At 63.1% G+C, this 57671-nt stretch carries 49 protein-coding genes and 1 tRNA gene (2 of these 50 cut by a window edge); 20 read left to right on the top strand and 30 right to left on the bottom strand.

Going from position 1 to position 57671, the window contains the following annotated elements:
* The 3 genes from BUB04_RS08150 to BUB04_RS08140 all read left to right on the top strand — a co-directional run.
* On the top strand, window positions 1-25 hold the final stretch of the coding sequence (locus BUB04_RS08150; protein ID WP_073038496.1) for an arginase family protein. Its footprint begins 947 nt before the window's first position; the window shows 25 of its 972 coding nt (coding positions 948-972); its start codon lies off the left edge, out of view; its stop codon occupies window positions 23-25.
* Window positions 26-107: 82 nt separating this feature from the next.
* Window positions 108-1412: a 4-aminobutyrate--2-oxoglutarate transaminase gene (gabT, locus tag BUB04_RS08145; protein ID WP_073038495.1), complete on the top strand. Its 1305-nt coding sequence runs from the start codon at window positions 108-110 to the stop codon at window positions 1410-1412.
* Between the two features lie 497 nt (window positions 1413-1909).
* Window positions 1910-2581 (top strand): TIGR01621 family pseudouridine synthase, encoded by a 672-nt coding sequence (locus BUB04_RS08140; RefSeq protein ID WP_073038494.1) that lies wholly within the window; start codon window positions 1910-1912, stop codon window positions 2579-2581.
* Window positions 2582-2658: 77 nt separating this feature from the next.
* Here the strand turns inward: BUB04_RS08140 and ada are convergent, their stop codons facing one another.
* A complete protein-coding gene (ada, locus tag BUB04_RS08135) occupies window positions 2659-3756 on the bottom strand; it encodes a bifunctional DNA-binding transcriptional regulator/O6-methylguanine-DNA methyltransferase Ada (protein WP_218588398.1) in 1098 nt (365 codons plus the stop codon).
* Between the two features lie 519 nt (window positions 3757-4275).
* Here ada and BUB04_RS08130 point away from each other — a divergent pair.
* The gene (locus tag BUB04_RS08130) at window positions 4276-5220 is read left to right on the top strand and encodes a helix-turn-helix transcriptional regulator (protein ID WP_073038493.1); all 945 of its coding nucleotides are present in this window, start codon (window positions 4276-4278) and stop codon (window positions 5218-5220) included.
* A 500-nt stretch (window positions 5221-5720) separates the two neighbouring features.
* Here the strand turns inward: BUB04_RS08130 and BUB04_RS08125 are convergent, their stop codons facing one another.
* The 21 genes from BUB04_RS08125 to lptC all read right to left on the bottom strand — a co-directional run bounded on the left by BUB04_RS08125 (window position 5721) and on the right by lptC (window position 32400).
* Complete coding sequence (locus BUB04_RS08125) at window positions 5721-8285, bottom strand: cellulose synthase subunit BcsC-related outer membrane protein (RefSeq protein WP_073038492.1); 2565 nt, start codon at window positions 8283-8285, stop codon at window positions 5721-5723.
* A 113-nt stretch (window positions 8286-8398) separates the two neighbouring features.
* Window positions 8399-9034 carry a tetratricopeptide repeat protein gene (locus BUB04_RS08120; RefSeq protein ID WP_143156409.1) on the bottom strand — a complete coding sequence of 212 codons (636 nt, stop codon included), beginning with the start codon at window positions 9032-9034 and terminating at the stop codon, window positions 8399-8401.
* Window positions 9035-9403: 369 nt separating this feature from the next.
* Window positions 9404-10459, bottom strand: a complete 1056-nt coding sequence (locus BUB04_RS08115; RefSeq protein WP_143156408.1) for a family 8 glycosyl hydrolase — start codon at window positions 10457-10459, stop codon at window positions 9404-9406.
* Window positions 10443-12737 carry a cellulose biosynthesis cyclic di-GMP-binding regulatory protein BcsB gene (locus BUB04_RS08110; protein WP_073038489.1) on the bottom strand — a complete coding sequence of 765 codons (2295 nt, stop codon included), beginning with the start codon at window positions 12735-12737 and terminating at the stop codon, window positions 10443-10445. Before BUB04_RS08110 ends, BUB04_RS08115 begins: the two co-directional genes overlap by 17 nt.
* A gap of 155 nt (window positions 12738-12892) precedes the next feature.
* Window positions 12893-15043 (bottom strand): glycosyltransferase family 2 protein, encoded by a 2151-nt coding sequence (locus BUB04_RS08105; RefSeq protein ID WP_073038488.1) that lies wholly within the window; start codon window positions 15041-15043, stop codon window positions 12893-12895.
* A gap of 553 nt (window positions 15044-15596) precedes the next feature.
* A tRNA-Leu gene (locus tag BUB04_RS08100) sits at window positions 15597-15682 on the bottom strand.
* Between the two features lie 52 nt (window positions 15683-15734).
* Window positions 15735-16199, bottom strand: a complete 465-nt coding sequence (secG, locus tag BUB04_RS08095) for a preprotein translocase subunit SecG (RefSeq protein WP_073038487.1) — start codon at window positions 16197-16199, stop codon at window positions 15735-15737.
* A gap of 1 nt (window position 16200) precedes the next feature.
* Window positions 16201-16974, bottom strand: coding sequence for a triose-phosphate isomerase (gene tpiA, locus BUB04_RS08090; protein WP_073038486.1), 774 nt, complete (start codon window positions 16972-16974; stop codon window positions 16201-16203).
* A gap of 103 nt (window positions 16975-17077) precedes the next feature.
* Window positions 17078-18274, bottom strand: a complete 1197-nt coding sequence (locus BUB04_RS08085) for a phosphoglycerate kinase (RefSeq protein WP_073038485.1) — start codon at window positions 18272-18274, stop codon at window positions 17078-17080.
* Window positions 18275-18900: 626 nt separating this feature from the next.
* On the bottom strand, window positions 18901-19914 hold the full coding sequence (gene gap, locus BUB04_RS08080; RefSeq protein WP_073038484.1) for a type I glyceraldehyde-3-phosphate dehydrogenase: 1014 nt from the start codon (window positions 19912-19914) through the stop codon (window positions 18901-18903).
* Window positions 19915-19940: 26 nt separating this feature from the next.
* The gene (locus BUB04_RS08075) at window positions 19941-21266 is read right to left on the bottom strand and encodes a type I glyceraldehyde-3-phosphate dehydrogenase (RefSeq protein ID WP_073038483.1); all 1326 of its coding nucleotides are present in this window, start codon (window positions 21264-21266) and stop codon (window positions 19941-19943) included.
* A 63-nt stretch (window positions 21267-21329) separates the two neighbouring features.
* Window positions 21330-25610 carry a PEP/pyruvate-binding domain-containing protein gene (locus tag BUB04_RS08070; RefSeq protein ID WP_084076308.1) on the bottom strand — a complete coding sequence of 1427 codons (4281 nt, stop codon included), beginning with the start codon at window positions 25608-25610 and terminating at the stop codon, window positions 21330-21332.
* Complete coding sequence (gene rimI, locus BUB04_RS08065; protein WP_178371941.1) at window positions 25607-26080, bottom strand: ribosomal protein S18-alanine N-acetyltransferase; 474 nt, start codon at window positions 26078-26080, stop codon at window positions 25607-25609. The genes BUB04_RS08070 and rimI overlap by 4 nt, the downstream gene beginning before the upstream one ends.
* Window positions 26081-26084: 4 nt before the next feature.
* Complete coding sequence (locus BUB04_RS08060) at window positions 26085-26549, bottom strand: PTS sugar transporter subunit IIA (RefSeq protein ID WP_073038481.1); 465 nt, start codon at window positions 26547-26549, stop codon at window positions 26085-26087.
* Between the two features lie 35 nt (window positions 26550-26584).
* Window positions 26585-27460 carry an RNase adapter RapZ gene (gene rapZ / locus BUB04_RS08055; RefSeq protein WP_073038480.1) on the bottom strand — a complete coding sequence of 292 codons (876 nt, stop codon included), beginning with the start codon at window positions 27458-27460 and terminating at the stop codon, window positions 26585-26587.
* A 428-nt stretch (window positions 27461-27888) separates the two neighbouring features.
* On the bottom strand, window positions 27889-28350 hold the full coding sequence (locus BUB04_RS08050) for a PTS sugar transporter subunit IIA (protein WP_073038479.1): 462 nt from the start codon (window positions 28348-28350) through the stop codon (window positions 27889-27891).
* Window positions 28351-28407: 57 nt separating this feature from the next.
* Window positions 28408-28947: a ribosome hibernation-promoting factor, HPF/YfiA family gene (hpf, locus tag BUB04_RS08045; RefSeq protein WP_073038478.1), complete on the bottom strand. Its 540-nt coding sequence runs from the start codon at window positions 28945-28947 to the stop codon at window positions 28408-28410.
* Between the two features lie 49 nt (window positions 28948-28996).
* Complete coding sequence (rpoN, locus tag BUB04_RS08040) at window positions 28997-30439, bottom strand: RNA polymerase factor sigma-54 (protein ID WP_073038477.1); 1443 nt, start codon at window positions 30437-30439, stop codon at window positions 28997-28999.
* Window positions 30440-30454: 15 nt separating this feature from the next.
* Complete coding sequence (lptB, locus tag BUB04_RS08035; RefSeq protein WP_073038476.1) at window positions 30455-31189, bottom strand: LPS export ABC transporter ATP-binding protein; 735 nt, start codon at window positions 31187-31189, stop codon at window positions 30455-30457.
* On the bottom strand, window positions 31189-31785 hold the full coding sequence (gene lptA / locus BUB04_RS08030; RefSeq protein WP_143156405.1) for a lipopolysaccharide transport periplasmic protein LptA: 597 nt from the start codon (window positions 31783-31785) through the stop codon (window positions 31189-31191). Before lptA ends, lptB begins: the two co-directional genes overlap by 1 nt.
* Window positions 31786-31833: 48 nt before the next feature.
* Window positions 31834-32400: an LPS export ABC transporter periplasmic protein LptC gene (lptC, locus tag BUB04_RS08025; RefSeq protein ID WP_073038474.1), complete on the bottom strand. Its 567-nt coding sequence runs from the start codon at window positions 32398-32400 to the stop codon at window positions 31834-31836.
* 223 nt (window positions 32401-32623) lie between these two features.
* On the opposite strand from lptC, the gene BUB04_RS08020 reads away from it, so the two are divergent.
* Window positions 32624-32989, top strand: coding sequence for a DsrE family protein (locus BUB04_RS08020; RefSeq protein WP_073038473.1), 366 nt, complete (start codon window positions 32624-32626; stop codon window positions 32987-32989).
* A gap of 260 nt (window positions 32990-33249) precedes the next feature.
* Complete coding sequence (locus tag BUB04_RS08015) at window positions 33250-34413, top strand: NAD(P)/FAD-dependent oxidoreductase (protein WP_073038472.1); 1164 nt, start codon at window positions 33250-33252, stop codon at window positions 34411-34413.
* On the opposite strand, the gene BUB04_RS08010 is transcribed toward BUB04_RS08015, so the two are convergent.
* The 3 genes from BUB04_RS08010 to pyrG are packed head-to-tail and all read right to left on the bottom strand — an operon-like array spanning window position 34385 to window position 37518.
* A complete protein-coding gene (locus BUB04_RS08010) occupies window positions 34385-34945 on the bottom strand; it encodes a KdsC family phosphatase (RefSeq protein ID WP_073038471.1) in 561 nt (186 codons plus the stop codon). The two genes, BUB04_RS08015 and BUB04_RS08010, sit on opposite strands and share 29 nt — an antisense overlap.
* A gap of 15 nt (window positions 34946-34960) precedes the next feature.
* Complete coding sequence (gene kdsA / locus BUB04_RS08005) at window positions 34961-35815, bottom strand: 3-deoxy-8-phosphooctulonate synthase (RefSeq protein WP_073038470.1); 855 nt, start codon at window positions 35813-35815, stop codon at window positions 34961-34963.
* Window positions 35816-35829: 14 nt separating this feature from the next.
* Window positions 35830-37518: a CTP synthase gene (gene pyrG / locus BUB04_RS08000; protein WP_073038469.1), complete on the bottom strand. Its 1689-nt coding sequence runs from the start codon at window positions 37516-37518 to the stop codon at window positions 35830-35832.
* Window positions 37519-37769: 251 nt separating this feature from the next.
* Between pyrG and BUB04_RS07995 the strand changes: the two genes are divergently transcribed.
* The 8 genes from BUB04_RS07995 to BUB04_RS07960 all read left to right on the top strand — a co-directional run bounded on the left by BUB04_RS07995 (window position 37770) and on the right by BUB04_RS07960 (window position 45991).
* On the top strand, window positions 37770-38378 hold the full coding sequence (locus tag BUB04_RS07995; protein ID WP_073038468.1) for a CBS domain-containing protein: 609 nt from the start codon (window positions 37770-37772) through the stop codon (window positions 38376-38378).
* Window positions 38379-38744: 366 nt separating this feature from the next.
* Window positions 38745-40385, top strand: coding sequence for an acetate--CoA ligase (locus tag BUB04_RS07990; protein WP_073038467.1), 1641 nt, complete (start codon window positions 38745-38747; stop codon window positions 40383-40385).
* Window positions 40386-40503: 118 nt separating this feature from the next.
* Window positions 40504-41349, top strand: coding sequence for an MBL fold metallo-hydrolase (locus tag BUB04_RS07985; protein WP_073038466.1), 846 nt, complete (start codon window positions 40504-40506; stop codon window positions 41347-41349).
* A gap of 103 nt (window positions 41350-41452) precedes the next feature.
* On the top strand, window positions 41453-42667 hold the full coding sequence (locus tag BUB04_RS07980; protein WP_073038465.1) for an ABC transporter substrate-binding protein: 1215 nt from the start codon (window positions 41453-41455) through the stop codon (window positions 42665-42667).
* A gap of 18 nt (window positions 42668-42685) precedes the next feature.
* The gene (locus BUB04_RS07975; RefSeq protein ID WP_073038464.1) at window positions 42686-43552 is read left to right on the top strand and encodes a branched-chain amino acid ABC transporter permease; all 867 of its coding nucleotides are present in this window, start codon (window positions 42686-42688) and stop codon (window positions 43550-43552) included.
* The gene (locus BUB04_RS07970) at window positions 43549-44511 is read left to right on the top strand and encodes a branched-chain amino acid ABC transporter permease (protein ID WP_073038463.1); all 963 of its coding nucleotides are present in this window, start codon (window positions 43549-43551) and stop codon (window positions 44509-44511) included. Before BUB04_RS07975 ends, BUB04_RS07970 begins: the two co-directional genes overlap by 4 nt.
* On the top strand, window positions 44490-45257 hold the full coding sequence (locus BUB04_RS07965; RefSeq protein WP_073038462.1) for an ABC transporter ATP-binding protein: 768 nt from the start codon (window positions 44490-44492) through the stop codon (window positions 45255-45257). The genes BUB04_RS07970 and BUB04_RS07965 overlap by 22 nt, the downstream gene beginning before the upstream one ends.
* Entirely contained in the window at window positions 45254-45991 is a 738-nt protein-coding gene (locus BUB04_RS07960; protein WP_084076306.1) for an ABC transporter ATP-binding protein, read from the top strand. Before BUB04_RS07965 ends, BUB04_RS07960 begins: the two co-directional genes overlap by 4 nt.
* Before the next feature lie 180 nt (window positions 45992-46171).
* Here the strand turns inward: BUB04_RS07960 and BUB04_RS07955 are convergent, their stop codons facing one another.
* The 5 genes from BUB04_RS07955 to pstC form a co-directional block, all read right to left on the bottom strand.
* Window positions 46172-46642, bottom strand: coding sequence for a PilZ domain-containing protein (locus BUB04_RS07955; RefSeq protein WP_073038461.1), 471 nt, complete (start codon window positions 46640-46642; stop codon window positions 46172-46174).
* A gap of 94 nt (window positions 46643-46736) precedes the next feature.
* Window positions 46737-47573 (bottom strand): phosphate ABC transporter ATP-binding protein PstB, encoded by an 837-nt coding sequence (pstB, locus tag BUB04_RS07950; protein WP_073038460.1) that lies wholly within the window; start codon window positions 47571-47573, stop codon window positions 46737-46739.
* A 159-nt stretch (window positions 47574-47732) separates the two neighbouring features.
* The gene (locus tag BUB04_RS07945; protein ID WP_073038459.1) at window positions 47733-48779 is read right to left on the bottom strand and encodes a PstS family phosphate ABC transporter substrate-binding protein; all 1047 of its coding nucleotides are present in this window, start codon (window positions 48777-48779) and stop codon (window positions 47733-47735) included.
* A gap of 273 nt (window positions 48780-49052) precedes the next feature.
* Window positions 49053-50339 carry a phosphate ABC transporter permease PstA gene (gene pstA / locus BUB04_RS07935; RefSeq protein ID WP_073038457.1) on the bottom strand — a complete coding sequence of 429 codons (1287 nt, stop codon included), beginning with the start codon at window positions 50337-50339 and terminating at the stop codon, window positions 49053-49055.
* Window positions 50340-50413: 74 nt separating this feature from the next.
* Window positions 50414-51787, bottom strand: coding sequence for a phosphate ABC transporter permease subunit PstC (pstC, locus tag BUB04_RS07930; protein WP_073038456.1), 1374 nt, complete (start codon window positions 51785-51787; stop codon window positions 50414-50416).
* Window positions 51788-52095: 308 nt separating this feature from the next.
* Here pstC and BUB04_RS07925 point away from each other — a divergent pair, with 308 nt between their 5' ends.
* From BUB04_RS07925 to BUB04_RS07900, 6 genes are all read left to right on the top strand, one after another.
* Window positions 52096-52782, top strand: a complete 687-nt coding sequence (locus BUB04_RS07925; RefSeq protein WP_073038455.1) for a response regulator — start codon at window positions 52096-52098, stop codon at window positions 52780-52782.
* The gene (locus tag BUB04_RS07920) at window positions 52783-54612 is read left to right on the top strand and encodes an ATP-binding protein (RefSeq protein ID WP_073038454.1); all 1830 of its coding nucleotides are present in this window, start codon (window positions 52783-52785) and stop codon (window positions 54610-54612) included.
* Window positions 54609-55268 (top strand): phosphate signaling complex protein PhoU, encoded by a 660-nt coding sequence (gene phoU, locus BUB04_RS07915; protein ID WP_073038453.1) that lies wholly within the window; start codon window positions 54609-54611, stop codon window positions 55266-55268. The genes BUB04_RS07920 and phoU overlap by 4 nt, the downstream gene beginning before the upstream one ends.
* Before the next feature lie 265 nt (window positions 55269-55533).
* Entirely contained in the window at window positions 55534-55779 is a 246-nt protein-coding gene (locus BUB04_RS07910) for a KH domain-containing protein (RefSeq protein WP_073038452.1), read from the top strand.
* Window positions 55780-56003: 224 nt separating this feature from the next.
* A complete protein-coding gene (locus tag BUB04_RS07905) occupies window positions 56004-57161 on the top strand; it encodes a DUF72 domain-containing protein (protein ID WP_084076304.1) in 1158 nt (385 codons plus the stop codon).
* A gap of 112 nt (window positions 57162-57273) precedes the next feature.
* On the top strand, window positions 57274-57671 hold the 5' portion of the coding sequence (locus BUB04_RS07900; RefSeq protein WP_073038451.1) for a YkgJ family cysteine cluster protein. The gene runs 391 nt beyond the window's last position; only the first 398 of its 789 coding nucleotides appear in the window; the start codon lies at window positions 57274-57276; its stop codon lies beyond the right edge, outside the window.

Raw genomic sequence — 57671 nt, 5'->3', positions numbered from 1 at the left:
AGCCGCCGGCCCATCCGGAAGTTGAAAGGATTCATCGGCGTTTATTCGCGTTCATTCGCGGTTTTCTTTCACCTGAACGAGATCTCCAACAGCGGAGGATTCCTGCCTTGGAAACGAAACGCACCGATCAACTGGCGGCACTGCGGGCCTCGGTGGTCCCGCAGGGACCGTTCCACGTGACCCCCTTCTTCGCCGAACGGGCCGAGGGGGCCCGGATCTACGACGTGGACGGCCGGGAGTTCATCGACTTTGCGGGCGGCATCGCCGTCATGAACGTGGGCCATTCCCACCCCAAGGTGGTGGCGGCCATCAAGGACCAGGCGGAAAAGTTCACCCACACCTGCTTCCACGTGGTGATGTACGAACCGTATCTCCGCCTGGCGGAAAAGCTCTGCCGGCTCACTCCGGGGGACTTTCCCAAGATGGCGCTCTTTGCCAACAGCGGGGCGGAAGGCGTGGAAAACGCGGTGAAGATCGCCCGGTACGCCACCCGGCGCCCGGCCATCATCGTCTTCGAGGGCGGCTTCCACGGCCGCACCCTGCTGGCCATGACCATGACCAGCAAGGTGAAGCCATACAAGTTCGGCTTCGGGCCCTTCGCCCCGGAAGTCTACCGCATGGTCTATCCCTACTGCTACCGGTGCCCTCTGGGGCTGAGCTACCCGGCCTGTGACGTGGCCTGCGCCGACCGCCTCAAGGACTTCTTCGTGGAGTACGTGGCGGCGGAACAGACGGCCGCCGTGGTGGTGGAGCCCGTGCTGGGGGAAGGCGGCTTCGTTGTGCCGCCGCCCGAATACTTCGGGAAGCTCGCCGCCATCTGCCGCGAAAACGGCATCCTCTTCGTCTGTGACGAGGTCCAGACGGGCATCGGCCGAACGGGCAGGATGTTCGCCATCGAGCACTGGGGCGAGGTGCCCGATCTGGTCATTTCCGCCAAGAGTCTCGCCGCCGGGATGCCTTTGAGCGCCGTGGTGGGCCGGGCGGAGATCATGAACGCGCCGCATGTGGGCGGCCTGGGCGGCACCTACGGCGGAAACCCCGTGGCGTGCCGGGCGGCCCTGGCCGTGCTGGAGATCTTCGAAGAGGAGAACCTGCTGGAAAAGGCCCGGGCCCTGGGAGTGAAGGCCCGCGGCCTCCTGGACGAGATGGCCCGGGAGGTGGAGCTGGTGGGCGAGGTGCGCGGTCTGGGGCCCATGCTGGCCATGGAGCTGGTGACGGACCGGGAGCGCAAGACCCCCGCCACGGACCAGGCCAAGCAGGTGGTGCGCACCTGCCACGAAAAGGGCCTCATCGTCATGAACTGCGGGGCCTACGGGAACCTGCTCCGCCTGCTCATGCCTCTCGTGACCACGGACGAGGAGCTCCAGCGCGGCATGTCCATCCTGCGCGACGCCCTGAAAAGCGTCCGCTAGGAGCTTGCCGGAGAATGATTGATTTGCGCCGTTCAACGCCCATTCGTCATCCCCGCGAAGCTTGTCCCAGGCTTGAACGGGGAGCGGGGATCCCGAATTTCCGGTAGGTTATGGACTCCCGCTTGCGCGGGAGTGACGGTTTGCGCCGTTCCCGGACAGGCTCCCAGGAGCCTGTCCGACAACGCCGGGAACCACCGTTTTTCTCGTAGCGCAGCCCTTCAGGGCTGCGGAAGAAGCTTGGCACATCTCATGGGCCGTCGGGCATTCCCTGTCGCTTCGTTCGGTTGCGACAGCCTTTTCACGCCGCGGGGCTGAAGCCCCGCGGCTCCAAAGCGGCATGACATTCCCCGGCCCCTCCGCCCGAAAATCCCGCGGCTACAGCCGATTCCCCCTTGCCTTTTTCGCCCATCTGGTACTCATTGAAGGCGGCACGTGCACTGCGGCCCCGATCCGCGACCCCACGAGCAACCAAAAAATCCGGGAGGAGAAGCCCCGCCGTGGTCCCCATCCCCATCCTCTTTCAGGATGATCACCTTCTGGTGGTGCACAAGCCGGCCGGAATCCCGTTTCACGCGGATTCGGACGGCCCGGGACTCCTGGGCCTACTGCGCCTTCGGACCGGCCTGGAAACCCTCTATGCCGTCCACCGGCTGGACCGGATCACCTCCGGGGTGCTTCTCTTGGCCCGAACCCGGGAAGCCGCCCGGGAGCTGGGCCGGATCTTCCGCGAAAGAGGGGTCTCCAAGTGGTACCTGGCCCTTTCGGACCGAAAGCCCCGGAAAAAGCAGGGAACGGTCACGGGGGACATGGCCCGCTCCCGCCGGGGCGCCTGGAAGCTTCTCCGGACGCGAACCAACCCGGCCGTCACCCGCTTTACCAGCGTCTCCATGGCGCCGGGCCTTCGCCTCTTTTGCCTCAAGCCGGAAACGGGCCGCACCCACCAGGTGCGGGTAGCCCTGAAGGCCCTGGGTTCCCCCGTGCTGGGCGACCCGCTCTACTGGAGCCCCCGGCCCGGATCCCCGGAACCGGACCGGGCCTATCTCCACGCCTACGGCATCGCCTTCGACCTCTTCGGCACCCCCTACCGGATCTTCTCCCCGCCCACGGAAGGCCGCCTCTTCACGTGCGACGCCTTCCGAAACGCCCTTTCCGTGATCCGTGATCCGTGATCCGTGACGGGTGACGAGTGATGAGTGACGGGTGACGGGTGGCGGGCGGTCCGCCCCTCCCTCTAATCCTTAATCCTTTAATCCTCTAATCCTTCCCTCTCCAGTAGTCGTCTCTTCCGCTCCAGCCCCCACCGGTATCCGGCCAGGGTTCCGTCGGAGCGCACCACCCGGTGGCAGGGAATCACCAGGGCCGCGGGATTGGACGCGCAGGCCCTGGCCACGGCGCGCACGGCGGAAGGGCTTCCGATGCGGCGGGCGATTTCCGAATAGGTGGCCGTCTCGCCCGGCGGGATCCGCCGGAGGGCCTCCCAGACGCGCTGCTGGAAGGCCGTTCCCCGCACGTCCAGGGGAAGGTCCGCGGGGGTTCGGTGCGGCGCCTCCAGGTGGGCCAACACCTTTTCGATGAAGACCGCCCGGTGCGGATCTTCCGGCAGGGTGCGGGCCCGGGGAAAGCGCTCCCGGAGCTCCCGCTCCAGGGCCTCCGGGGAATCGCCCAGGAACACGGCACAGACGCCCCGGTCCGTGGCCGCCACCAGCACCCAGCCCAGTGAGCACGGCGCGGAGGCGAACCGGATTTCCATGCCTTTTCCGCCTCTTGCGTACTGTTTCGGGGACATGCCCAACTCCTTTCCGTCCCGTTCGTAAAACCGGCTGCCGGATCCGTAACCCGCCTCGTGGATGGCTTCCGTGACGGAAGCCCCCCGGCCCAGGTGGGTCTGGACCTTTTGGCGCCGCAGTTGGGCGGCGTACCGGCTGGGGGTGATTGCCAGGATCTTCTTGAAGATTCTTTGCAGGTGGGACGGGCTGCACCCGGCTTCCTCCGCCAGATCCTTCAGTTTCGGCGGGCTTTCCGCCTGGGCGATCCGGCGGCAGGCCCATTCCACCAGCTCCGCCCCGGGGTGGGCGCCGCTCCGGTTCGGGCGGCATTTGGCGCAAGCTCGAAACCCGGCCTTTTCCGCTTCTTGGTAGGATTCGAAAAACCGGACGTTTTCCCGCCGGGGCCTTCTGGAAGGACACGACGGGCGGCAGTACACCCCGGTGGTCACCACGGCGTAGACAAAGATCCCGTCCGCCGCCCCGTCCCGGTCGAGCACCGCCCGCCACCTGGCCTCCTCCGACACAAATCCTTTCATCTTTCCCTCACCTGCGACTCCGGCTCCCAGACTTCGATCCATGCCCGGCACTCCCGGAAGTGAACGTGAAAGAGAACCGCGAATGAACGCGAATGGACGCAAATGTGAAAGACCGGTGTGTGGGAGCGGCGAAAGCCGCGATGAGGGTGGGCGGCCATCCAACAGCCGCGCCATCGCCCAAAGACAGTCGCGCCTTGCGGCTCTCCCACAGAAGGCCCTTGCCCCGGCTGCCAAAAGGAACAACACGCCCTCTTTAGCTCATCCTCCGCCCGAGATCACTCCGAATCACGCCCCGCAATTCGCATTTTGGCCTTGCCGCCCCAACCCCGCACCAACACGCCCGCCTCACCCACTTCAGAAAGGCACCTTCCTTCAAGCGTCGCCATCGTCGCCCCGCTTCGTGGCGCGGCCGAAGCGAATCCCGGGTTGACAGGGCGGAAGAAGCCCGGTACCGTTCTTTGTAATAATTTACTCAACGGTGCAGTTCTCGATTGTTTTGGTAGGTTATCCCGGCAGATCGGCCTTCTTTCGCCTGCAGTCTCTTCGGTTGGAAGCACCCCCATGCTGGAACGGATCTTCTGGTTCTACGGTCTTCTCAGGGAAAACGCCTATCCCACGGCCGCCCGCTACGAAGAACGCTTCGAGGTGTCTCACAGCACCTTCAAGAGGGATCTGGCGTTCCTGCGTGACCGTCTGGGAGCCCCCATCGAATACGACCGCCGTCGCGGGGGCTACTTTCTGACCGACAGCTCGTTCGAACTACCCTCCTTTTGGTTCAACCCCCACCAGCTTCTTCTCATGCTGGGGATCTGTCGTCAGATGAGCCGGGCCCTTGATCCCCTGCCCAAGGAAATCCTGGGGTTCTGCAAGCGGGTGGAAGCCCTTCTATCCATGCATTTCGGTCCCCGCATCCTGGAAGCGGTTTCGTTTGAAAACGTGGAATGGGCCGCCTGCGACAACCGGCTGCTGGAGACCCTGGCGGACGCCATTCTGAAAAGGCGATGTCTTCGCATCGTCTATTACACGGGCTATTCGGGAGAAACGGCCACGCGCCGCATCGAACCCTACCGGCTCCACAACTACCGGGGAACGTGGCATCTGGCGGCCTTTTGCCACTACCGCGGAGAACCCCGCATTTTCATGCTGAGCCGCATCCGGGAGGTGCAGATCCTTCCGGATGAGTATGGGGTCCACCGGTTCGACGTGGGCCAATTCCTGGACACGGCTTTCGGCATCTACAGAGGCGGCACCGTCCGGACGGCGGTGCTCCGGTTTTCTCCGGCCATTTCCCGCATCATCCGGGACCAGATCTGGCACAAGGACCAGGAGGTGCGAATGGATGAGGACGGCTCCCTCACCCTCTCGGTCCCCATCGCCGATCTGACGGAGATCCGACGCCACGTGCTCAAGTACGGCGCCGAAGTGGAGGTGCTGGAGCCGGCGGAACTCCGGCGCCAGGTCCGGGAGGAAGCCGCCCGCATCCTGGGCATCTACGAAAAGGAATAATTTTCTCCCACAGGCTCACCATATGAGCGATTTCCGAGGCATTCCTGCCTCGGCCTCATTGAAGCCGGCTGTTGACGCGCGGGACGGGTCGTTGTTAGATCTTGTTCGCCTGCGCCGTCCAGGCCGCACCCCCATGGGCGGCGCCGAGCGACGTGGCCGGTGCGGCGGCCATAGTCTATTATCAGGAAAGGTCATGCCGCCTGATCGCACGCAATGACGCCGGCCGATTGTCCCCGACATTCCCGCCTCTGGCCGCATGAAAGCTATCGTAGTCCGAGAGGTAAGTCCCTGCACGGACTCCCTCGCTCCACGTCGTCTATCGGTGTGCAGACCAGACGACGCGGGCACGACAAGTGGTAGCACCGCCACCGTGCGCGGTCAATCGTGGGTCACTTTCGACAATGCCCCCTTCTTGAAGCATTCCATGTTGACGGGGTCCCGCTGTTTGAAGCCCCAACGGGGGGACGGCCCGGAAGCCCTGAGATCGGTGCACGGAAGGCCTACCGGCCTTGGGGCCGGAAGAAGGCGTCGTAGCGGGGGGTTGTGCGGCCCAGGGTGGAACGGGCGGCCGGGAACCAGATGAGGCCCGCTCCGGCGGACCAGCGCGTGTAGCCGGAGGACTTGTCCGCGTCCAGGTGCACGCCCACGGCCCAGTGGGGCGTGAGGAGCTTCACGGCCCGGAGGGACCCCGAATAGCCCAGCCCGGAAAAGCGGTCCCCGGCGTAGCGTTCCGGCCGGTCCCGGCGCGGATGAACGGGGCTCGATTCCGTTTCGTAGTAGAGGTAGCCGGCCGAGGCCTCCGCATCCAACCACCAGGTCCTTCCGGGATCCGTTTGGAAGCGCAGCGTGGGACCGGCCATCACGAAGACCGACGGGCTGAAATAGCCCCCGTGGCCCAGGGTGTAGAAGTCCGTGTTGCGATCGTAGTGAGCCGCGGAAAGGAAGGCCCCCGCGGACACGGTCCCGGCCTTCCAGGGAAAGCTCCGCCCGAAGGCCGCATCGCCCGAAAGGGAAAAGTTCCGCCACACCCCCTCGCCCCAGTAGTGGTCGGCCCCGATCCGCAGACTCGCCCAGGTTCCGTTGGCCCACGAAAGGCTGCAGCCCGCCGATCCGCCGGTGCGGAGCACCCGCCCCCAGGTGTCGTCCGAGTAGGGATCCCGCTGGCCGATCCACGAAAGGAGCGAATCTTCCACCGACTGTTGGTGCACTTCCAGCCGCCACCGGGGATTGGACAGCTCCAGGGAAAAGGTGGGCACCGGATCCACGGGGCCTCCCAGGGGAGTGAGTCCCACGCGGGCCCGAACGTCCCAGGCCCCTTCCCTCGCCCACGCCACGGACGGGGACGCCACCCACCGGGACGAGATCCAACGGGATTCATCGTAGGATCCGGAACCCGGAAGCCCCGCGGACCCCACGAAGGGATCGGAGCCGGGATCCCCGGTATCCGGCCGGATTCCTTCCACCTCCAGGACCCAAAGGGACGCCGCCCCTGCGGGAAGATAGAGGCGCCAGGGCAGCCGCACGGTCTTCAGCCGGGACGTGCCGTCGTCTCCGGATCGGCTTTCATAGGACGCCTGCACCGTGGACCAGGGTCCGGCGTCGTTCGTCTCTTCCGGTGCGGTGGAGGCGGCCAGGAGCGCCTTTCCCGATCTCCGGAAATGGTCCGCCGCCGCCCGGCGAAGGGACGGATCTTCGGCTCGGGCGAGGGTTTCGGCCTTCCGGTGCGCCTCGGTGAACCGGCCCGCCTTTTCCAGGGAAAGAAGCAGCCCCTGGGATCCTTCGGCGTCCGGTTCCAGGGCCAGGGCCCGATCGAAAACCTCGGCCGCTTCCCGCGCCCGCCCCTGCTCCAGGAGCACCCATCCGAGGGAGCGCAGGGGTGCTCCGTCGTCCGGATTCAGCTCCACAGCCCGCCGGTAGGCCGCTTCCGCCTTCGGAAGGTCCCTTTCCTTTCGCCAATGAGCTCCTTCTTCCAGGTGAAGGCGAAGCAGAGCGCTCCGGTACCCTTCCGGATAAGGGGGCTCCAGGGCCTGGAGGGCGTCGAGGGCTTCCCCGAACCTCTTTTGGGAAATGAGCGCGTGGGCGAGGCCCAGGGCGGCCTCGGGCCGTTCGGGCCGGGCGCTTCGAAGCCGGGAAAAGAGCGCTTCCGCTTCGGAAAACCGGCCCGCGTGGTAGCGGTGCCAGCCCAGCTTCAGGAGCGCGTCGGGATCGTCGGGGTTCCGTTCCAGAATCCTTCGGGCCACGGCCTCCGTTTCCGGGTCCTTTTCGGAAAGGGCCGCGAGCCTCCGCCTCAGGGCCTCCGTCTCCAAGGCGTCCAGGCCCTTTCGGTAGGACGCGGGCACGCCGGTACGGTCCTTTTCCTCACCCAGCCTCGCCAGCATCTCTTCCGGGGTCGTCAGGTCCATGAGCTCCGCATAGATCCCCAGGCGAAGATCGTAGCGCTCCGCCGTGCATTCCAGGAGCCTCTCCTGGAGGCTTCGGGCTTCCGCGCTTCGGCCCTTCCTGCGGAGCGCCCGGGCCGCCTCGAAGAAGGCTTCGGGAGCGATGCAGCGGCGGAGGGCCTTTTCGTTCCTTCGGGCGAAACGGGAAAGGGCATCGGGGTCGGCCGCCGCCGCAGCGGCCGCCGCTTCGTTCCGGATCCGCTCTTCGTGGAAGCTCCTTCGGACGATGGCGCGGCCCCGCCGGTAGTCGGAAAGCCACCTTTCCAATTCCCGTGTGCGAACCCCCTGGCGGTGGAGATCCTCCATGAGCGCCGCCGCCTCGTCCTTCCTTTTCAGGCGGTCCAGGCAGAGCGCCTTGCCCCACTGGGCTTCCTGCCGAAGGGAAACGGGACCGGTCCCGCGCATCACCTGGTCGAAGAGTGCCAGGGCCCTTTGGAAACGCTCTTCCCGGTAGTGCCACCAGGCGATCTCCAGGGAGGCCCGGGCCCGCACGTCGGAGGCTTCCCTCTCCGCCTGCGCGGCGGGCGCCGGTCGGTTTCCGCCGTCGGAAGGCGGAGCCCCGGCCGTCGAGCCCCCGGGGCCGAACATCGCCAGCAAGAAAACGACCATCAAAAGGATCCGTTTCATCTGAAAATCCCTAACGGTCATGACCGGTCCCGCGCCGCTCCCACAAGGACAAGAAGGCTCATCCGCGTCCATTTGCGTTCATTGGCGGTTTTTTTTGTCTCTGACACGCGGCCTTACGGAAGGAGGGACAGATACTTTTCCGCATCTTCGTACCGCTTGAGGGCCAGCAGGGTTTCCACCAGGGCGGGCGCCGACTCCTGCAGCCGCACCTCCCGGTGCACCAGGTCCTCCAGGATTTCGGCCGCTTCCGAAAGACGGTTCAGCCGGATCAGGCAATAGGAAAGCCCCAGCCGGGCTTCTTCCGTCGCGCCGGAGGCCGCGCCGTCCTCCACCAGGGCTTGGAAGAGCCGGGCCGCCCTTTCGTACCGGCCCTGGTTGTAGTAGCCCCAGGCGATGGCCAGGCGGGTGAGGGGAACGTCCAGCGAGGAGGCGGCCGGCCCCATGGTTTCAAGCGGGAGGGCCGATGCGTCCCTTGCGGCCGCTCGGGGCCGCTCCGAAGACTCCTCCGGCGCTTCGGGGGGAGCCTCCAGGGGCCTGGGAGCCAGCAGGTGTTCCTGCGGTCCCTTTTCCACACGGACCAGCGCCTCCTGGACGGCTTCCTGGGCGCCGGCCCCCGGCACCGCCAGGAACAGCAGAACCAGCAGAGCGCTCAGCAGGCGCCCCGCCCCCGAGAACCGCCGACGGACGCCCACATGCCCAAGTGAGCGTTCGTTTCGCTGGTAAGGCAAGGTGCATTCTCGTTTCGCCATGAATACCTCCACCTCCCGGGGCGGGCCGCCGCAACGGTCATGGCCCTCCCCGTGCCATCCCGCATGGATGAAAGAGCGGGCCAAGAAACATTTTCCCAAAGTGAGCGATTTTTTTCGGGTGTCTCTCACACCGCGTGATGAGCGGGCGGGGATAAACCCCGCCCCTACCCTTGAAAAGGCTTATTCGCGTCTATTCGCGTTCATTCGCGGTTCTCTTTCGCATTACCCCCATCACGGGAATCCCGTGACAGCAAAGGGTGAAACGCACCCTTGGGAAGCAGACCCATGGAGGGGCGAATGATTATTCACCCCTACAGACCCCGCGCCTGGACGGAAGGAGGTCGCCTTCCATAAAATGGCGCCATCGCGCTACGGGGTTTCCAGGGCCCGCAGGCTCAGGAGATGCAGGGTCGCCGAATAGTAGTCGTCCTTTTCCCGGGCGAGTTGTTCCCGGGCGCGGCTCCGGAGCCTCTCGGCCGTCTTCGGCCGGCCCAGCCGCTCGGCGGCCGCGGCCCACACGGCGTAGAATCCCCCGGGGGCTTCGACAAGGGACACGGCCGGGTCCGCCACGTCCACCCACAGGGGAAGGACCCCGGTCTTTTCGAACCAATCCAGCACCCCATTCCAGGGCTTCAGGGCCTCCCCGCGGCCCGCCCAGGCCAGATACAGGGGAACCCGCACGGCTTCGTAGCCGAACCGGGAACTCCTTTCCCGAAAGACGTCCAGGCCGTCGGGGCGCACCAGGATCCAGTCGGGCGGAAGGTTCCACGGCAGGCGGCGCGCCCGGTCCAAAAGGTCCAGACCGCCCCGGAGAATCTCCTTCCAGATCGGGTCGGGATCGTGGCGGGCGACGGCTTCCAGGGCGGGATAGACGTAGTAGGCCGGATTCACCACCAGGGCGCCGTCCCTTTCGAAGCCGTAGTAGCCGGGAAGAAGAACGGGAACACCCCCGGTTTCCACCACCAGGTGCTTCTTGACGGCCGCGGCCAGCTCCAGCGCCTCCGCTCGCCAGGCGGGATCCTTCCAGCGCTCGAAGGCCAGCAGCAGCCCGTAGGCCGTGAGCAGGTCTCCGTCCGTGGCGTTGTTGTAATCCACCACGCCCCATTCCCCGTTGGGCCTCAGCCCCCAGGCCCAGGCCAGGAGCCGGTCCCCGCCGCGCACCTGCAGGTTGTCCCGGGTCCACCGGCGAATCCGCTCGAAGGCCGGGCGGTCGTCGGCGGCCACGGCCAGGATCAGGCCGTAGCCCTGCCCTTCCGAATGGCTCATCTTCCGGTTTCCCCGGTCGATGACCCGGCCGTCTTCCGCCACAAAGCGGGCCTTGTAGGCATCCCAAAGCGCCCGGTCCAGGGCCCGGGCTCCATCGGGAACCGCCGCCATGAAAACCGCCGCCATGAGAACCGCGATCCGGCTAAGCCTCCGATTCACCCAATCGCCTCCGACGATACCGCCTGAGCAGACGATACACGAGGTAACTCACCAGGGCCAGGGCCGCGAGCACCGACAGGGCGAAGGCCCATGGATAGGTGTAGACGAAGAAGTCCAACCGGGTCAACGGGGTCAGACTGCCCACCCGGTACGTTTGGCTCACCCGGAGGCTCTGCACGCGGGTCCTGGGACCTTCCCAGTCGAAGAGAGCCAGGTCCCCGCGGCATGCTCCCTGGGTTTCGAAGTCCCAAAGAGATCGGGCCGCCCGGGCGACGGTCTTGGCATCGTGGGCCGTGAGCACCAGGAGCGTCCTGTCCGACGTGCCGGGAAGGCGGTATTCCATGAGGGCCGCCCGGTCCGGGGAAAGCCCTCCGGTCTGATCCGCCCGGGCGAACCGGACCACCGGGGATTCCTGGGGCCTGGAGAATCGGCCCAGCGCGCGCCTCAGCCACCGGTTGATCCACCCCTCCCCTTCGGGAGATTCGCTGCGAGGCGGGGAGGCTACCGGGTAGGAAGCCCGGACCGGCTGGACCAGGTGATAGGGGGCGGACTGGAGAAGATCCCCGGGAAGGGCGTCCAAGGACCCCACGGCGATCACGTTCACCGACGGCTCCTTGGGAAGAGCGTCCCGCACCCGGAGGCCCACCGGCGGATAGCCCGTCTTCTGGCTCATGAGCCCCACCAGGTTGACGGCCGCCTCCAGGGCGGCGAAATCCGCCTGCGGAAGATAGAGCGCCGCTTCCCGCCCGTCCGGAATTCTTGCGAAGGGGAATCCGTCCTTGAAGAAGAGGCCCAGATCGGGAAGCTCCGCCCAGTGGGAGATACCGGGCACGTGGAGCGTGGAGTCGTCGAAGACGGTGAGCAGCAGATGTTGCGTCTGGACCTGGGCGCACTGCCCTGTGATCAGAGGCGTGAGCACCGCGTGGAATGCCAGTTCGTTGTCCCCGGGCCGCAGCAGGTACGTGGGGAAGCTGATGCTGTAGCCTTCGTAGCTGGCGCCCGCCTTTTCGCTCAGTGGAATGGAGGAAAAGAACTTTCCGTTGAGAAAGAGCGTCAGCACGGAATCTTCCCGCATGCCGGCGCTATAGGCCACGTGCAGGGACAAAGCGGCGTACTTGTGGGGCTTGATCAGGATGTCGGACGGCAGCCGGAACCGGAGGACGGACGGCGCCGGCCGGTATCCCCGAAAGGTGACGCTGGAAAAGCCCAAGTCCTGAAAGGTGTAGGTACGGTCCAGCCGGAGCATGCCGCGGGCTTCGTACGGCCCGACCTGAGGGAGCCGCACCTCCTGAACGATGGTGGAGGCCGTGTCGGGAAAGGGAAAGGAGAGGAAGGCCAGGGCCCGGAGGGCCTTTTCCACGGCGGCCTCATCCGGTCCGCTCACCAGGATGAGAGCGTGGGTGGGGTCCACACCGCCCCGGGCATCGTCTTCGCTCCCGTCCAGCCCCGGCATGTGGCGCACTTCCAGGTAGGCGCCATCCGGCTTCGGTGCGGCGTCTCCCAGGATGCGGGGGAGAAAGTCGGGGGTTCCCACCAGCACGTTGTCCCTCCCTGGCTCCAGCCGGTCGGACACGGAAAACTCCACGGGCCGGTAGGAAAACCGAAGCGCCGCCGCGGACGCCGCCATGACGGCCCGCTCGGCATCCTTCGCGGACGGGGAGGCCACGGCGATGTGGACCTTTTCCGGCCGGGGATTGGCCGGATCGAAGACGACGGTGGGAAGGGCGCTGAGCCGAAGCGGAACGGGCTTCAAGGACACGGTCCAGTCCAGAACGGCTTCGTCCAGCTTGAGGGTGGTCCACAGTTCCGGGGCGGTGGGGTCTTCGCACTCCAGCGCGTAATGCTGGCTCACCTTGAAGGACAGTTCGTTGTAACCGGGGGTCAGAAGCCGGGCCGGCAGCCGCACCGAAACTCTTCCTTCAGGAGAAAGGGGATCCAGGACCACCTGGGCCAGGGGATGCCCGTTCAGTTCCACGACGAGCCGCGAATTTTCCCGGAGCAGGGCCGTGGAGTTCACGTAAGGGAAGGTGAGTACGGCCTCCCGGACGTCCCACCGTTCGGGAACGGGAAGGCTCACGTCAAAACCGCTGTAAGCCCCCTGGAGCTTGTGGACGGATACGGGAACCAACTGGGGCAGGGGAACCCGAAGCCGAACCGGTTCCACCTCCGAAGCGGCCCAGGCCGTCAGGGCCAAGAGCTGCCACACGACCACCGCGAGCAGAACCCGGGCGGCCCCCGTCACAAAGCCTTTTCCTCTTTCTTGAATCCTCGTATCCATAGCGCTCCCGTCATCCTCCTCATGCGTTCCGCCAACAATCGGCAGGTTCCTGCGCCATATTGAAAAGCCCGGCGAAGGCCGGCTCCCAGCAGCAGTCCGTAGCCGCTCCAAAGAGCCGGACGGGTCCGGGGACCGGTTTCCCAAAAGCGCCGCCATCACTCGCTGTCTCCATAGATAAAGCCCACCCGGTCGGCGAAGGCCTGTAGATCGTCCTCCGCCCATCGGCATCCCACCATGCATTCCCGACGGGAGCCCTTTCCCGAGCCGCCGATCCGCTGGATCCGGACCGCCAGGGCGTATTCCCTCTGGGAACTGTCCCGGGCCTCGAGAGTGAGAAGGTCGCCGGGACTCAATCCCTCCACGTCCGAAGGCGCCAGGCGGAGGCCCACCCCGCCCAGGGAAAGATCCGCGATGCGCGCAGGAAGCGTCCGGCCGTCAGCGGTGCGGACCGTTGCGGGCTCATGGGTCACCACCCGGTGATGGCGGCGCCACTGGTGCAGCTCCCAGGACGCCCCCAGACAGAGCAGGATGATGGCCAGGTTGTACAGGTTCCAGAAGAGGCAGATGAGGATCACATCGCGCTCCTGGGGAAAGGCGCCCCAGCGGAGGTAGCCCGCCGCCATCCCCAGGACGGCCAGCACCAGCATCCCATAGAAGGGATAGCCCAGGGGGCTGGGGGCGTCCGCCGCAAGCCCTCCCCCCTTGGGAGTCACCTTGAACTGCGGGGCCCTGGGGTTCTTGAAGGTGGAAAGGATCGCCGGCAGCAGATAGATGCTTTGGACGGTTTCGAAGAATTCGGAAAAGAAGGTGTGGCGCACGTCCCCATAGAGGTAGTGGGCCGTTGCCACGGAGCCGAAAAGGTGAGGCAGCGCGTAGGCGATCACCTGGACCACCGAGGCGTTGTAGACCCGCAGCCCGAAAAAGAGGTAGGCCAGGGGCGCCAGGAAGAAGAGGATGCGGGCCAGGCCGAAAAACCAGAAGAGACAGGAATTGAGATAGGAAAGCTTCTGCTGGAGGCTCAGCCCCTTGGCCAACAGCGGGTTTTTCAGAAGAAAGATCTGGACCATGCCCTGGGCCCAGCGGGATCGCTGCAGGATGAAGGCGTCGAAGGTTTCCGGAGACAGGCCGCAGACCATGGGCTGGTTCACGTAAACGCTTCGGTACCCGCGCCGGTGAAGCTCCAGGGCCGTCTCCGCATCTTCCGTGATGGTCTCTCCCTGGATGCCGCCCACTTCGGCCAGGAACGATCGGCGCAAGAGCGCCGCCGAGCCGCAGAAAAAGGACGCGTTCCAGAAATCGAGCCCGGGGTGGATGCGCCGATAGAACATCACGTTTTCGCCGGGCAGAACGCCGTGGAGGCCCAGGTTCTTTTCCACGGGGCCGGGGTTGATGAAAAAGTGCGGGGTTTGCACCAGGAAGAGCTTCTCGTCCCGGAGGAAGTAGGGCACCGTGCGCTTGAGAATATCCCGGGTGGGAACGTGGTCGCAGTCCAGGATGAGGATGAGGTCGCTGCACGATCGCCGGATGTCCGCATTGAGGCAGGTAAGGCTTTTCCTCTCCGCATTGAAGCCGTCGGCGGAACAGAGACACTGCAGGGCGGCGTTGATGTTGCCCGCCTTGGCTTTTCCGTTCTCGTCCCGGGCCATGTAGTGCACGCCGATCTCTTCCGCCAGCTTCTTGAGGCGTTCATGCCTGATCCGCGCGGCCCGGGCCTTCTCCGGGTCCGGATCGTTCCTGCGGGCCACCGTGCCGCCGTCGTCCAGGATGTAGACGTGGAACTTGTCCTTGGGGTAGTCGATGAGGGTACAGGCCACGGCCGTGGTGCGAATGATCTCCTCGGGCTCGTCGTAGGTGGGAATCAGGATGTCCACCGCGGGGTATTGGGAGGGATCCTCGGGAAGAGGCGGCTCCCCGTTTCTTTCCAGCGGCCAGATGTTGACGAAAAGCCCCAGCAGGTGGATTCCGATGCCGTAGGTTTCCGCGCCGTAAAGGAGGAGCATGCCCACGCAGTCCCACGGGCCGGTGTAGCTGAGCGTCTCGAAGGTGCGGAACATCCAGTAGCGCAGTGAAAGAAAGGCGCTCAAGAGGAGGATGAAGATCCGAAACGGGACGCTCCGCCCGTTCCGACGCACCGCCGCCCACAGGACGGCGAAAAGCCCCCAGCCCACCAGAACCTGGTCCTCCAGTTCCAGGTAGATGCCGGCCGCGTAGGCGATGTAGGCCCACAGGACGGCCAGGGCCGTCCACAGGATCCAGCGCTCCGCGCTTTCCTTTTTCAGGGACCCTCGCAGGGTGTTCGGGAGCATGCCGAAAGATTCCTTTTCCTAGTGCCCGTCCGAGAACACGTCTCCTTCATTGATCGATAAGGGATCCGTCTTCTTTCGTAGCCGCGGGGCTTCAGCCCAGCGAAAAGGGGCCATCGCAAATGACGGGCAACACCCGATGGGCCCTCCGGCCTCCGGGGATTCCACCGCAGCCCTGAAGGGCTGCGCTACGAGAAAAGCGGGGATCCAGAATTTCCCGTAAATCTATATGAAACGCCGCCTCGTTCCGTTCGTGCGCTCGGCCTGTAGGGGCGAATGATCATTCGCCCCTACAGGGGCCTGCATCCCAAAGGGGCCTTTCATTCTTCGTTGTCACGGGCCGTCCGTGATTTATGGACTCCCGCTTGAGCGGGAGTGACGGGTGGCGGAGTTCCCGGACAGCCTCCTGGTCCTTAGCCGATGGATGCCCTCTTCGGCTCCTTATGCCGTCGAAAGCAGGTATCGGCAAAAACTCCCGTGAACTTGAGGGAGGGTGCGCCGGGGGCAAGAAAAAGGCCGCAATCCTTTCGGGATTGTGGCCTCGGGAAGGCCTCTCTGGTGCCGAAGGCCGGACTCGAACCGGCACGGGTCGCCCCACCACCCCCTCAAGATGGCGTGTCTACCAAGTTCCACCACTTCGGCACGTGGCTGAAAGCGAAGGGGATTATACCCATTTCGCCGTTCATGTAAAGAGCTAATTGGCGGGCTTTTCTCCCGCCGTGTCACCTCCCGATTGGGTTTGCGACGCAGCCGGAGCCGCCTCCTGCTGGGCCGCCGGCGCGGCTTCCGGTTTTTCCGGGGTCTCGCTCTGAGCCGCCTTCACGGGAACGGCCGCGGGCACCTGGGTCGAAGCCGCCGGCTGCACCGGCTTGGCTTCCGGCAGGGCCGGTTCTTCCTTGGCCGGAACCTTGTCCATGACGGATTCGGTGCTGGGCTTTCCCGAAAGGTAGGTGAGGCCCAGGCAGGTGAGCATGAAGACCACGGCAGCCAGGGTCGTGAGTTTTCCCAGGAAGGTGGTCCCTCCGGTGCTTCCGAAAAGGGTCTGGGAACTGCCGCCGAAGACGGCGCCGATTTCCGCTCCCCGGCCCGTCTGGAGCAGCACGATGAAGATCAGGGCCAGGCAGGCGATGATGTGAAAGGTGATGATTACGGCTTCCATGTCAGTTCGTTTCTCCCATCTTCTGAAATCGGACGATGCGGCCGAAGGAGGCCACGTCCAGGCTCGCGCCGCCCACCAGGGCCCCGTCGATGTCGGGCTGGGCCATGAGCGCGTCCACGTTGTCCGGTTTGACGGAGCCTCCATACAATATTCGGATATTCTTTGCAATCTCTTTCTGGAACCGCTCCGCCAGCCAACCGCGGATGAAGGCATGCGCTTCCTGGGCCTGTTCCGGACTGGCCGTTTTTCCCGTGCCGATAGCCCAGACCGGCTCGTAGGCGACGACCAGCTTCTCGATCCGCTCCGAAGGGACCCGGGCCAGGCCCGTTTCCAACTGGCGGAGCAGCACCGCTTCCGTCCGTCCCGCTTCCCGTTCTTCCAGCTTTTCGCCCACGCAAAGGATGGGGGACATCCCGTGGGCGAACGCCGCGGCCGTCTTGAGGCCCACCCACTCGTCCGATTCGCCGAAGATGTGGCGCCGCTCCGAATGACCCAGGATCACGTAGGTGCAGCCCACTTCCTGGAGCATGGGAAGGGAGATCTCCCCCGTGAACGCTCCCTTCTCCTCCCAGTGGCAATTCTGGGCAGCCAGAGAGTAGCCCGCCGCCCCCATGGCTTCTCTCAGGGCCCACAGGTGGGTGAAGGGAGGCGCGATGAGCACCTCCCGATCGTCCGGGGTTCCCACGGCTTCGTGCAGCCGGGCGACGAAGTTCACCGCTTCCCGGATCGACAGGTGCATCTTCCAATTGGCCGCCATCAAGGGTTTTTGCGTCATGGTTCCAGCTTCCTTTCCCGTCCGGACCCGCGGTTTCGATGCACAGCATGGAGTGCCGGGGCGGGCGCGGGGCCCGTCCCCATCGGATGGCGAAGACCCGGGCTCACGCCCTTTCGGAGCACTTCTGCAGAGCCTGGATACCCGGCAAGACTTTTCCTTCCAGCATCTCCAGGAAGGCGCCGCCGCCCGTGGACACGTAGCCCACCTTGTCGGTCACACCCGCCTTGGCCACCGCAGCGGCCGAATCCCCTCCGCCCACCACCGTGAAGGCCTGGGAGGCGGCGAGAAAACGGGCCAGGTCGTAGGTGGCCCGTTCGAAGGGCGGCGTCTCGAAGGCCCCCAGGGGCCCGTTCCAGACCACCGTGGCGCAGGGCTCCAAAGCCTGCCGGATCAGGGCCGAGGTCTCCTCTCCCACATCGAAGATGGCCAGGTCCGGCGGCACCTGGTCCACGGGAACCTGCCGGGCCCGGTCCCCGGCGTCCAGGGACGGCGCCGCCGTGGCGTCCACGGGAAGGATCACCCGCACGCCCCGTTCCCGGGCCTGGGCCAGAAGCACTTTGGCCGTCTCCACGAACTCGTCCTCCACCAGGGACGCCCCCACCGACTTTCCCTGGGCCTTGAGGAAGGTGTTGGCCATGGCTCCGCCGATCACCAGCAGATCCACCTTGGGAATCAGGTTTTCCAGCACCCCGATCTTGGTGGACACCTTGGCCCCGCCGATCACCACCGCCAGGGGCCTTTGGGGGTTCTCCATGGCCTGTCGGAAGGTTTCGATTTCCTTGGCCAGCTGATAGCCGGCCGCGCATTCCCTCACATATTCCGTGATGCCGTGCACCGATGCGTGGGCCCGATGGCTCACGGCGAAGGCGTCGTTCACGTACACGTCCGTCAGCTCGGCCAGCTGGCGGGAGAATTCCGGATTGTTTTTGGTCTCCCCTCCGTGGAACCGAAGGTTTTCCAGAAGCAACACCCGGCCCGGTTCCAGTTCGTCCACCATCTTCCGGACCGCCCCCCCCACGCAGTCGGGAGCCAGGGGGACGTCCATTCCCAGGATTCCCGAAAGGTGGCGGGCCACCGGAGCCAGCGACATCTCCGGCACCACCTGGCCCTTGGGGCGTCCCAGGTGGGAAGCCAGCACGGCCTTTCCCCCACCGTCCAAGACCTTGCGAAGGGAGGGCAGAATCGCCCGGATGCGGGTATCATCCGCCACCGTGCCGTCCTTCTTGTCCAGCGGCACGTTGAAGTCCACCCGCAAAAAGACCCTCTTTGCAGACACATCCACGTGATCCAGCGTCTTCACGGCGTCCACCTCCTTTCCGGCGCCGCATGGCGAAGCTCCCGTCCTGGGGCAGCCTCCCGGGACTCGTCCGACAACTCGTTTCCTTCAGCACCCGACAAGGGATCCAGGAGCTTGTCCGACAACTCCCCCACCCGTCACTCCCGCGCATGCGGGAGTCCATAACTTACTGGAAATTCTGGTCCCCGCTCCCCGTTCAAGCCGGGGGCAAGCTTCGCGAGAAAGGAACCATCATAATCCGACCTAACAAACGAAGGATGAAACGCACCTTCGGAATGGAAACCCCTGTAGGGGCGAATGATTATTCGCCCCTACAGGCCGTGCGCACGAACGGAACAAGGGCGCGTTTCATGTAACTTGGGCGATTCTTGCTCACGGTACGGTCCCTGCGGGCGGGCGTAAAGCCCGCCCCTACAAGGGCGCTTGGACCTCCGGGGAGGGGCGGGGTTTGTCCCCGCCCGCCAATCGTGCGCCGATGGGGAAACCCGATGGCAAAATCGCCCCCTTTAGGTCCATAGAAGCGACGGGCCATACCCGATGACCCGCCCGACGCCCGGGGATTCCTCCGCAGCCCTGAAGGGCTGCGCTACGGGAAAAGCGGTCCTCCCGGGCGTTTCTCGGGCAGGCTCCTAGCCCGCCAGCTTCTCACCCATGAAGACAGCCAGATCCACCATGCGGTTGGAATAGCCGAACTCGTTGTCATACCAGCTCAGGACCTTCACCAGGTGGCCGTCCAGGACCTTGGTGAGGGAGGCGTCCACCGACGACGAGTAGGCCGTGTGGTTGAAGTCCACGCTCACCAGTTCCTCTTCCACAAACTGAAGGATGCCCTTGAGGGGGCCTTCGGCCGCCTCCTTGAGGGCCGCGTTCACGGCCTCCGCCGTGGTGGCCGTCTCCACGCGGCACACCAGATCCACCAGGGAGACGTTGGCCGTGGGCACCCGAATGGCCATGCCGTCCAGCCGACCCTTCAGTTCCGGGATGACTTCCGCCACCGCCACGGCCGCGCCCGTGGTGGTGGGCACCATGGACAGGGCGGCCGCCCGCATGCGCCGCCGATCCTTGTGGAGCGCATCCAGCAGACGCTGATCCATGGTATAAGAATGCACGGTGGTCATGAGGCCGTGCTCGATGCCGAACCGGTCGTGAAGAACCCGCACGATGGGCGCCAGGCAGTTGGTGGTGCAGCTGGCGTTGGACACCAGGTTGTGGTTTTGGGGATCGTACTGGTCGTGGTTCACTCCCATGACGAAGGTGGCGTCCAAGCCCTTGCCCGGGGCGCCCACGATCACCTTGCGGGCTCCTGCGTTCAGGTGCTTGACGCACGAATCCCGGTCCCGGAACCGGCCGCTGGTCTCCAGCACGATGTCCACCTTGAGGTCGCGCCAGGGCGCCTGGGCGGGATCCGCCACCTGCAGGCACTGGACCGGCCGGCCGTCCACCACGAGCCGGTCCCCTTCAGCGCGGACGTCCTTGCCCCACCGGCCGTGGACTGAGTCGTACCTGAGCAGGTGGGCCAGGTCGTTGGGACTTCCCAGATCGTTCACCGCCGCCACGTCCAGGGGCCAACCCCTGTCCACGTTGGCTCGAAACACCATGCGGCCGATGCGGCCGAATCCGTTGATCGCCACTCTCACAGACATGATCTCCTCCTTGGTTCCATGGGAATTCACAGCAGCATCTTGGCAATGCTCACGGTCCGATCGCCCAGCATGTTGGTGTAGCTTCCCAGCTCGTTGTCGTACCAGCCGTAGATGACCGCCTGGGTGACCGGAATCTGGATGATCCGTTCCTTCTGGGATGAACTCAGCGTTTCATCCACCTTGCGCAGGGCCTGGTCCACGTCGAAGGATCCGCCCTCCTCGCTGGAGAGCGTGGCGCACACGTTGAGTACATGGTTCAGGTCGAAGCGCACCGCGGCCGTGCGGGTGTGGGTCTCGTGGCCTTCGATCACCGCCGCCGCCCGCGGAAGGCCGATGATGTCCGAGGAGACGTTTTGCTCCTCGGTGTAGAGCAGATAGCCTTCGGGGAAGTGGTCCTGGGCCTTTCGGTAGATGTCGTTGATGAGATCCCGGTTGATGGGGTTTCGCAGGCTTTCATCCTGGATGAGGACCACCAGGATGATGAGCGATCCCGTGGTGACGGGAACCCGCACGGATTCGGCGATGAACCCGATCTGCTTCATTTCCGGAATCACCAGGCCCAGGGCCTTGGCGGCGCCCGTGGTGGTGAGGATGATGTTGTTGAAGACGGAGCGGTTCTTGCGAAGATCGGTGGCCTTGGCCTTGGGGGAGCGGTCCAGCACCTGCTGGGACGGGGTGGCCGCGTGAACGGTGGCCATGGAGGCGGAAAGGATCCGCAGGGGCCCGAAGTAGTCCAGCAGGGGTTTCACCATGTAGGCCAGGCACGTGGTGGTGCACGACGCGTTGGAAACGATCGTGTGGCGCTTGGGATCGAAGTCCGTGTCGTTGATTCCCATGACGGTGGTCACCGCGTCCGGGGGCGTCTCCTTGGACTTGTCCTTGATCTTGAACGGAGCGGAGACGATCACCTTCTTGGCTCCGGCGGCCAGATGCCCCCGCACGGATCCCTTGGGATCCTCCGCCGGCACCGTGGGATCCAGGAAGGCGCCCGTGGCGTCCACCACCAGGTCCACGCCGTGGTCCTTCCAGCCGATGTGGGCCGGGTTGCGGTGCTGACGCAGGAAGGTCACCTTCACGCCGTTGATGCGCATGGAACCTTCCGGCTCGCTGATCTCTTCGATCACCCGCTGGGCCCTGCAGCCGTACAGATAGTGGTGCAGGCGCCCGTACGTGGAGTCCTTTTCGATGAACCGGGCGATGTCCTCCAGGCTTCGGCCCACTTCGCGCCCGATGTTCACCACCAGCTCGGAAAAGTACCGGCGTTCCACATGGTGCCAGATGCTCAGCTTGGCGATTCGACCCAAGCCGTTGATGCCCAGCTTCTGGGGAACCATCTTGTCTTCTCCGCCCATACGCACCTCCTCCGGAAAATCGTCTGTTGCGACGAGAAGCCCGGGGCGACTCCGCCCCCGCCCTCAATCCATGTCCAGTTGCTCCGTTTCGTGGTGCCCTGCGTAGATGGCGCCGCTGTGACCGTCGATGCCGATCTCGTCCCCCGTGCGGATGAAACGGCCGTTGATGAGACACCGCCGGTCCTTTTCCCACACGCGCATCTTGGAGCAGCCCACCACGCAGGTCTTTCCCAGCCGATGGGCCACGATGGCCGCGTGGGACGTGGCCCCGCCCTTGCCGGTCAGGATGCCGTCGGCGATGGAGATCTCGTGGATGTCGTCGGGGACCGTATCGGATCGGATGAGGATGATGGGCTCGCCCGGATGGTCCTTTCGCAACCGGATGATGTCGCTCAGCTCGAAGGCGGCCCGGCCGCACAAAGCCCCTCCGCTCACGCCGATGCCGCTGGCCAGGTAGCTTTCCTTGAGGGCCGGCGTGGGCTTGAAGACCGGGAACCGTTTTCGGCCGCGAGGCGCCATGTTGCGCGATTGCAGGATGTAGATGCCGTCCTCGTGATCGCCCTGGAAGGTGAATTCAATCTCCTGGGGGCCCCACTGCTGCTTGTAGATGAGTTCCCTGGCAATGTCCACCAGCCGCTGGTACACGCGGGGAAAGAGGGACTCCAGGCTGTGCTCCTTGCGCTCGCCCTCCCGCAGCCGCTGCTTTTCCGAAAGGGGCAGAGTCTTGACCAGGCCCCCCACCACGTCTTCTCCCTGGTTGCCCAGGGTGAAGTCGCCCTGGGGGTCGATCTCTTCTTCCGACGTCCATGGGTTGTGGGTGAACATCACTCCGGCGCCCGAACGGGTGTCCAGGTTTCCGAAGACCATGGTCTGGATGGTCACAGCCGTCCCCCAGTTTTCCGAAAGGCCCATGATCTGCCGGTAGGTCACGGCCTTGGGAAAGAACCACGACTCCATCACCTGCCGTATGGCCGTGAAGAGCTGTACCTCCGGGTCGTCGGAGATGTCGATCTCGTAGCGCTCCAGGGTCTCCCGGTAGGCGCGGGCCAGCTCCCGGATCTCCTCGGGCGCAAATTCCCTCTTGACCTTGCGCCCGTAGCGCTTCTTGAAGGCGGCCATGATGGCGTCAAACTGGTCGCGTTCCAGCCCGAAGGACATGCCCCAGGACTGGAGAAATCGTCGGTAGTTGTCCCAGGCGAACCATGCCTCCCCGGTCTCCTCGATGAGCCCCTCCACGATCCTTTCGTTGATGCCCACGTTGAGAAACGTGTTCATCATGCCGGGCATGGACACGGCCGATCCGCTCCTCACCGAAAGGAGCAGCGGCCGGTGGGGATCGCCGAACTCGCGTCCGCTCTTTTCCTCCAGCTTTCGGATATGCGCCAGCACCCGCTGTTTGAAGTCCTCCCGGGACTGGGGAAACGATTCGATCACGTCGCGGCAGCGGAAGTACTCGGTGGTGATGACGAATCCCGGCGGCACGCGGATGCCCAGGCCGTGGAGTTGGGTGAGGTTGTAGCCCTTGTTGCCCAGGTGGATCAGATCGTAGGTGCCGGGCTTGGGATCGTAGATGAGCGAGATGGTCTTTTCCGGGTCGTAGCTCAGGAGCAGGTCCAGTTTCTCCGTGCTCAGCTCCTCCTTTTGCGTGGAGAGCGTGGTGAGGATGCTGGAGATGAAGTGGTCGAAGTATTGGAGGCCGAAGGTGCGGGCCACCAGGTCCCGGAGGAAGCTTTCCGAAATGCGCTGGACCTGTTCGGAGAGCTTTTCTCCGTGCAGTTGGCGCCGGTAGCGGGGCAGTAGATCTCCGGTCTGGCTGAGCTGCCGGATGATCAGCTCCAGGGTCTCTTCGTGCACCGAGTTGTAGTAGCTCTGGATGATCTGCTTGATGGCCTCGGAAAACCCCCGGAAGATGTCCATGTACTGGGAATGGGAAAAACGGCGGATCTCCAGGGCGCAGCGAAAGAGATCCTCCTGCCGTTCCAGCCGCCTGGAGGTGATTCCGTCGATGGCCAGGGCCTTCATGAAAAGGGGCAGCACCCGGCCGATCTCAAAGAAGGTGGCCCGGGTGATGAAACTCAAGTTGAAGGACAGGATCAGATCTTCGAACAGGACGTTCGCCAGGTTTTCCAGGCGGAAGGTGAGCCCCAGGGCATCGAATTTCCTTTCGCTGTACGACCCGTACATGGACGGGATGTCCACGGCGATGTGGCGCTTGTGGTAGATGTTTTCCACGCAGGAGAGTTCCTCCGGGGCCAGGAGGATCTCCTTGAGGGCCATGAGGTAGTCCAGGATGGCTTCCAGCTTGGTCACGTTGTCCCCCGAATCCAGAACGTGCAACAGGGGCTCGGGATCCGGCAGGCCCAGCTGCGCCGCGCGCCTCAGGTGGATGTGGATGTCCTTGAAGCTCAGCGCATACTTTTCGTGGAGCAGCTGGTAGAAGCGGATGACCAGGAACGCCCGCTGCCGCTCCCTCGGCGACACATCGGGGATCTCCCCCAGCCTGGCCTCCAGCTCCTCTTCGGAAACATCCAGCAGGTCCTTCACGTGGTTGATGCGGGTGTCGGCAAAAAGATGCCGGAAGATCCGGTGCATCTCGTCCACGTAGGGTCCCGATTCGCTCACTTCCCGGTACACTTCCGGCGGCACGAACTTTTGAAGCGGCTTCTTGTCCAGGCTGAGCCAGAACCGGAAGATGGCCTCGATGAAGAGCACGATCAGGTTGTTGCTCTCCACGTGGCTCTGCTTTCTCAGGAAATGGATGAGGGGGTCGGCGCGCCCGGTGATCTCGTCCACGTCCGTGGAGACGGCCCGGAGCGTCCCTTCGGCCCCGATTTCGTTGAAATAGACCGGAAAGAGCTTGGTCAGCTGCTTGACCAGGTTGTAGATGGGCCCGATGGGAGCGTGTAGGAGCCGGCTCACGTCCTTCTGGAACAGGTCCGTGTCCCGCACGTAGATGCCGCCCAGAAAAAGATTGACGATGAGGGCGGACAGCAGGCTCTTGGTCCTTTTGGGGCTTTTCTTGATGAGATCCAACCAGACGCGCACATTCAAGAGATGGGCCGGATTGACCTGGACCTGCCAGTGCTGGGTCACCCCCCGCAGATTGGGCGTCTGAAAGCCCAGGCGGATCACCCGCCTCAGGAAGAATTCGATCAGGTCCGCATCGTCCGTGGCCAGGATCTCCAGACCGATGGTGCGCACGCACTGCAGGGCCGCCTCGGGGTAGTTTTCCAGGCATCCCTTGAGAACGGACAGGAGCCGGTGCAGGCGGGACCGGAGCGTCTCGTCCCTTTCTTCCCGGATCCAACGTCCCAGGTCGAAATTGATGGCCCGAAGGGTCTCTTCGTGGATAGCCTCCAGCCCCTTGGTTTCCATGATGCGGAGCCGCAGCAGCATGCTCACGTGGCCCGCGGTGTCGTCGGGGCAGGCCGCCGCCACGCGGTCCGGCAATTTCTGATAGGCGAGGACCACTTCCCGAAAGTCCGGGATGGCGCACAGCCCTTCCAGAGCGGCCCGATGATCCTCCAGGCAAGAGAGAGCCTGCACCCGTTCCAGGAACGCCTCGTGATCCCGGCGCCGGAGCGGAGCGAACAGATCCTCTTTGGGTGAAGGATCCCACGCGCCGTCCGTCTGGCGCCGGAGCCATTCCAGGGGATCCTCGTGATGGAGCCAATGGGTGTGGGTCTCCACCAGAAGCCGCTCCAGGAGCCCCCGGGCCTCCGCAAAGGAATCCGAGGCCTTCCAGAGGGAAAGGAGGCGCTGGATCAGCTTCTTGGGCTGGTAGTAGGAGCGCACCAGGGTGGAAAAGGGCTCCGGCGGAAGCGTCCGCAGGCACTCCAGGCACCAGCGCAGGATGGCTCCGTCGGACCGCCTGGCTTCCAGGTCTCCCAGGTTTTCCATCACGGGAGATCCTTCCAGGGAGGCCTCCCGGCACAGCTCCGGCGCCTCTTCCACCAGCTTCAGCCAGAAGGCGATCAGGTGGTCCGCCGCCGCGGCCCGGGTCCGGCCGTTTCCGGATTCGCCCAGGGCTTCCAGAAAGATCCGGCAGATGAGGAAGACCACCTCTCCGCTACGGGAGAAATCCTTGTAGAGTCTCAAATTGCCCGTGGCATACCGCCAGGCCTCTTCCAGCACGTAGCCCCAGTTGCGGTACTTGTGGTGGTATTCCACCAGAAGTTCCCGGGCCTGTTTTTCCTTGCCCGCATAGCCCCGGACCGCCTCCACCAGCACTTCGTGGCCGGGATCCACCACCACCGGCACGTTGGTCAGGCTCATGTTCTTGGCCCACGCGTCCGAGGGCACCTCTTTGAAGGCCGGAGCCTGATGAATCCTCACGTTGCTCACCGTTCCTCCTCGACCGCCAGCCATCGGGAACGCCACGGGCGGTCCATTTCCAGTTCCATCAATACGGCCGGCTCCCGAACCCCTTCGTAGTAGTCGGGCCGGAGGCCCGTGGGTCGAAAGCCCAGGCTCGTGTACAGGTTTTGGGCCGCCCGATTGCTCCTTCGGACCTCCAGCAGGGCGGTCCGGGCCCGTTCCCGGCACGCCGCCCCCAGGGCCTCCAGCAGGAGCCGGCGGCCCAGCCCCCGGCGCCTGTAGGCCGGATGGACCGCCACGTTGAAGATCTGCACCTCGTCGGCCACCAGCCAGCAGCAGATGTAGCCCAACACCCGGGGCATGCCGGAGCCGTTGCGGGCCACCAAGGTCCGCGACTGGGGCCGGTCCAACTCCTCCAGGAAGAAGGACTCCCGCCACGGGTCCACGTGACTGGCCCGCTCGATCTCCATGATCCCCGGAAGGTCTTCCCTCCGCATGGGACTAATCCGGATGGGAGGAAGATCCTTCATGGCTCCTGTCGCCCGCCCCGACCGTCATGATCTCCCCCGCCACCGAGATGTGATGGCGGCCGTAGTCCTTCATGGCCCGGGCGGCCTCCGCCAGGGTCATGGACACCCGACATTCGGCGAACTTGATGAGCATAGGAAGATTCACCCCGCTCACCACCTCCACGTTTCGCCCCGCCAAGGCCAAGGCCACGTTGGTCGGGGTTCCGCCGAAAAGATCGGTGGCCACGATCACGCCGCGCCCCCGCTCCACCTGGGCCACGGCCTCGGTCAATTCGCGCACCATCGTTTCCAGCGGCGTGTCGGGGTTCATGGAGACGGCGCGCACCCCTTCCTGGGGGCCCAGGATGAGTTCCACCGCCCGCACCATCTCCTGGGCCACTGCGCAATGGCACGCCACCACCAGCCCGATCTTGGCATTGCTCGAAGGCGCTTCCATGGCATCCTTCGCAAGGGGTTGCGGGTTGTCGGAAATCAATCCAGATGAATGTCGCGATGAAACAACACAATATAATAACCGGCGGCACGGAGCTTGTCAGCCACCTGCTCGGCCACCACCACCGATCGGTGTTTGCCGCCGGTGCAGCCCACGGCGATGGTGAGATAGCGTTTGCCCTCCCGGATGTACTGGGGCAGAAGCTTTTTCAGGAGGCCTGTGTAGTCCTCCACGAACTCCACGGCCTGCGGCCAGCCCAGCACCCAGTCCCGGACCGGCGCCGAACAGCCGTCCAGCGGCCGCAGGGTCTCCACGAAGTACGGGTTGGGCAGGAAGCGCACATCCATCACCAGGTCCGCCTCGAAGGGAAGCCCGTACTTGAAGCCGAAGGAAAGGATCTGCACACTCAGCTGCTCCCTTTCACTCACCAGGGAGTAGGTGCGGGTGATGAAGGCCTTCAGCTGATGCACGGAAAAGTCGCTGGTGTCCACAACGCGGGAGGCCCGGGACCGGAGCCCCTGCAGCTCCCGGCGCTCCCGCTCGATGGCGGCCACCAGCCGCTGGGACTCGTCGGCCATGGGATGCAGACGCCGGGTCTGGCTGTAGCGGCGCTGGAGCACCTCCGTGCTCGCCTCGAAGAAGAGTACCTCCGGGTAGTAGCCCGATTCCTCCAAACTCTCGAAAAACCGCTCGGTGTCCGGAAGAAAACTTCGACCCCGGATATCGATCCCCAGGGCCACGCGCCGGAGCTCCGGCTTGTCCTCTTCGCACAAGGCAAGAAAAGGGGGCAGCAGGGGAGCGGGCAGGTTGTCGATACAAAAGTAGCCGATGTCCTCGAAAGCCTTGATGGCGGTACTCTTTCCCGATCCCGAAAGTCCGGTCACGATCACCAGATGGATGCGGCTTTCCGTCATGACTCCTCCCCCGCAGAAAAAAAGGGAGCCGGGGCATCCCCCAACTCCCCTTCCGATAAGAACCCAGGAGTATTTCCGAGAACTGGTTTCGGCCACCATCCGGCGAGAACTTCCGCCTCTAAGGGTAGCCGCAAACCTTCGGGGCTGCAAAAGCGACGGTTCCGGAGCCCTCACACTCCCGCGGAAACACGCTAGGCCCAGGAGCTTGTCCGAGAACGGTTCCCCAACGCAAAGGCCCGGGAAATCTCCGTTTTTCGCAGCCACGGGGCTTCAGCCCCGCGGAAAAGGTGATCGTAACCCCATGGGGTGCCGAGTCCCGACGGCCTATCCAACGGTCGGTGGATCCTCCGCAGCCCTAAAGGGCTGCGTTACGAGAACCACGGCCATCCGTAACGTTTGCGGACTCGCTCCCGGCCGCTCCCGCCCGATCAGAACTCGTCGTCTTCCTGTTGAATGATGGCATAGATCTCGTCGCGGGAAGCGGCCGAGCCCAGGCGTTTGCGCACGGCGCTGTTTTTCAGCAGGCGCGCAATCTTGGCCAGGGCCCGCAGGTGAATGCCCGCGCAATTTTCCGGGGCCACCAGGAGGAAGAAAAGGTGGGCCGGCTTGCCGTCCATGGACTCGAAATCGATACCGCCGCTCGAGCGCCCGAAAGACACGACCAGTTGATCCAGGTCTTCGATCTTGCCGTGGGGGATGGCGATACCGTCTCCGATGCCCGTGCTGCCCAGCCGCTCTCTTTCCAAAAGGACCTCCAGCAATCGATGCCGATCCAGATGGGGTTTGCACTTCAGCAGGGCGTCCGTGAGCTCCTCCAGCACCTCGCGCTTCGTCTTCGCTTCCAGCTCGGGAATGATCGACTCTTTCGGTAGTATGTCCAAGATCTTCATCAATCCTTTCAGGTCCTCCTCACCCCTCGACTCCGCCTTCCGGTCCCCGAAACCCCTTTATTGAACCGGCTCGATCAGGCCGTAATTGCCGTCCTTTCGCCGGTACAATACGTTCACCGCATTGCTCGCGCGGTTGGTGAAAACAAGAAAGTCGCCGTTGGACAGGTTGAGCTGCATCACCGCCTCGTCCACGTCCATGGGCTTGGCGAAGATCTGGCGGGTGGTCACCACCCGGGGCTCGCCGGTCTCTTCGGCGGGCCACTCCAGAATGTTCATCATCAACTGCTGGTTTCTTTCCGAGTTGGAAGGCTTGCGGTTTCTCTGTTTCTCTTTTTGCTTCTTGATCTGCGATTCCAGTTTGTCCACGACCATATCGATGGCCGAATACATATCATGTGTTTCTTCCGTGGCATTCACCCGCATACCGTTTGAATCCAGGCTCACTTCAGCAATATGCCTGAATTTCTCTACCTGCAAAACGATATTGGCTTCAATCGGCTCATCCATATACTTTTTAAGCCTGGAAAGCTTTTCCTCAGCATACGTCTTCACCGCTTCGGAGGGTTCCGTGTGGCGGAAAGTTACATTGATCTGCATAGGCTCGCTCCTTCTTCCCAAAAAATCATAGGGTTCCGTCTCAAAGACCTCAGGAACCCCAGAGCACTTGCTTTCTCTTGTGGGACGGCAGAATGCCCATCATCTCCCGGTACTTGGCCACCGTCCTGCGAGCGATCTTGATGTTTTCCTTCTTGAGAAGATCGACCAGATCCTTGTCGCTGTAGGGCTTGGCTGGGTCCTCCTCTTTGATGAGCTGACGGATGCGTTCCTTGACACTCTCCGAAGCCACAGCTTCCCCAACAACACTATTTATGGAGCTGTTGAAGAAATATTTCAACTCAAAAATACCCTGGGGCGTATGCATATACTTGTTGGTGGTGACTCGGCTGATGGTGGACTCGTGCATGCCCACGTCTTCGGCCACGTCCCGCAGGACCATGGGCTTGAGATGGGCGATGCCCTTTTCCAGGAAGTCGCGCTGGAAGTTGACGATGCTCTGCGCCACTTTGTAGAGAGTGCGCTGGCGCTGGTGAATGCTCTTGATAAGCCAGGCCGCCGAACGCAGCTTGCCCTGGATGTAATCCTTGGCCTCCTCGGAGACCGTGGAATCGCTCCGCAACGCCTCCCGATAGTAGGGGTTGACGCGGAGCTTCGGCATGCCGTCCTCGTTCAGCACCACCACAAACTCGTCGTCCACCTTCACCACGAAGATGTCGGGGCTCACATACTGGACTTCTTCTTCGCTGTAGGCGCGCCCGGGCTTGGGGTCCAGGCTCAGGATCACCTCCACGGCCGCCTGCACCTCGCTCTTGGGGCGCTTGAGCACCTTGACGAGCCCCTGGTAATTTTTGTTCTCCAGGTAGTGCAGGTACTTGTCGATGATGGTCACCACCAGCCCGTTGGGCACATCCAGGCTTCTGGCCTGGATCAGCAGGCATTCCCTGAGATCGCGGGCGGCCACGCCCGGCGGGTCGAATCCCTGCACCTTCTCCAGGACCCTTTCCACGTCCTGGACGGTCACCCCGCTCAGCTCGGCGATCTCCGCCGTGGGGCTCACCAGGTAACCGTCGTCGTTCAGGTTGCCGATGATCATGGCGGCGATTTCCTTGTCCTGCTCCGAAAGATCGGACAGGCACAACTGCCACATCAGGTGGTCCTCCAGGGAGGGGCGTCGGGTCAGGCGCTGCTCGAAGGAAGGTTGTTCCTGGTTGGGATCCCTTTCCACGGGCATGGGGGAATAGGTGCTGTAGTCTTCCAGAAAGCTTTCCCAGTCGAAGTCGTCGCGAACCTTCTCGGTGATCTCCACCTCCTCGAAGCGTTCCTCAACGGCCGGCGCTTCCGGCTCCACCTCCTCTTTGTTGCCCACCTCGTCAACGGTCTCTTCCAGCACCGGATTGGATTCCAGTTCCTGCTGGATGGTCTCCAGCAGTTCCAACCGGGAAAGCTGCAAGAGTTTGATGGCCTGCTGCAACTGAGGCGTGATGATCAGTTGCTGGGAGAGCTTCATGTGTTGTTTGAGTTCCAGTGCCATGGCTTGGTCCCGTCCCTAAAGACTAAATTCCTGCCCAAGATAGGTGCGCCGGGCAAGCTCGCTTCGGGCGATGAGGTCGGGCGGCCCTTCTTCCAGGATGCGCCCTTGGTGCATGATGTAGGCTCGGTCGCACACCTTGAGGGTCTCCCGGACGTTGTGGTCGGAGATGAGAACCCCGATACCCCGTTCCCGCAGGGAGGCGATGAGTCCCTGGATTTCGATGACCGCGATGGGATCGATCCCCGCAAAGGGCTCGTCCAGCAGGATGAAGCTGGGTTGGGTCACCAGGGCGCGGCTGATTTCCAAACGCCGTCGTTCCCCGCCCGAGAGTCTGTCCGCTCGGCTCTTGGCCAGATGCGCGATGTTGAGGTCTTCCAGAAGCTCCTGGAGCCGCGCCCTCCGTTCCTGGGGGCCGATCTTGAGGGTCTCCAGGATCGCCAGGATGTTCTCCTCCACGGTCAACTTGCGAAAGATGGACGGCTCCTGGGGCAGGTAGGTGATCCCCTTTCGCGCCCGCAGGTACATGGGGGCGTTCACGATGTTTTCGCCATCGAGCCAGACCGCCCCCTCGTCCGGCCGGATGATCCCGATCACGCTGTAGAACGTGGTGGATTTCCCGGCGCCGTTGGGCCCCAGAAGCCCCACCACCTGCCCTTGGAACACCTCCAGGCTCACGTGGTCCACCACCGTGCGGCCACCGTAGCGCTTGACCAGGTTCTCCGTTCGCAGACTCTTGCCGACCGCCTCCATCAGGGCTTGTCCGAACCTTTCTTGGGGTGAAAGACGGCCTGCACCGGGGCATCGACCCCGCCTTCCACCACACTTCTCTGATCGCGCAGGTAGAGGGTGATCTGTTTCCCGCGCACCCGGTCCTTTCCCTGGACCAGCGTGGGGTTACCCAGAAGCACCACCTTTTCCTCGCGGTTATAGAGAACCGCCTTGTCCGCGGTGGCCACCCGTCCCTGCTGGGAAATCCTCACATCCCCCAGGACCTCGATGCGTTCGATCTTCTCCATCATGGCGTCGCCGGACACGTCCCCGCCTTCGGAGGCATAGACGGTCATCCTGTGCCCCGTGATGGTCAGGTCTCCCTGCTGCACCGTCACATGCCCTTCAAAGACGACCGTGCGGGCCTGCTGATCCGCCACCATGCGATCACTGGCAATGTGAATGGGCTCTTCACCGGCCGGCCCCATGGGGGGGTTCTGATCCTCCCCCTGCCCGGAAGCCGCCACGGCCAGGACCAGGCAGAGCGCCAAAAGCCCGCACCACCTCCGGGATCCCTCCAGCAAACGCCCGGCCCGGATTCCGGGCGATCGCCTTTCACCGAATAGAGTTTGCCTCATGTTTTCTCCGGATCCGCGACCACCATCAGGATCGTTCCTCAAGACAGGTTACCGGACCTGTTTCACCACCGCCCGCACTCCGCCGTCCACATAGGCTTTCCGTTCCAGCGCATCGTAGCGCCACCGGGCCCCCTCCAGTTCCACGAGAGGTCCCGTGGCGTGCACGGGTGTATCCGAGACAACCTGCCGGGTGGCGTGTCGGTAGAAGGCCCGTTCCGTTCGGAGGTCATAGCCTTGCGGCACCACCGCCCGCACGTCTCCCCACAGTTCGATGTCCTTGGTGCCGGCGTGGAGCTCCCCTTCCCGGCTTTCCAAGACCACCGTGCGGCCGTCTTCCAGATAGAGCTCCACATGCACCCCCTGCAGGTGGGTTTTCTTCGACTCGTCGAAGTATTCCGCCTCCCGGGCCTTCAGCCGCCACACCTCACGGCCCTCCTGCACCTCCGTATACTCCATGTCGGTCAGGCGCATCTGGGAGTCACCGGCCACCTCGGTTTGTCGCTCTCCGGGGGCACCCGGTCCGCCCATGCGGGCCGTGCCGTAGATGAAAATGCCGACAACGACAGCCGCGGCCGCCGCCAAGAGCCACAGGGTAGGGCGTCGGCTTCGTTCCATGAGTCGTTCCTGTTTTCAAGGTATTTCCACCCGTTTCACTGGGAATCTAACACGCGCTCTTTCCGGGTGTAAAGAAGGATGCCGGAAAGCCCTTGACTCCTCCCCGCCCATCCACTCTAAAAGAACAAACGGGTAGGACCGCCTCACGGAGGCGCCGGGACGGCTCCGCCGCCTCCGTGAAATCCCCCCAACCACGGATTACGGATCACGGAAGGAGGCGTCCATGGCACAGAAGATCTGTTTTGTCATCTCCAAAGGATTCGAGAAGTCGGGAGGCGCAACGCGGGCCTTCCAGTTCGCCGCCCTGACCGTGGAAGCGGGTCACCAGGTGGAGGTCTTCCTCATCGACGACGCCATCCACTGGGCCCAACTGGGCATGGCGGAAGGGATCCGTTCGTCCACGGGAGAACACATGAAGGATCTTCTGGACATCCTGGTGGCCAAGAAGACCCCCATCCACGTGTGCAAGGCCTGCGCGGACAAACGGCTCATTTCCCCGGACGACCTGATCGAGGGCGCCCAGATTTCCGGGGCCCCGGTCCTGGTGAACATGATCGGGGACCCCAACTGCAAAGTGATCACCTTCTAGAGCCTGTCCGGGAATGGTTCTACAGCCTACAAGGCCGGTAAATTTTTGTTCTCCTCGTAGCCGCGGGGCTCCAGCCCCGCGGAAAGGTCCATCGCAACTTCATGAAGTGACAGGAAATATGCGATGGCCTATCCAACGTTCGGGGGTTCTTCCGCAGCCCTAAAGGGCTGCGCTACGAGAAGGGCGCTCACTCGCGGCATTCTCGGACAAGCTCCCGGCAGCCGTACACCTCCGCCCAACTTCGATCGAACGCGGGAGCCATGCTGGACTGCATCATCGTCGGAGCCGGACCCGCCGGTGCTTCCGCCGCCCGGCGGGCCGCGCAAAAGGGACTTCGGACGCTCGTTCTGGAAAAGGAGATCTTTCCCAGGCCCAAGCCCTGCGGCGGGGCCCTTTCCGTTCAAGGACTTTCCCATCTGGACTTCCCGCTGCCGCCGCACCTCATCGAAAGAACCATCTCCGGAGTGCGGGCCGTCCATGGCAGACTGGAGATCCGGGTGGAATCCCCCCAACCCATCTGCGTGCTGGTTCGACGGAGCGCCTTCGATCAGCTGCTTCTGGAAAAGGCACTGGAGGCCGGTGCGGAATGCCGGCAGGGGGAGCGGGTGCTGGCCTGCCGGGAATCGGGATCCTTGGTCACGGTGCAAACGGACAAGGGCAGCTACCAGGCCCGCTACGCCATCCTGGCCCACGGGGCATCCGGGCGGCCGCCGGCCGCGGCCCTGACGGACGGCCGCCGGAAAGCGACGACCCACTGGCTGACCGTGGTGGGGGAAGCGGCGCCGGAATGGAGGGAACGCGGAACCGGAAGAGATCCGGCTCCCGTCCTGGAATTCTATTTCGATGCCTGCCCGGGGGGATACGGCTGGGTCTTTCCCTTGAAGAACGCCGCCTCCGTGGGCGTGGGCGGCCTGGCCGGTGCGGCTCGAAGGCCGGTTCGACTCTTCCGGGAATTCGTGGGGAGGCTGGGGATCCGTCCGCTTCCCGCCTATCGCGGTTGTCCCATCCCGTGCTCGGGCATCGCGCGTCGTTTGGGAAGCGACCGAATCCTGATCGCAGGGGATGCGGGGGGATTCGCCGAGGCGTTTTCGGGAGAAGGCATCGCCTACGCGGTCCGATCCGGCCAGATCGCCGCCGAGACCTTGAGCGATGCCGCCACAGGCGCCGTGACGCATTCCCTGGCGGGGGAATACCGGCGACGGTGCCGGGACGCGTTGGGCGACAACCTGATCTATGCGAGGCTTTTCGCCCTGGGGGCCTATGGGTTTCCCGGCCTTTTCTTCCGGGTCTTCGACCGTCATCGGTCGCTGGGAGAGGAATTCCTCAAAATCCCCCGCGGCCTGCAAACCTACCGGGGATTCTTCGCCCACATCCGTCGCCGCCTGGCGGAAGGTCTCATTCTTCGTCGAAATAGCGAGCCGTAATACCTTCCCAGCGTCCCTGGATCTGGAGGATCAGTTCGCAGATCTCCCGGGCGGCGCCCTTTCCGCCGGGTGCCTGCGTCACGTAATGAGCATAGGGCTTCACATGGGGGCTCGCATCGGCCACGCAGGCCGCAAAACCCACCAGACGCATGACGGGGATGTCGATGAGGTCGTCGCCCACGAAGCCGATCTGGTGGTCCTGAAGGCCCGTATCGGCCTTGATCCGCTCGTAGGCCTCCACCTTGCGGTGGATCCCCTGGTAGGCCTTTTCGATGCCCAACCCCTTGGCCCGATGCTCCACGGAAGCGCAATAGCGGCCCGAAATGAGAGCCACCTCAAGGCCCGTTCGCTGCAGCAGCTTGATCCCGTGTCCGTCCTTCACGTCGAAGGTCTTGGATTCGGAACCGTCGTCGTGGTAGGTGATGCCCCCGTCGGTGAGCACGCCGTCCACGTCGAAGATGAGCAGCCGCAGGGGAAGAATCCGCCGACGAACCTCTTCACTCACCTCCACCAAGGGTGTTTTCAGTCGCATGAAAACCTCGCTCCCTCAGCGCGCAACCGGCGCGTGTCTTCTCGTCACGTGATAGATGCCCAAAAGGGCCTCGAGAACAGCCGGCACATCCTTCAGGCGCAGGGAATTGGGCCCGTCACACAAGGCCTGGTCCGGATCTTCGTGGACCTCCATGAAGACCCCGTCGGCTCCTGCGGCCACGGCCGCCCGGGCCAAAGGCTCCACGAAATCCCTCTGCCCGCCCGAGGAAATCCCCTGCCCCCCCGGAAGCTGTACGCTGTGGGTGGCGTCGAAGACCACCGGGTAGGGCCCGCGGCTCAGCAGGGCCACCGATCGCATGTCCACCACCAGGTTGTTGTAGCCGAAGCAGCTGCCGCGCTCCGTCACCAGGATCCGGGTGTTGCCGGCGCTTTCCGCCTTGGCCACCACCTGCTGCATGTCCCACGGAGCCAGGAACTGGGCTTTCTTGATGTTAACGGGCTTTCCCGTTCGGGCGCAGGCCACGAGCAGATCCGTCTGGCGGGCCAGAAAGGCGGGGGTCTGGAGCACGTCCACCACGGCCGCCACGGGGCCCACCTCCTCCACGGAATGGACGTCGGTGAGGACGGGCACATCCAGATCGGCCTTGATTCTTCCGAGGACTTCCAGACCGGCCTTCAGGCCGGGACCTCGGAAGGACTGGATGGAGGTGCGGTTGGCCTTGTCGTAGGAGCTCTTAAAGATGTAGGGAATGCCCAGGTCCCGGCAGACGTCGCGCATGGTCCGCGCCACGGAAAAGGCGAGCTCCTCGCTTTCCAGGACGCACGGCCCGGCGATGACAAAGAAACGGTCCTTGCCGAAGGGCCGCCCGCCGATGGTGATGGGCTTGGCAGACGCAGTTTTGGTATCCATTGGGACCTCCCTTTCTACGATCGAGCCGCCCCCTCATCCGCCGTCTCTCCGGCTTCGGCCGACTTCCTGCCCCGGGCGTTTTCCAGTGACTTGCCGATGAAGGCGGTGAAAAGGGGATGGGGATCCATGGGGCGCGATTTGAATTCGGGATGAAACTGGCAGCCCAGGAACCAGGGATGATCCGGCAGTTCGATGATCTCCACTAGGTTCTTGTCCGGGGAGAGGCCGGTAAAGCGCATTCCGGCCTGAGCCAGGGGCTCGCGGTAATCGTTGTTGAACTCGTAGCGATGCCGGTGCCGCTCCGAGATCTCGGTCCGCCGGTAGGCTTCGTGGGCCCGGCTGTCGGGTTCCAGGATGCAGGGATAGGCCCCCAGCCGCATGGTGCCGCCTAGATCCGACTCTTCATCGCGGCGGATCACCCGGTTGTTCTTGTAGTCGAACCATTCGCGCATGAGGTAGATGACGGGATGGGGGGTGTGCTTGTCGATCTCCATGCTGTGGGCCCGTTCCAGACCGGCCACGTTCCGGGCGAATTCCACCACGGCCATCTGCATGCCCAGGCAGATGCCGAAGAAGGGCACCTTGTTTTCCCGGGCGTAGCGGATGGCCTTGATCTTGCCCTCGATGCCGCGCGATCCGAAGCCGCCGGGGACCAGGATGCCGTCGGCCTTGGCCAGGAGCTCTTCGCCGCCCGAACGCTCCACATCCTCCGAGTCCACGAACTCCAGGAGAACCTGGGCGTCGTTGGCCACGCCTCCGTGGATCAAGGCCTCGTTCAGGCTCTTGTAGGATTCCCGAAGGTCGATGTATTTGCCCACGATGGCGATGGTGACCTGGTGGGACGGGCGGCGCATCCGTTCGATAAGCCGCCGCCAGTCGTCCAGGTGCGGGGCCCGGGTCCAGATGTTGAGCATCCTTAGGATTTTCTCGTCCAGGCCTTCCTCGTGAAAGCAGAGCGGCACCTCGTAGATGCAGTCCACGTCCTTGGCGGTGATGACCGCATCGGGCTCCACGTTGCAGAAATGGCCGATCTTGGCCTTGATGTCCTTGGACAGGGGCAGTTCCGTGCGGCACAAGAGGATGTCCGGCTGGATACCGATGCTTCTCAGCTCTTTGACGCTGTGCTGAGTCGGCTTGGTCTTCACCTCCCCGGCGGCCTTCACGTAGGGCACCAGGGTCACATGGATGTAGAGGGCGTTTTCGCGGCCCACATCGATGCGGAACTGGCGGATGGCCTCCAGGAAGGGCAGGCTTTCAATGTCGCCCACGGTCCCGCCGATCTCCACGATGACCAAATCCACGCCGTCCGCCACCTGACGGATGCACGCCTTGATTTCGTCCGTGACGTGGGGGATCACCTGCACGGTTCCCCCCAGGTAGTCCCCCCGCCGTTCCTTGGTGATGACTGAATAGTAGATGCTTCCGGAGGTGAAGTTGTTCCGCTTGCTCATGCGAGCATGGGTGAAGCGCTCGTAGTGGCCCAGATCCAGGTCGGTCTCGGCGCCGTCGTCGGTGACGTACACCTCTCCGTGCTGAAACGGGTTCATGGTGCCCGGGTCCACGTTGATGTAGGGATCCAGCTTCTGGATCGTCACCCGCAGACCGCGGCTTTCCATCAGCGCTCCGATGGAAGCGGCAGCCAACCCTTTGCCCAGGGAGGACAGCACGCCTCCCGTGATAAAGATGAATTTTGGATGTCGCAAGGCCCCTGTCCTTTCTGCTTTTTTTCCCTTCAAAACAGCCTTTCAGTATAGCCATGGAAACCCCAAAGTCAACGAACGGGTCGGGGGCGCGTTTCATCTATGTACAATTTTTCTCTTGCAATTTCGCGCTCCATTCCGTACGCTTCCTTACGCAAACAGATCCGTGACAGGCTGTCCGTTTTGCAAGCCCGACGTGAGAAAGCACCCGTAAGAAAGCACCTCGTTCAGTCGACCGACGCAAGGTTCCGCCCATGATTGTGCGCCATTGGATGACCACCCGCGTGGTGAGCACCACCAAAGAGGCTTCCGTCCAGGAGGCCATGGCGGTGATGAAGCGCCATTCCATTCGCCATCTGCCGGTGTTGGATCCGGAAGGGCGCCTGGAGGGGTGGGTGACGGACGCGGATCTTCGCAGCGTCCTCATTGCCTCCATGTTGGAAGAGCTGACGGTGCAGGACGTCATGGTGCGCTCCCCCTACACGATCGGCCCCGAGGAGGCCTTGGAAAAAGCCGCCAAGCTCATCCTGGAAAAGCGGATCGGCGGGCTGCCGGTGGTCTCCGACGGCCGGCTGGTGGGGGTCATCACGGTGGTGGACATCTTGTCGGCCTTCATCACCATGCTGGGGCTCATGGAGAGTTCCAGCCGACTGGATGTGAAGCTGGCGGACCGCGGCCAGTCGCTGGAATCGGTCACGCGCCTTTTGGAAAGAAGCGGCGCGGAGATCATCAGCGTCTGCCACCTCCGGCAGTTCCAGGGAGAAGAACCCATCTACTCCTTCCGGCTGAAAAAGCGCGAACTGGAAGACATCATCGGCAGCCTGGAAAAGGAAGGCATCCAGGTGCTGTCCGCCGAAGCCTGACAAGGCGCCTGCGGGGCGCCCGACGATCGTCACCCGAGGTGACGTTGGCTGGAAAAGACGCCGTTTCAAGTCAGGACCTAACGAGCAGCCGCAGCAACCACTGTCCGGCATCCTGAGACGATTCCACGTTTCCCCTGTCGCTCACACTCCTTTGGTTCCGTTGGTTCGGGATCCAGTGAGGCTGCCGTTGACAAACCTGCCCGTAAACCCACTTCGGGACGCCGGAAGCTCCGACGCCCCCATCCGGTGTTTGCCCCGCCGGACGTGTTGCCTGCCGGACCGCCCTGTGGAGGGACGCGCACCCTGCAGGCGATCAGGTTACGACCCAAGGGCCCTTGTTAACCGCAACGGCAAGGAGGAATGAGCATGGCGAAGATCCCCGAAAACTATCTACCCCCCAAAGAGATGTGGCCTGAGTACGTGGTGCCGGAGGAATTTGCGGACACCCCCATGGAACTGAACCTGGCCGATTATCTCCTGGACCGGCATGTGCGCGAGGGCCGGGGAGACAATCCGGCGGTCAAGTTCATGGACAAGGTGTTCACCTACGCCCAGCTCCAGCAGATGGTCAACAAGTTCGGCAATGCGCTCAAGGAAGCGGGTGTGGAGCCCCAGGATCGTGTGGGTATTCGCCTGGTGAACTCACCGCAAGCCCTGGTCACCATCTTTGCCATTGAAAAGGTCGGAGCCATTCCGGTGCCCACGTCTCCGCTGTGGTCCAAGGAGGAGGTGGCCTTCGTGGTCAACAACGCGGAGATGAAATTCTTCGTGGTCAACGCGCCTCTCATGGGTCCCGTGGAAGAAGCCAAGCCCGATTTCGAATACGGAACCAAGGTCATCGTCATCGGCGGCAATCCCGACGAGGTGAAGGCGCAGGGGAATCTGGTCTTCGAAGAGATGTTGGAAAAGGGTTCGCCGAACCTGGACGCCGTTATGCTGAAGGCGGACGACATCGGCGTCATCCTCTACACCTCCGGCACCACCGGGATGCCCAAGGGCTGTGTACATTTCGTCCGTCCCATCATCATCGAAGCCCGCCTGGTCAACAAGTATGTCTACAACCTGAAGCCGGGAGACGTCCTGGGCGGTGCGGCTCCGGTCTCCTTTGCGGCCGGGTTCGGCACCTTCACCCTCATCCCCTTCGAAGGCGGCGCGGCCATCTCGCTCATCCCCAAGTTCGCCCCCGCGGACATGATGGAACTCATCGAGAAGCACAAGATCACGGTCCTCACCGGCCTTCCCACCGCCTATCGCGCCCTCATGAAGTTCCCCGACTTCAAGAAGTACGATTTCAGCTCCGTGCGGCTGTGCACCTCGGGCGGCGACGCCCTGGGTGCGGAAACCCTGGAGGCCTGGACCAAGCTCACCGGCCAGCCCATCTGGGAAGGATTGGGCGGAACGGAAATGCTGCATCTGCTCACGTCCAACACCATGAATCCCGAACCGGTCCCCAACTCCATCGGAAAGGCCCTTCCGGGCGTTCAGGTCCGCGTGGTGGATCCCGAATGGAACGACTGCAAGCCCAACGAAGTGGGTTCCATGATCATCAAGGGCCCCTCGGGCACCTTGTATTGGAAGCCGTACGTGGACAACGAACGGCTTCTCAAAAGCCAGCAGAAAGGGGTCAAGAACGGCTGGAACCAGATGGGAGATGCGGTTTACATGCGGGAAGACGGCAACATCTTCTTCGTTTCCCGCGAAGACGATATGATCAAGAGCTCGGGCTACCGCATCGGGCCTGCGGAAGTGGAGGAAGCCATTCTGAAGCATCCGGCCGTGGCGGACGCCGGCGTGGTGGGCGTGCCCGACCCGGAAAAGGGGCAGGTGACCAAGGCCTTCGTGGTGCTCAAACCCGGCTACGAGGGAAGCGACGCATTCTTCGAGGAACTGAAGGAGTTCTTGAAGCAACACATCGCCGTCTACAAGCTGCCGCGTCTCATTGAATACGTGGATGCGCTGCCCAGGACGCCCACCGGCAAGCTGCTTCGCCGCAAGCTGCGCAAATAGGCTTCGGGCGAGCGGCTCAACCCGGAACCGGGTGTTGCAACCAGAAAAAAGGGCGACCCTTCCGGGTCGCCCTTTTTGATGGGAAACGGACGGCAACCAAGGACGAAGGAGGAATCCCATGAGTTGGAAAGTGACCGTCTTGTGTGAAAACACGGTACCGGTTCCCGGGCTCATCGGGGAGCACGGCTTCGCCGCCTATGTGGAAACTCCCGCAGCCACGTTGCTTTTCGACACGGGACAGGGCTTCGGCCTGGTGCCCAACTCGCTTCGCCTCAAAAAGGACCTTTCCACAGTCGCCAAACTGGTTCTGAGCCACGGCCACTTCGATCACACGGGAGGCCTACTGGCCTTTCTCGGAGTCCACGGCCCCTGCGAAGTGGTGGCTCACCCGGATGTGCTCCTGGAGCGCTTCCGATGGATGCCCGTGGGGCCCGACCAAAAGCCGGTCTCCATCGGCATGCCCTGGAAAGAAGCCTACCTGACAACCCGCGGGGCCCGGTTCCGGTGGGTGGATTCCTTCCAGGAGATCGAGCCGAACGTGTTCGTCTCCGGAGAGGTTCCCCGGAAGACGGACTTCGAGACGGGAGACCCCAAGTTCGTCTTGCGCGAAGGCGACGGGTGGGCCCCGGATCCCTTCCTCGACGACTATTCCCTGGTGCTCAAAACCCCCAAGGGGCTCGTGGTGATCCTGGGCTGCGCCCATGCAGGGCTCATCAACATCCTGGACCACGTCACCCGCCAATCCGGGGAAGACCGAGTCTACGCCGTCCTCGGCGGCACCCACCTGGGATTTTCTCCATCGGAACAACTGGACAGGACCCTGGAAGAACTCAAGCGATATCAGGTGCAGGTGCTGGCCGTGAGCCATTGCACGGGCCAGGCTCCCATTGCCAGGCTTTCCGCCGAGTTCGGACCCAACTTCGCCTTCGCCCCGGTGGGCTACACCCTCACCGTGGAGGATTGACCGGCCCTGCCCGCGGTCGGATCGGCATCTTGCGCCTGTTCCCACAATGGCGTATGGTGTCTCAAGAATGGTTCGGACCGTCCACTGCGTCGAGGAGGGCGTCATGAGAGGTGTTCCTGCCAGCAGGCTCGCCGCCGTGCTCGTGCTCCTTGCGGTCCTTTGCATGGGACAATCCGCCGCCTTCGCCTCGGAAATTCGCATCGGCGAAATCAACCCTTTGACGGGCAAACTGGCCAACCACGGGCAGGAGATCCACCTGGGCATCCAGGCCGCCGTGGACGAGGCAAACGAGGCGGGAGGGATCGAAGGCCGGAAGGTGGCGCTTCTTACGCGGGACGATCAGAGCCGACCGGAGGTGGCCGTCAGCCAGGCCGAGGATCTGATTCTTCGCCAGAAGGTGGCGGCCCTGGTGGGAGGCTATGTGGACTCACTGGTGGGCCCCCTGAGCCAGCTGGCCTTGCGCCATGAGATCCCCTACGTGGCTTCGGCGAGTCTGCAGACACACCTGACCCGGGAGGGAAACAATCCCTACTTTTTTCGCATCTCCCACTTGAGCGGTTTGGTCGAACCCCTGTGCGGGTTCGTGACCGAAGCCCTGCAGGCCCGAAGTGCGGCGTTGCTCCACGCGGCCACACCCGGAGCCACGGAACTTTCCCGGGAACTGTTCAAGTGCCTCAAGAAGGCGGGAGCGGACCTGCCTTTGGTGGAAAAATTCCAGCCCGGAACGCCCGATTTTTCCCCTTTTGTCCTCAAGTTGAAAGCATCTCCACCGGACGTTCTCCTCGTGGCGGGCTTCTTCCAGGACCATCTCATCCTGGCGCGGCAGATCCGGGAACTGGGAGCCCCGATCAAGGCCTACATCGGCCCCTGGGGCGTAGCCTACCCCTCCTTCGTCCAGGAAATGGGCCGGGCGGCCGAACATCTCTTCGGGCTGAGCGCCTGGAATCCGGGCATGGCGGTTCCCGGGACGGAAGAGGCCTCGGACGCCTTCACCGAACGATTCCGCCGCGTCTACAAGAAAGAACCCACCACCACGGTCATGCACGGCTACACCTCCGCCCGGGTGCTACTCCACGCCGTGGGCCGGGTTCTTAGGGAAGGTCGTCCGCTCAGGGGATCGGAGATCGCCCGGGCTCTTCGCACCATCGACCTTCTGCTCCCCATGGAGCGGGTGGCTTTCGACACCAAGGGCGACCCCCTCCATTACCGCCAGGTGGTGGTACAGATCCAAGACGGGGCCCTGGTGCCGGTCTATCCTCCCGAGCGCGCCCAGGGGACATGGATCTATCCCATGGCGCCCGCCGCCTCCAACCCATGAGCGAACGACGCCATCCTTATGTGGTTCCAGCTGCTCCTCAACACCCTGTCCCTCGGATCCTTCTACGCCCTGGTGGCTTTGGGCTTCTCGCTCATCTTCGGCGTGACCCACACGTTCAACCTGGCCCACGGCGAACTGATCGTCCTGAGCGGTTACATGGCCTACGGCCTGTCCAAGGCCTGGCAGGCACCCTTTGCGCTCACCCTTCCGCTGTGCATGGCGGCCATGGCCTGTCTCGGCCAGGTTCTGCTGGCCCTGGTGCGGCGGATTCGCGAGCCCTTTGAGCTCTCCTCCCTCGTTTTCACCTTCGGCCTGGCACTGGTGATTCAAAACGCCATGCTCTTCCTGTTCACCGCCGACTACCGGCGCATTCCCGCCTCGGGGAAACCCCTGCGGCTGACCGCCGATCTGATCGTAACCCGCAATCAGCTCTGGCTCATCGGCCTCTCTCTTGCGGCCACGGCCCTGGTCTATCTCATGCTGCGCAAGACCTTCCTGGGCATGGCCCTTCGGGCCGTGATCCAGGAAAGGGAAGCGGCGCGCCTTGCAGGCATCCGGGTGGAGCGCATGAACCGGATTGCCTTCGCCGTGGGAGGCGCCTTGATCGGCCTAGCCGGCCCCCTGTTCGGCCAGAACGCTTATCTTCATCCGGCGGGCGGCATGGAAGCGACGCTCATCGCTGTCGTGATCACTCTCTTTGCGGGCACGGGTCGTATCCGGGGCCTGCTGGCGGGCGCCTGGCTTCTGGCCCTGCTGGAATCGGCCGCCGCTCTGTGGCTGGGGTCCAACTGGCGGGAGTTGGTGAGCGCAGGCATTCTGATCGCCCTGCTCATGTGGAAACCCGAAGGCCTGTTGGCCAGAAAGAAACCGGCACCCGAGCTGTGAAGAAGGAAGGTCTTCGCCGCCATCTTCTGTGGACTCTCGTCGTGCTCCTGGCCTTGGGGCTGTGGCCACTGGGCGGGTGGCACACCCTTCTGGTCTGCCGGGTCCTTGGATTCGCCTTCCTGTTCGCCATGGTGACGGTGGCCTGGAACCTGGTGGCCCTGAGCGGTCTCATATCTCTGGGACATGCCGCCTACTTCGGCCTGGGAGCCTACGCAGCCGCCCTGCTGGATCACTACTCGGGAGCCCAGGTGCCCGTCACGCTGGCGGTGGCGGGCCTTTCGGCCGCCGCCTACGGAGCCGTCCTGGCCGTGGCCTTCCAGAGGCTCAGGGCAGCCTCCTACGCCTTGGCCACGCTGGCGTCCGTGGAAATCCCCAAGGTGATTGCGGACAATTGGGAGTCCTTCACCTTCGGCTCCTTGGGCCTGGTGGGGACCCGCCCTCTGCCCACCATTTCCGTGGCGGGATTCGCGGTGGATCTTTCCCACAACATCATGGGCCAGTACTATTTTTTGATGACTTTCCTGGCGGTTGCCTGCGCCATTCACGCGCTGGCCATCCACTCCCGCTGGGGATGGGCGCTGCGGGCGGTGCGTGAGGACGAACGGGCAGCAGCGGTTTTGGGCGTGGACGTTTTCGCCACCCGATTTACCGCCACCGTCCTGAGTGCCGCCCTCACAGGAGTCTGCGGCGGGCTGTATGCTCACCTGATGGGCATGACGGAGCCTGATCTGGTCTTCAACCTGCACATCTCCGCCATGCCCTTGGTCTTTGCCATTCTGGGAGGCCGCTTCCGCTGGTATGGACCGGCGGCGGGCGCGCTGGTTCTTTACAGCGTGGATCAACTGGTCCTTCACCCCTGGCTGCCCGCGGGGCACGCCGCCGTCTACGGGCTCGTTATCATGGTGATCCTTCTCTTTTTCCCGAAAGGCATCGGATCATGGCCCGCGCCCCGATCCTAGACATCCAGGGACTCGCCGTGAAGTTCAACGGCAGGAGGGTGCTCAAAGGCATCCACCTTTCCGTCGAACAGGGCGAAATCGTCAGCCTGATCGGCCCCAACGGAGCCGGAAAGACCACCCTGTTCAATGCCATCACGGGCCTCGTGCGGCCCAGCGCGGGATCCGTCCGCTTCTGCGGAGAAGACATCACGGGATGGCCCGCCCATCGTATCTGCTGGGCCGGTATCGCCCGCACCTTCCAGATCGCACGCCCCTTTCCCGAAATGACCGCCGAAGAAAACGTTCGGATCGGCATCTGGTTTGGAAAAAGGAAGAAGGAACTCCCTCGGAGCCGAAACACTCGAGAGGAAGCGCGCCGGCTTCTGCACCTGGTGGGCCTGGAGGGCAAGGAGGAGACCCCGGGAAGGGAACTCACCCTGTCGGAACAAAGGCGCCTGGAGGTGGCCCGGGCCCTGGCCACCGCCCCCCGGCTCCTTTTGCTGGACGAAATCGCCGCGGGACTCAGCCCCCAGGCCGTCAGCCACGCGGCCCGCCTGGTCCGGGCCCTGCGCGACCAGGGCACCACGATCCTTCTGATCGACCACTTTCTCAACCTGACCGCCCGGGTTTCGGACAGGCTCCTGGCCTTGGACCAGGGGGAAACCATCGCAGAGGGATCGCCCGCCCAGGTGCTGCATCACCCGGAAGTTCTCTCGGCCTATCTGGGGGAACGCCATCCCCACACTGGATCGGGGGAGATCCCATGAACAACACGGACCCGGACCAACCTTTGTTGAGCGTGCGTCATCTGGCCGTCTCCTACCAGGATACGCCCGTGGTTTCCGACGCCACCTTCAACGTGTGGCCCCACCAGATCGTAGCCATGGTGGGCCCCAACGGGGCGGGAAAGACCACGATCCTCAAAGCCGTGGCGGGCCTCATCCGACCCGTGCGCGGCGAGATCCTCTACCAGAACATCCCCATCCATTCATTGGACGTGGCCGACGTGGTGTCCCTGGGTGTGGTGTACGTTCCCGAAGGGATGAAGGTTTTCCCCGATATGTCCGTGCGGGAGAACCTGGAGGTGGGAGCCTACCTCAATCGCGCGCACATTCCGGAGCGGCTGCGGTTGGTGCTGTGTCTCTTTCCGGAGCTGACGTCGCGGATGGAAGCCCCGGCCGGGGGGTTGAGCGGCGGGGAAAAGCGCATGGTCACCCTGGCCCGCGGCCTCATGGCCGGCGCCAGGCTGCTCCTGCTGGACGATCCGTTCTTGGGACTCGGCCCCAAGGTGGTGCAAAGATTTTGCAGCGCCTTTCAAAAACTCCGAAAAAGCGGCGTCACGCTGCTCATCGCCGGTCAGCACGTGAGAAGAATCCTGCGGGTGGCCGACCTGGCGTTCCTCATCGAGGATGGATCCATCACCCTCCAGGGACCGGGACCGGACATTCTGAAAAACCATCACCTGCGCCGGATTCTTTTCGGCCACGCACCCAAACCCTGACCGGGACATGGAGCAGGGCTGAAATGCCTGGAGCTCGTCCCAGAGCGGCCGGATCCTCCGTCTCAACCTCCGTCCGCCATCCGCCCGAAGGCGGGGATCCCGTAATTCCTGCAAGTCATGGACGGGCACTTGCGCGGGATTGATGCGCTCCTGAACGGTCTGGCAGGTTTCACGGGCAGGTCATTTGAGAAGATAAGCCCCGAGGGCTCTGTCGACGGGGTCGTCCTTGAAATATTCCGTACCGACAACCTTGTGGCCCGCGTAACGCACGATCACCGGTCGCGTGATGCTCGTTCGATCGGGATTGTCCAGGCGAAAGCGGACCCGCACCACATCCCCCTTCCTCAAATCATGCTCTTCCACGGTCTCGAATCGTAATCCGCCCAAGGAAATGTCTCTGACGATCATGGGGTGTTCGCCGGGCACGGACGTTTTGGCATAGTAGCCCGGCAGGTAGACCTGTTTCCGGTAGTAGCGGCGTCGTTCCAGGATGATGGTAAAGTTGGCTCCGCACCCGCAGTGTACCCGTATCTTCTTTCCCGGCTGTTCCTCCTGGATATTGACAAGCTTTTTGGTGCGCCCGCACGCTTCACAGATGACGATCGCGCTATTGTCCTGAGATACGTAGACCTTCTTCACCGGTTCGCTCATCTTCCCACCTCTTCTTGAGGGTCCCAGCTCCCTTATGCTTTACGGGCGGGAAGATGTCAATCCGCGTAACTGCCCAATGGCTGGGACACCGCCATCATCCGAACCGGCCCGTTATGTAATCTTCCGTCAGCGGGTGGCGCGGCCGTGTGAAGATCCTGTCGGTGGGTCCCACCTCGATCAGATCCCCCAGGTGGAAAAAGGCAGTGCGCTGAGACACCCGGGCCGCCTGTTGCATGGAATGGGTCACGATGACGATGGTGTACTGCTCCCGCAGTTCGTGGATCAACTCCTCAATGCGGGCCGTGGCGATGGGATCCAGTGCAGAGCACGGCTCGTCCATGAGAATCACCTCGGGGCTCACGGCGATGGCGCGGGCGATGCACAACCGCTGCTGCTGGCCGCCGGAAAGCCCCGTTCCCGGATGATCCAACCGGTCCTTGACTTCATCCCAGAGTCCCGCCTTCCTGAGAGACGTTTCCACGATCTCGTCCAGCTCGGCGCGGGTCTGAGCCAGGCCGTGGATCTTGGGCCCGTAGGCGATGTTGTCGTAGATGGACTTGGGAAAGGGATTGGGCTTCTGAAAGACCATGCCCACCTGGGCCCGAAGGAGCACCACGTCCAGGTCGGGATCGTAGATATCCTGGCCGTCCAGGGTGATGGTTCCCGTCACCCGGCACCCCTCAATCGTATCGTTCATCCGGTTGAGACACCGCAGGAAGGTGGATTTTCCGCATCCCGACGGGCCGATCATGGCCAAGACTTCATTGCGGCCGATGTCGATGGAAACGTTCTTGATGGCGTGCTTGTCTCCGTAATAGACATTGACCCGCCTGCAGGTCATGCGGGGATTGACCGCATGGATTTCACCCACCGTGGTCACGGCAGTCTCGGCCGCCGGCGGATGGTCATGGCGCGCATCGTCAGGAGCCACTGGCAGTTTCCCTTCAACTGGAAGTCCGGACGGTAAGGATGGATCTAGAAAAGCGTGCATACCCTTCTCGATTGTCAACCATTACGGCTCCGCAGGCAAGCCTCCGGGGAACCGTGCCCCGCAGGGCTTGCCGGCCGCAGCTCTCCATGAGATCAACCCTTAATCCACTGGAAGCGTTTCCAGATTTCTCGCCGCTTCCCGCATCCTGGATCTCTCTTCGTCCGGAAGGGGAATCAGTCCCTTGTCGGCCAGGTAGCCTTCAGGTCCCCAAGCCTTTTCGCTGGTGAATTCGGCGATATATTCTTCGATGCCCGGAATGGTGCCCACGTGCGCCTTCTTCACATAGAAGAACAGGGGGCGGGAAAGGGGGTACTTCTGAGAAGAAATGTTCTCAAAGGTGGGCTCCACCCCGTCCACATGGGCCCCCTGGATCTTGTCCGTGTTTTGATCCAGAAAGCTGAAGCCGAAGATGCCCACGGCGTTGGGGTTCGCTTCCAGCTTCTGCACGATGAGGTTGTCGTTTTCACCCGCATCGATATAGGCGCCGTCTTCGCGGATGGTGTGGGCGATCCTCTTGTATAGGTTCTTGTCCTTCTTCTTGAGGCCCTTGATCCATCCGAAGGTGTCGGCGCCTCCTTCCATGGCCAGTTCCAGGAAAGCATCCCGGGTACCGGAGGTGGGAGGCGGTCCCAGGACCTCGATCCTCACGTCGGGCAGTTGGGGATTCACGTCCTTCCACGTCTTGTAGGGGTTGGGGACGGTTTTTTCGGCACCCGACGGATCGGGAACCTCCTTGGCCAGGGCCAAGAAAATGTCCCTGCGGGAAAGTTTCATGGCGGGCGCCTGCTTGGAATTGGCCAGCACGATGCCGTCATAGCCGATCTTGACTTCCACGATCTCCTTCACCCCGTTCTGGACGCACATTTCAATCTCGGACTTCTTGATGGCGCGCGAGGCGTTGGTGATGTCGGGATGCTCCACCCCCACCCCGGCGCAGAAGAGCTTCAGACCCCCACCGCTACCCGTGGATTCCACCTTGGGGGTCTTGAACGAGGTGGTTTTGCCGAACTGTTCCGCCACCACCGTGGAGAAGGGATAGACCGTGGACGAGCCCACGATGCTGATGTAGTCGCGGGCCGATGCGTCGGGCACCAGGGAAAAACCCATCAGAGCTGCGATACCGAGAAGATAAAAGACCTTCTTCATTTCCATGACTCCTTGTTCTTGGGGTTGTGATCCAGAACTCCTCTACCCTGGCTCCCGCGCAAGCGGAAGCCCATCACTCGCCCCCCCATGGGGCGATTCTTTCTCCAGAAGCGGGCGTAACGGTCGGGCATCAAGCCCACCCCTACAAAAACCGATTGACCTCTGGTAGGGGCGGGGTTGATCCCCGCCCGCTCAGCGCGGGGATGATACTGAACCGTTGGAAAAGCCCAGTGAACCATTTTCAGGCAGGCTCCTTCCATGGCATTTGTTGGCCTACCAGCGCCGTTCGTAGCGGTTTCTCAAGAAGACCGCCGCCGCATTCATGACAATGAGGAAAGCGAGGAGCACGATAATGGCCGCCGATGTCTTCTCCACGAAAGCCCGTTCGGGACTGTCGGCCCATAGATAGATTTGGACCGGCAACACCGTGGCGGCGTCCGTGAGACCGCGCGGAATGTCCACGATGAAAGCCACCATGCCGACCATGAGCAATGGCGCCGTCTCGCCCAAAGCCCGGGCCATGCCGATGATGGTCCCGGTCAGCATGCCAGGGAGGGCCAATGGCAACACATGGTGAAAGACGGTCTGCATCTTGGAAGCCCCCACCGCCAGGGCTGCGTCGCGGATGGACGGCGGCACCGACTGGAGGGCGGCTCTTGCGGCGATGATGATGGTGGGAAGGGTCATGAGGGTCAGCACCAAGCCTCCCACCAGGGGAGACGATCGGGGCAGGCCGAAGAAGTTCAGGAAGACCGCCAGGCCCAGCAGTCCGAACACGATGGAAGGAACCGCCGCCAGGTTGTTGATGTTCACCTCGATGACGTCGGTCCATCGGTTGCGCGGTGCGAATTCTTCCAGGTAGATGGCCGCAGCGGCCCCCAAGGGAAAGGAGAGCAGCAGGGTGATCATCAAGGTATAGAAAGATCCCACGGTCGCCCCCCAGATCCCGGCCAGTTCCGGCTCCCGGGAATCACCCGCCGTAAAGAAAGTAAAATTCCATTTCTTTTCCAGCCTGTTCTGTCTTTCCAGGACCTCCACCCAGGCCAGGCTCTGATCATCCAGGCGCCGTTGCGATTCGGGCAGGGTCCGGTCCACATGTCCCTTGATCACCATGTCCACATCGTCATCAGCCGGCACCCAGATCCGAAGCCTCCGGCCGATGAGCGAGGTATCCTCCAGGACCATTCGACGAAGCACGGCACCGGCTCCCGAGCTTACCAACTTGTATAGATTGCGCTTGTCTCGACGTCCCTTCACATCCGGGAAGAGTTCCCGCAACGAGGTCTTGATGAGCCCCTGATAGTCCGCAGAGTCCAGGTTGCCCACGTGCACCACGTCGGGATCCACATACACGTCCAGAAGGACGTAGGTTTGCTGGAACGCCGTATAACCTTTGGACACGATGGCCGTGAATAGGACGGCGAGAAAAAGGAGTCCCACGGCCACGGCGATCATCCCGAAGAGACGGAATCGCCTTTCCGCACGGTATCGCCTGGCAAGTGTCCTTTGAACAGCGGCGGCAATGCCGCCGTCTCTTTCCAAACGCCTATCCTCTGCCATTTTCGTTATCCGTTATCCGTGATTCGTAATCCGTAATTGGCTGTCCGTTGTTCGTCCCGACCTTTTGCGGCCGCCTATTCGTACTGTTCCCGGTATCTTCTCACCACCACCAAGGCGACCACATTGAGGCACAAGGTGACGATGAACAGGACGAGCCCCAGTGCAAAAGCCGCCAGCGTCTTGGGACTGTCGAACTCCTGGTCGCCCACCAGAAGCGTGACGATCTGCACCGTGACCGTTGTGACGGCCTGAAGAGGGTTCATGGTGAGATTGGCCGAAAGGCCGGCGGCCATCACCACGATCATGGTCTCCCCGATGGCACGGGAAACGCCCAGGAGAACTCCTCCCATGATGCCGGGAAGGGCCGCGGGGAGCACCACCTGACGGATCGTCTCGGCGCGGGTGGCCCCCAAAGCCAGCGACCCATCGCGAAGATCCTGGGGAACCGCGTTGATCACATCATCGGAAAGGGAGGAAATGAACGGAATGATCATGATGCCCATGACCAAGCCGGCCGCCAGGGCACTCTCCGAAGCCACCTCCAGACCCAGACGTTCGCCCACTTGCCGGATGGTGGGGCCCACCGTGAGAGCTGCAAAAAACCCGTAGACCACGGTGGGAACTCCGGCTAGGATTTCAAGAAGCGGCTTGACCACGGCCCGGACCGGCCGCGAGGCATACTCACTCAGATAAACGGCGGAAAAAAGGCCCACGGGCACCGCAAGCCCCATGGCAATGGCCGAAATGAGTAGTGTGCCTGTGAAAACGGGGATCATGCCGAAGGCGCCGCTGGCCCCCACTTGATCCGCCCGGATAGCGATCTGGGGACTCCATTTCAGCCCGAAAAAGAACTCCCAGGGGGGAACCATCCGAAAGAACCGCACGGCTTCGAACAAAACGGAAAGGACGATGCCCACCGTGGTAAAGATGGCCAAGGTGGATGAGACGATCAGGATCGCCCGGACCACCCGTTCCACCTGATTGCGGGCCCTCAGGGTCGGCTGCACCTTGCGGACCCCCCAAGCCAGCCCCGCCACGGCCAGACTCAGACACCCCACGGCCACCGCCGCACTCCCCAGGGACTTGAGGGAACGGTAGTGGTCCGCCGCCGCCCGCAGGGCTTCGTCCGGCTCGCCCGACACCATGGCCCCGGTGGCCAGATTCTTGATATCATTCAAGACCAGCCCCAATCGGTCCGGCGGAAGACCGCTATAGGATTCGGGAAGTTCGCGCACGATGAGGTGAGTGAGCAACCAGGGTTCCAGGGCGATCCAAAGCACAGCCACCAAGGCGGCGGGCAGGAGACACCACAGCGCCACATAGGCGCCGTAGTAGTTGGGGCGTGAGTGAAGGCGCCCGTATGCCGACACCCGGACCGCTTTCTTCCGCCCCAGCAGATAGGATGTGGCCGTGAGCAAGATCAGTGCTGCGAAAAAACCGATATTCATCAAACCGCCTTCCTCCCTCCTTGCCGGGATGCCGTGTCTGTTTCTCGACACCGCTAATCTAAGAGCGCTGTGTGAACAGACGGTGACCGACATGTGACAAGTGTGTTACAGACAACAGCACATGCCGATTTGATGAAAACTCAGTCGCTTAAGAGGATCTAGGAGGATTTCGTCACACAATTGTCACCGCTCCATCACTTGTTTGTGACAGTCCAATGCTTTTCATGAAGATGGCTGGGTGCCCCCTCCTCTCAACGGAGGAGGCGATTGCCGGATTCATCGACAACCCTGAACAGGAGCGACATGCATTGGGCAAGACCACGATACTGATCGTAGAAGACGATCCGGACATCCTGAATCTGGTGGCCTGGCACCTGAAGGCCGCCGACTACCATGTACTGATGGCCCAGGAGGGCGACGGCGCCCTGGAGATCGCCATGGCGGAACGGCCGGATCTCATCATCCTGGACCTGATGCTGCCGGGCATGGACGGGTTGGAGGTGTGCAAGGCGATCAAGCGTCAGCGGGAGACGACTCATGTGCCCATCATCATGCTCACAGCCCGAGGCGAAGAGGCGGACCGCATTGTGGGTTTGGAGCTTGGCGCGGATGACTACGTGGTCAAGCCCTTCAGCCCCAGGGAACTGGTGCTCCGGGTGCAGGCGGTGCTGAGACGCTCCTCGGACACGCAGGAAAAGAAGGGCCCTTTACAAGCGGAGGGCATCACGGTGGATTTGGAAGCCCACCGTGTGTGGGTGGATGGGGAGGAAACGGTTCTCACGGCCACGGAATTCAAGCTCCTTTTGGAGCTTTTGAACAACAAGGGACGGGTTCTGAGCCGTGACCGGCTGCTGGACCGCGTTTGGGGTTATCAATTCGACGGCTACGCCCGAACGGTGGACACCCATATCCGTCGACTGAGACAAAAACTTGGCAGGCGCGCGGACGTGGTGGAAACCATCCGGGGCGTCGGCTATCGACTTCGGGAGTCCTAAGTGAAATCCATCAGTTTCCGCACGCGGCTGCTGGCCGCCTTCTGGCTGGTCCTGGTTCTGGGCCTGGCGGTTCCGGGCGTGTTCTTTCAAAAGGAGCTGCGCCGGGCGGTCTTTGACGACTCCAAGGAGAGAATCCACAAAGAACTTTCCTTCATCCACTGGAGCCTTCGGGAACACGAACCCTTCCAATGGCTCTCGGACCTGGACGCATGGTGCACCCAGGCGGGGCGGGAACTGGGCGTGCGCATCACCTATATCGCCCAGGGCGGAAAGGTCGTGGCCGATTCCCACGTTCCCTACGACAAGCTGGGGTTCATGGACAACCACTGGGAACGGCCGGAGGTGGCGGCCGCACGCTCCCAAGGGTTTGGTCTCAGTGTCCGCCGAAGCGACACCCTGCGCCGGGACCTCATCTACGCCGCCATGCCCATGGACCACATTCCCCATCTGCCGCCCGGAGTGCTGCGCGTCGCCATGCCCGCCTCCATCATCCAGGAACGCCTGGATCGGCAGTTCAGGTTCCTCTGGGTGATTCTGGGCCTGGCGCTGGGTGCGGCGACGGTGGTGGCCTACGCCCTTTCTTCCTATCTGGAACGGCCCATCGCGAAGCTGGTGGAAATGGCCGTGAACATCGGTCGCGGGGACTATCAGACCAGCCGCCCGCCCCTGGGGGATCCCAGTCTGGACACTCTGGCCCAAACCATCCAGGAAATGGGGCGACAGATCGAGCACCAGATGAAACGCCTGGAGGACCAGAAGACCCGCCTGGAGACCATCCTGGAGAGCATGCGGGAAGGGGTGGTGCTGCTGGCGCCGGATGGAACCATTGAGTCCTGCAACCGAGCCGTCCACGGTATTCAGAAAGATCCCAAGCCACGGCCCGGGGTCAAACCTCTGGAAGTCTTCCTGAACAAGGAATTGCAGCAGGCCTGCGACGAGGTTCTGAAAGGCCGGCCCGGCGTGCGCCTGGAAATCGCCATGGAAGGCGATCGAACCTACGACGTGCATGTGGTTCCTCTGGAAGGGACCGGAAAGCCCCGGGGCGCCGTCCTGGTCCTTCACGATATCACGGAACTGAAACGGCTGGCGCGTATCCGCCGGGATTTTGTGGCCAATGTGTCCCACGAGCTGAGAACCCCGCTCACCGCCATCAAGGGCTATGCAGAAACCCTTCTGGAAAGCCCCTGCGCGGACCGGGAGGAGCCGCGACTTTTCATAGAAACCATCGTAAGAAAAGCCAACCACATGACCCGCATGGTCAATGACCTGCTCACCCTCACACGACTGGAAAGCCGCCCCCTACCGATTCCCGAAACACCGGTGGATGCGCGCACCGCCATCCAGGCCGCCGTGGAAACTTGCCGACAGGAAGCCAGGAAGAAGGATATGGACATGCTGGTGGACCTGCCGGACACCCCCTTGTGGGTACACGCCGACCGGGACCATCTGGTGCAAGTCTTCCAAAACTTGTTGGAGAACGCCGTTCGCTACAGCTTGGAGAAGACACCCATCCGAATCACCGCCCGGGAGGAGAGGGAACGGGTCGTCTTTTTCGTGGAAGACCAGGGGCCCGGGATACGCCCGGAACACCAGCAGAGGATTTTTGAACGCTTCTACCGGGTGGACAAGCAACGCGAGACGGCCACGGGCAGCACCGGCTTGGGCCTTGCCATCTGCCGGCACATCGTGCAGAAGATGGGGGGGAAGATCTGGGTGGAAAGCCCGGTTCCGGGCACCGACAGGGGCGCCCGCTTTGCCTTCTTCGTCCCCAAAGCCCCCGTTTCGTCCGCCGACAACACGCCCCATGGTTTGAAGGAGCTCCCAGCATGAAGACCCACTTCCACCGCCAACTGGACGAACTGAAGATGACCATCCTGGAAATGGCGGCCGTCACGGAAAAGGCCATGGAGAAAGCCATTCGGGCTTTCCGAACACGGGACGCGGAGCTGGCCGCCCAGGTCATCGAGGGCGACCAGGAAATCAACCAGCTGGAAATGTCCGTGGACCATCTCTGCCTTTCGCTCCTGGCCCTGGAGCAACCCGTGGCCAAAGACCTGCGGTTTATCATCGGAGCCATCCGCATGAGCATCGATCTGGAGCGGATCGGCGACCAGGCGGTCAACATCGCCCAACGAACCTTGAGCCTCAGTTCCAAGCCCCCCCTTCCCCCTCTTCCGGAACTGGACGCTTTGGCGGACACCGCCATGGACATGCTCCGGGTGTCCATCGCCTCTTTCGCCAACCGCAACATCAGCCAAGCCTATGATGTGTGCCAGATGGACGACGAGGCCGACGAGCTCAACGTGGCGGTCCTCAAGAAGATGATCGATCTGATGGTTACCGAAAGCCGCTCCATCGAGCGGGCGGTCCAGACCATCATCACCGCCCGCTGCCTGGAGCGGGTGGCCGACCAGACCACCAACATCGCCGAGTGCGTGATCTTCATGACCGAAGGCGTCAATATCAAACACCGGTGCGAGCCCTAGAGGCTATTCTTCAACATATTATTATCCTTAGTTTTCCTTGCTTGACACGGCAGCGGGAGTCCGCTAGAGTGGCTGACGTTGTAGTGTCCATCTGTTCCTTCGATAAGACCCTCATTCCCTTAAACCCATGAAGCAGCCGATGTTCGGTTGCACCACCCCGGCGAAAGCACGTGGACGTGTGAGAACGCCACAACGGCCCCGGTAGAGCGGATCGGCGATTCAACCTTAGGATGCACCAATCGAGAACGGAGCGAGGGAATTCGACATGAACGACAGCGAAATCAAGGACCTGGTGGAATACATCGCGCGCGCCCTGGCGGAGTATCCGGACCAAGTGCAAGTCCGGGAGATCAACGGGCACCAATTGTCGGTCATTGAGCTGAGGGCCGCCAAGGAAGACTTGGGTAAGATCATCGGCCGGGAAGGTCGAAACGCCCACGCCATACGCACCATCATGAACGCGGCGGCCACCAAGCTGAGAAAACGAGCCGTCTTGGAAATACTGGAATAAGAGGACGACGTGCAGGAAGAGGGCGGAACACCCACTTGCTACGGGGACGCCGCCAAGGTGTGCCCCAAGGATGAGGACGGGTTCATTCAGCCGCAGCCCACTTGTCTGAAATGCACCTGGGTGCGGCCGTGCCTGCAGGAAGCGCTGAAAACACAAGGCCTATGGAAGGAGGAGCCGGAGTCGACGGCGGAGATTCAAACGCCCGTCGGCCGATTCCTGAGGCGATGGTCGGAAAGGAAAAGGATGGCGGCCGGCAAGGCCCCGTCCAAGGAAACCCCTCATCCACGCTAGCGGGCGGAGGGCGCGGTCCGATCCCAAGCCGGCAGCAGGATCGAGCACCCTCCGGGGCCGATGCGTCCCTCTTCTCCCATCCGGAAAAGGTTCGGGAGGCGGCCTCCCGCTTCTTCTTTCGAGACATCCACCCGCGCCTTTTCGTCGGCACGGCCAGCGACCGATACGGGGGCTGGATCCATCAGATCTACACCCCGGAACGCTACGAAGGGCGCATCCGGCAAAGGGTGCAGCGGGTGGGAGGGACCTCCTTCACGTCCCAGGTGCTGCCCGTGGACAGTGTGCGGGAGTACTTTGAACACTTCTCGGTCTTGGAACTGGATTTCACCTTTTATAGTCCGCTGGCGGATCCGCAGGGACGCCCCACCCGTACCCATCGAACCCTCGAAGAATACGCCGAGCACCTGCCCGAAGGGGCCCGGGTGCTCCTCAAGGTTCCGCAACTGGTGACAGCCCGGCGCATGTGGCGGGGCCGTTCCTTCCGGGAAAATCCGTCGTACCTGAGCGCGGAACTCTTCACCCAAGGGTTCTACCAACCGGCGCTGGACCTTTTGGGAGACAAGATTAGAGGCTTCATCTTCGAGCAGGAATACCAGAAAAAGGCCGAACGACCCCATGCGGGGGCTTTCGCCCTGGAGCTGGACCGTTTTTTCAGCGCCGTGCCCCGCGACACCCGCTACCACCTGGAACTCCGAACGGAAGCCCTGCTCACGCCGGAGGTCTTCGGCGCTCTCGCCAAACACGGAGTGGAAGGCGTCTTGTCCCACTGGACATGGCTGCCGCCTCTGCTGGTGCAGTTCCGAAAGCGCAACCGGCATTTCACGGGCCGCTCCGGCGAGCTGATCATCCGCCTCATGACTCCGAGGGGCGTGCGCTACGAAGAAGCCTACGCCAAGGCCCATCCCTTCGACCGGCTGGTGCCGGGCATGGCCCTTCCCCGCATGTTCGAGGAGACGGCGGCCATCGTGCGGACCGCCTTGGACCGGCAGAAAACGGTCTACGTGGTGATCAACAACCGGGCGGGCGGCAACGCCCCTCTGCTGGCCCGGCAATTGGTCTTCACCCTCTTGAAAGGGACGGGTGATGAGTGATGAGTGATGGGCGAGGGGTGGCGGCCAATCCCCCGACCCCCTTTGAAAAAGGGGGGAGACGATGGGAGCCCCTGGTGCCCCCATCACTCGTCACTCATCACGGTTCACGGCCATGAAAAAGCACGCCTCGCACGCCGAACTACCGGTGATCTTGGATCCACTTCCCGAGGAGATCGCCCGGGAACTCCATCGGTACGAAGAGTCGGCGGCGGAACATCTGCGGGCGGCACGGGAAAGCGTGCACGGGCCTTCGTGGGAAACCCGGCGGGCCCTGCCGGTGTCCTTTCTCGTCCACCTGGAAAAGGCCTTCCAGCTTTTGGACCAATCCCACCGCTTCGTCCTGAGTCACCTTCGGCGCTCCGGCTCACCCGTGCGCTGCAAGCCGGGCTGCTCCCACTGCTGCACCCAAATGCCGTCCGGGGTATCGGGAGTGGAAATCCTTTATCTCTACCATGGCCTCACGGTATCCGGAACGGTGGATGTGGCGTTCCGTCGCTGCCTGGAGCGGGA

The organism is Desulfacinum infernum DSM 9756, assembly GCF_900129305.1.
GTDB classification, from domain to species: Bacteria; Desulfobacterota; Syntrophobacteria; order Syntrophobacterales; family DSM-9756; genus Desulfacinum; species Desulfacinum infernum.
This window is presented reverse-complemented; position numbering and strand designations above follow the sequence as displayed.

What these genes read in the sequence shown, in the direction of transcription:
- ada (WP_218588398.1), bottom strand. Translation starts at nt 3,756, where the DNA reads ATGGATCGAAGTCTGGGAGCCGGAGTCGCAGGTGAGGGAAAGATGAAA.
- BUB04_RS08130 (WP_073038493.1), top strand. Translation starts at nt 4,276, where the DNA reads ATGCTGGAACGGATCTTCTGGTTCTACGGTCTTCTCAGGGAAAACGCC.
- BUB04_RS08125 (WP_073038492.1), bottom strand. Translation starts at nt 8,285, where the DNA reads ATGAAACGGATCCTTTTGATGGTCGTTTTCTTGCTGGCGATGTTCGGC.
- BUB04_RS08120 (WP_143156409.1), bottom strand. Translation starts at nt 9,034, where the DNA reads ATGGCGAAACGAGAATGCACCTTGCCTTACCAGCGAAACGAACGCTCA.
- BUB04_RS08110 (WP_073038489.1), bottom strand. Translation starts at nt 12,737, where the DNA reads ATGGATACGAGGATTCAAGAAAGAGGAAAAGGCTTTGTGACGGGGGCC.
- BUB04_RS08105 (WP_073038488.1), bottom strand. Translation starts at nt 15,043, where the DNA reads ATGCTCCCGAACACCCTGCGAGGGTCCCTGAAAAAGGAAAGCGCGGAG.
- secG (WP_073038487.1), bottom strand. Translation starts at nt 16,199, where the DNA reads ATGGAAGCCGTAATCATCACCTTTCACATCATCGCCTGCCTGGCCCTG.
- tpiA (WP_073038486.1), bottom strand. Translation starts at nt 16,974, where the DNA reads ATGACGCAAAAACCCTTGATGGCGGCCAATTGGAAGATGCACCTGTCG.
- gap (WP_073038484.1), bottom strand. Translation starts at nt 19,914, where the DNA reads ATGTCTGTGAGAGTGGCGATCAACGGATTCGGCCGCATCGGCCGCATG.
- BUB04_RS08075 (WP_073038483.1), bottom strand. Translation starts at nt 21,266, where the DNA reads ATGGGCGGAGAAGACAAGATGGTTCCCCAGAAGCTGGGCATCAACGGC.
- rimI (WP_178371941.1), bottom strand. Translation starts at nt 26,080, where the DNA reads ATGCGGAGGGAAGACCTTCCGGGGATCATGGAGATCGAGCGGGCCAGT.
- BUB04_RS08060 (WP_073038481.1), bottom strand. Translation starts at nt 26,549, where the DNA reads ATGGAAGCGCCTTCGAGCAATGCCAAGATCGGGCTGGTGGTGGCGTGC.
- rapZ (WP_073038480.1), bottom strand. Translation starts at nt 27,460, where the DNA reads ATGACGGAAAGCCGCATCCATCTGGTGATCGTGACCGGACTTTCGGGA.
- BUB04_RS08050 (WP_073038479.1), bottom strand. Translation starts at nt 28,350, where the DNA reads ATGAAGATCTTGGACATACTACCGAAAGAGTCGATCATTCCCGAGCTG.
- hpf (WP_073038478.1), bottom strand. Translation starts at nt 28,947, where the DNA reads ATGCAGATCAATGTAACTTTCCGCCACACGGAACCCTCCGAAGCGGTG.
- rpoN (WP_073038477.1), bottom strand. Translation starts at nt 30,439, where the DNA reads ATGGCACTGGAACTCAAACAACACATGAAGCTCTCCCAGCAACTGATC.
- lptB (WP_073038476.1), bottom strand. Translation starts at nt 31,189, where the DNA reads ATGGAGGCGGTCGGCAAGAGTCTGCGAACGGAGAACCTGGTCAAGCGC.
- lptA (WP_143156405.1), bottom strand. Translation starts at nt 31,785, where the DNA reads ATGAGGCAAACTCTATTCGGTGAAAGGCGATCGCCCGGAATCCGGGCC.
- lptC (WP_073038474.1), bottom strand. Translation starts at nt 32,400, where the DNA reads ATGGAACGAAGCCGACGCCCTACCCTGTGGCTCTTGGCGGCGGCCGCG.
- BUB04_RS08020 (WP_073038473.1), top strand. Translation starts at nt 32,624, where the DNA reads ATGGCACAGAAGATCTGTTTTGTCATCTCCAAAGGATTCGAGAAGTCG.
- BUB04_RS08015 (WP_073038472.1), top strand. Translation starts at nt 33,250, where the DNA reads ATGCTGGACTGCATCATCGTCGGAGCCGGACCCGCCGGTGCTTCCGCC.
- BUB04_RS08010 (WP_073038471.1), bottom strand. Translation starts at nt 34,945, where the DNA reads ATGCGACTGAAAACACCCTTGGTGGAGGTGAGTGAAGAGGTTCGTCGG.
- kdsA (WP_073038470.1), bottom strand. Translation starts at nt 35,815, where the DNA reads ATGGATACCAAAACTGCGTCTGCCAAGCCCATCACCATCGGCGGGCGG.
- BUB04_RS07995 (WP_073038468.1), top strand. Translation starts at nt 37,770, where the DNA reads ATGATTGTGCGCCATTGGATGACCACCCGCGTGGTGAGCACCACCAAA.
- BUB04_RS07990 (WP_073038467.1), top strand. Translation starts at nt 38,745, where the DNA reads ATGGCGAAGATCCCCGAAAACTATCTACCCCCCAAAGAGATGTGGCCT.
- BUB04_RS07985 (WP_073038466.1), top strand. Translation starts at nt 40,504, where the DNA reads ATGAGTTGGAAAGTGACCGTCTTGTGTGAAAACACGGTACCGGTTCCC.
- BUB04_RS07980 (WP_073038465.1), top strand. Translation starts at nt 41,453, where the DNA reads ATGAGAGGTGTTCCTGCCAGCAGGCTCGCCGCCGTGCTCGTGCTCCTT.
- BUB04_RS07975 (WP_073038464.1), top strand. Translation starts at nt 42,686, where the DNA reads ATGTGGTTCCAGCTGCTCCTCAACACCCTGTCCCTCGGATCCTTCTAC.
- BUB04_RS07965 (WP_073038462.1), top strand. Translation starts at nt 44,490, where the DNA reads ATGGCCCGCGCCCCGATCCTAGACATCCAGGGACTCGCCGTGAAGTTC.
- BUB04_RS07960 (WP_084076306.1), top strand. Translation starts at nt 45,254, where the DNA reads ATGAACAACACGGACCCGGACCAACCTTTGTTGAGCGTGCGTCATCTG.
- BUB04_RS07955 (WP_073038461.1), bottom strand. Translation starts at nt 46,642, where the DNA reads ATGAGCGAACCGGTGAAGAAGGTCTACGTATCTCAGGACAATAGCGCG.
- BUB04_RS07945 (WP_073038459.1), bottom strand. Translation starts at nt 48,779, where the DNA reads ATGAAGAAGGTCTTTTATCTTCTCGGTATCGCAGCTCTGATGGGTTTT.
- pstA (WP_073038457.1), bottom strand. Translation starts at nt 50,339, where the DNA reads ATGGCAGAGGATAGGCGTTTGGAAAGAGACGGCGGCATTGCCGCCGCT.
- pstC (WP_073038456.1), bottom strand. Translation starts at nt 51,787, where the DNA reads ATGAATATCGGTTTTTTCGCAGCACTGATCTTGCTCACGGCCACATCC.
- phoU (WP_073038453.1), top strand. Translation starts at nt 54,609, where the DNA reads ATGAAGACCCACTTCCACCGCCAACTGGACGAACTGAAGATGACCATC.
- BUB04_RS07910 (WP_073038452.1), top strand. Translation starts at nt 55,534, where the DNA reads ATGAACGACAGCGAAATCAAGGACCTGGTGGAATACATCGCGCGCGCC.
- BUB04_RS07905 (WP_084076304.1), top strand. Translation starts at nt 56,004, where the DNA reads ATGGTCGGAAAGGAAAAGGATGGCGGCCGGCAAGGCCCCGTCCAAGGA.